The organism is Brasilonema sp. UFV-L1, assembly GCF_012912105.1.
In the GTDB taxonomy this organism is placed as follows: domain Bacteria; phylum Cyanobacteriota; class Cyanobacteriia; order Cyanobacteriales; family Nostocaceae; genus Brasilonema.
Genome location: NZ_QMEA01000022.1, coordinates 1 through 57,671, shown reverse-complemented (window position 1 = coordinate 57,671; position 57,671 = coordinate 1). Strand labels below are relative to the sequence as shown.

General features: G+C 42.0%; 40 protein-coding genes and 2 pseudogenes (1 of these 42 running past the window's edge). 29 read left to right on the top strand and 13 right to left on the bottom strand.

Annotation, left to right across the window (positions count from 1 at the left end; translation table 11 throughout):
• Window positions 1-359: the start of an NYN domain-containing protein gene (locus DP117_RS09880; protein ID WP_169218141.1), read on the bottom strand. Its footprint begins 601 nt before the window's first position; 359 of the gene's 960 nt are visible here — the first part of the coding sequence; it begins with the start codon at window positions 357-359; its stop codon lies beyond the left edge, outside the window.
• A gap of 573 nt (window positions 360-932) precedes the next feature.
• Here DP117_RS09880 and DP117_RS09875 point away from each other — a divergent pair.
• The 12 genes from DP117_RS09875 to gap all read left to right on the top strand — a co-directional run bounded on the left by DP117_RS09875 (window position 933) and on the right by gap (window position 13,556).
• Window positions 933-1,505 carry an NYN domain-containing protein gene (locus DP117_RS09875; protein ID WP_169218140.1) on the top strand — a complete coding sequence of 191 codons (573 nt, stop codon included), beginning with the start codon at window positions 933-935 and terminating at the stop codon, window positions 1,503-1,505.
• A 33-nt stretch (window positions 1,506-1,538) separates the two neighbouring features.
• The gene (locus DP117_RS09870; protein ID WP_169218139.1) at window positions 1,539-1,952 is read left to right on the top strand and encodes a hypothetical protein; all 414 of its coding nucleotides are present in this window, start codon (window positions 1,539-1,541) and stop codon (window positions 1,950-1,952) included.
• 269 nt (window positions 1,953-2,221) lie between these two features.
• Entirely contained in the window at window positions 2,222-2,419 is a 198-nt protein-coding gene (locus DP117_RS09865) for a hypothetical protein (RefSeq protein WP_048866656.1), read from the top strand.
• 232 nt (window positions 2,420-2,651) lie between these two features.
• Complete coding sequence (locus DP117_RS09860; RefSeq protein WP_169218138.1) at window positions 2,652-3,137, top strand: hypothetical protein; 486 nt, start codon at window positions 2,652-2,654, stop codon at window positions 3,135-3,137.
• Between the two features lie 49 nt (window positions 3,138-3,186).
• Window positions 3,187-4,527, top strand: coding sequence for a ThiF family adenylyltransferase (locus DP117_RS09855; RefSeq protein ID WP_169218137.1), 1,341 nt, complete (start codon window positions 3,187-3,189; stop codon window positions 4,525-4,527).
• Window positions 4,528-4,675: 148 nt separating this feature from the next.
• Window positions 4,676-5,674, top strand: coding sequence for a CRISPR-associated protein Csx3 (locus DP117_RS09850; RefSeq protein ID WP_339381137.1), 999 nt, complete (start codon window positions 4,676-4,678; stop codon window positions 5,672-5,674).
• A 147-nt stretch (window positions 5,675-5,821) separates the two neighbouring features.
• On the top strand, window positions 5,822-7,528 hold the full coding sequence (locus DP117_RS09845; protein WP_169218136.1) for a type III-B CRISPR-associated protein Cas10/Cmr2: 1,707 nt from the start codon (window positions 5,822-5,824) through the stop codon (window positions 7,526-7,528).
• The gene (locus DP117_RS09840) at window positions 7,507-8,751 is read left to right on the top strand and encodes a type III-B CRISPR module-associated Cmr3 family protein (RefSeq protein ID WP_169218135.1); all 1,245 of its coding nucleotides are present in this window, start codon (window positions 7,507-7,509) and stop codon (window positions 8,749-8,751) included. The genes DP117_RS09845 and DP117_RS09840 overlap by 22 nt, the downstream gene beginning before the upstream one ends.
• 159 nt (window positions 8,752-8,910) lie before the next feature.
• Window positions 8,911-9,852, top strand: a complete 942-nt coding sequence (locus tag DP117_RS09835; protein WP_169218134.1) for an RAMP superfamily CRISPR-associated protein — start codon at window positions 8,911-8,913, stop codon at window positions 9,850-9,852.
• A 14-nt stretch (window positions 9,853-9,866) separates the two neighbouring features.
• Window positions 9,867-10,400, top strand: a complete 534-nt coding sequence (locus DP117_RS09830) for a hypothetical protein (protein ID WP_211176016.1) — start codon at window positions 9,867-9,869, stop codon at window positions 10,398-10,400.
• A 51-nt stretch (window positions 10,401-10,451) separates the two neighbouring features.
• Entirely contained in the window at window positions 10,452-12,203 is a 1,752-nt protein-coding gene (locus DP117_RS09825) for an RAMP superfamily CRISPR-associated protein (protein WP_169218133.1), read from the top strand.
• A gap of 303 nt (window positions 12,204-12,506) precedes the next feature.
• Complete coding sequence (gap, locus tag DP117_RS09820) at window positions 12,507-13,556, top strand: type I glyceraldehyde-3-phosphate dehydrogenase (protein WP_169218132.1); 1,050 nt, start codon at window positions 12,507-12,509, stop codon at window positions 13,554-13,556.
• Window positions 13,557-13,644: 88 nt separating this feature from the next.
• On the opposite strand, the gene DP117_RS09815 is transcribed toward gap, so the two are convergent.
• From DP117_RS09815 to DP117_RS09795, 5 genes are all read right to left on the bottom strand, one after another.
• Window positions 13,645-15,261, bottom strand: coding sequence for a glycosyltransferase family 39 protein (locus DP117_RS09815; RefSeq protein ID WP_169218131.1), 1,617 nt, complete (start codon window positions 15,259-15,261; stop codon window positions 13,645-13,647).
• A gap of 491 nt (window positions 15,262-15,752) precedes the next feature.
• Window positions 15,753-15,950 (bottom strand): hypothetical protein, encoded by a 198-nt coding sequence (locus DP117_RS09810; protein WP_169218130.1) that lies wholly within the window; start codon window positions 15,948-15,950, stop codon window positions 15,753-15,755.
• A gap of 89 nt (window positions 15,951-16,039) precedes the next feature.
• On the bottom strand, window positions 16,040-17,584 hold the full coding sequence (locus DP117_RS09805) for a glycosyltransferase (protein ID WP_169218129.1): 1,545 nt from the start codon (window positions 17,582-17,584) through the stop codon (window positions 16,040-16,042).
• A gap of 328 nt (window positions 17,585-17,912) precedes the next feature.
• The gene (locus tag DP117_RS09800) at window positions 17,913-19,214 is read right to left on the bottom strand and encodes an ABC transporter ATP-binding protein (protein ID WP_169218128.1); all 1,302 of its coding nucleotides are present in this window, start codon (window positions 19,212-19,214) and stop codon (window positions 17,913-17,915) included.
• Between the two features lie 27 nt (window positions 19,215-19,241).
• Complete coding sequence (locus tag DP117_RS09795) at window positions 19,242-20,066, bottom strand: ABC transporter permease (RefSeq protein ID WP_169218127.1); 825 nt, start codon at window positions 20,064-20,066, stop codon at window positions 19,242-19,244.
• A gap of 1,361 nt (window positions 20,067-21,427) precedes the next feature.
• On the opposite strand from DP117_RS09795, the gene DP117_RS09790 reads away from it, so the two are divergent.
• The 6 genes from DP117_RS09790 to glf all read left to right on the top strand — a co-directional run bounded on the left by DP117_RS09790 (window position 21,428) and on the right by glf (window position 28,441).
• The gene (locus DP117_RS09790) at window positions 21,428-22,450 is read left to right on the top strand and encodes a ParB/Srx family N-terminal domain-containing protein (RefSeq protein ID WP_169218126.1); all 1,023 of its coding nucleotides are present in this window, start codon (window positions 21,428-21,430) and stop codon (window positions 22,448-22,450) included.
• 235 nt (window positions 22,451-22,685) lie between these two features.
• Window positions 22,686-23,660, top strand: a complete 975-nt coding sequence (locus DP117_RS09785; RefSeq protein ID WP_169218125.1) for a class I SAM-dependent methyltransferase — start codon at window positions 22,686-22,688, stop codon at window positions 23,658-23,660.
• 158 nt (window positions 23,661-23,818) lie between these two features.
• A complete protein-coding gene (locus DP117_RS09780) occupies window positions 23,819-24,406 on the top strand; it encodes a DapH/DapD/GlmU-related protein (RefSeq protein ID WP_169218124.1) in 588 nt (195 codons plus the stop codon).
• Window positions 24,407-24,731: 325 nt separating this feature from the next.
• Window positions 24,732-25,688 carry a glycosyltransferase family A protein gene (locus DP117_RS09775; RefSeq protein ID WP_169218123.1) on the top strand — a complete coding sequence of 319 codons (957 nt, stop codon included), beginning with the start codon at window positions 24,732-24,734 and terminating at the stop codon, window positions 25,686-25,688.
• Window positions 25,689-25,809: 121 nt separating this feature from the next.
• Window positions 25,810-27,090 (top strand): hypothetical protein, encoded by a 1,281-nt coding sequence (locus tag DP117_RS09770; protein WP_211176015.1) that lies wholly within the window; start codon window positions 25,810-25,812, stop codon window positions 27,088-27,090.
• A 244-nt stretch (window positions 27,091-27,334) separates the two neighbouring features.
• Entirely contained in the window at window positions 27,335-28,441 is a 1,107-nt protein-coding gene (gene glf / locus DP117_RS09765; protein WP_169218122.1) for a UDP-galactopyranose mutase, read from the top strand.
• Window positions 28,442-28,622: 181 nt separating this feature from the next.
• On the opposite strand, the gene DP117_RS09760 is transcribed toward glf, so the two are convergent.
• The 3 genes from DP117_RS09760 to DP117_RS09750 form a co-directional block, all read right to left on the bottom strand.
• Window positions 28,623-29,066, bottom strand: a complete 444-nt coding sequence (locus tag DP117_RS09760; RefSeq protein ID WP_169218121.1) for a helix-turn-helix domain-containing protein — start codon at window positions 29,064-29,066, stop codon at window positions 28,623-28,625.
• Window positions 29,067-29,143: 77 nt separating this feature from the next.
• The gene (locus DP117_RS09755) at window positions 29,144-32,719 is read right to left on the bottom strand and encodes an AAA-like domain-containing protein (protein WP_169218120.1); all 3,576 of its coding nucleotides are present in this window, start codon (window positions 32,717-32,719) and stop codon (window positions 29,144-29,146) included.
• A gap of 536 nt (window positions 32,720-33,255) precedes the next feature.
• The gene (locus DP117_RS09750; RefSeq protein ID WP_169218119.1) at window positions 33,256-34,869 is read right to left on the bottom strand and encodes a cyclic peptide export ABC transporter; all 1,614 of its coding nucleotides are present in this window, start codon (window positions 34,867-34,869) and stop codon (window positions 33,256-33,258) included.
• 268 nt (window positions 34,870-35,137) lie between these two features.
• Here DP117_RS09750 and DP117_RS09745 point away from each other — a divergent pair, with 268 nt between their 5' ends.
• From DP117_RS09745 to DP117_RS09725, 5 genes are all read left to right on the top strand, one after another.
• Window positions 35,138-36,415 carry an NAD(P)/FAD-dependent oxidoreductase gene (locus tag DP117_RS09745; protein WP_169218118.1) on the top strand — a complete coding sequence of 426 codons (1,278 nt, stop codon included), beginning with the start codon at window positions 35,138-35,140 and terminating at the stop codon, window positions 36,413-36,415.
• Window positions 36,416-37,624: 1,209 nt separating this feature from the next.
• Window positions 37,625-37,894: a DUF4278 domain-containing protein gene (locus DP117_RS09740; RefSeq protein WP_169218117.1), complete on the top strand. Its 270-nt coding sequence runs from the start codon at window positions 37,625-37,627 to the stop codon at window positions 37,892-37,894.
• Window positions 37,895-38,207: 313 nt separating this feature from the next.
• Window positions 38,208-43,685, top strand: coding sequence for a LamG domain-containing protein (locus DP117_RS09735; RefSeq protein WP_169218116.1), 5,478 nt, complete (start codon window positions 38,208-38,210; stop codon window positions 43,683-43,685).
• Between the two features lie 312 nt (window positions 43,686-43,997).
• Window positions 43,998-44,414 carry a XisH family protein gene (locus DP117_RS09730; protein ID WP_169218115.1) on the top strand — a complete coding sequence of 139 codons (417 nt, stop codon included), beginning with the start codon at window positions 43,998-44,000 and terminating at the stop codon, window positions 44,412-44,414.
• Window positions 44,402-44,737, top strand: a complete 336-nt coding sequence (locus tag DP117_RS09725) for a XisI protein (RefSeq protein ID WP_169218114.1) — start codon at window positions 44,402-44,404, stop codon at window positions 44,735-44,737. The genes DP117_RS09730 and DP117_RS09725 overlap by 13 nt, the downstream gene beginning before the upstream one ends.
• Window positions 44,738-44,995: 258 nt before the next feature.
• Here DP117_RS09725 and DP117_RS09720 read toward each other — a convergent pair whose 3' ends face one another.
• Complete coding sequence (locus DP117_RS09720; RefSeq protein ID WP_169218113.1) at window positions 44,996-48,682, bottom strand: NACHT domain-containing protein; 3,687 nt, start codon at window positions 48,680-48,682, stop codon at window positions 44,996-44,998.
• Window positions 48,683-48,945: 263 nt separating this feature from the next.
• On the opposite strand from DP117_RS09720, the gene DP117_RS09715 reads away from it, so the two are divergent.
• Window positions 48,946-49,845 (top strand): pyridoxamine 5'-phosphate oxidase family protein, encoded by a 900-nt coding sequence (locus DP117_RS09715; RefSeq protein WP_169218112.1) that lies wholly within the window; start codon window positions 48,946-48,948, stop codon window positions 49,843-49,845.
• Window positions 49,846-49,904: 59 nt separating this feature from the next.
• On the opposite strand, the gene DP117_RS09710 is transcribed toward DP117_RS09715, so the two are convergent.
• The gene (locus DP117_RS09710; RefSeq protein ID WP_169218111.1) at window positions 49,905-50,261 is read right to left on the bottom strand and encodes a XisI protein; all 357 of its coding nucleotides are present in this window, start codon (window positions 50,259-50,261) and stop codon (window positions 49,905-49,907) included.
• Window positions 50,249-50,666 (bottom strand): annotated as a pseudogene (locus DP117_RS09705) (XisH family protein). The gene DP117_RS09710 and the pseudogene DP117_RS09705 overlap by 13 nt, the downstream one beginning before the upstream one ends.
• A 203-nt stretch (window positions 50,667-50,869) precedes the next feature.
• On the opposite strand from DP117_RS09705, the gene DP117_RS09700 reads away from it, so the two are divergent.
• Genes DP117_RS09700 through DP117_RS09690 form a run of 3 tightly spaced genes read left to right on the top strand, consistent with a single transcriptional unit; the run spans window position 50,870 to window position 53,609 of the window.
• Window positions 50,870-51,328 (top strand): hypothetical protein, encoded by a 459-nt coding sequence (locus tag DP117_RS09700; protein ID WP_169218110.1) that lies wholly within the window; start codon window positions 50,870-50,872, stop codon window positions 51,326-51,328.
• A 32-nt stretch (window positions 51,329-51,360) separates the two neighbouring features.
• Window positions 51,361-52,167, top strand: coding sequence for a MinD/ParA family protein (locus tag DP117_RS09695; protein WP_169218109.1), 807 nt, complete (start codon window positions 51,361-51,363; stop codon window positions 52,165-52,167).
• 5 nt (window positions 52,168-52,172) lie between these two features.
• A complete protein-coding gene (locus DP117_RS09690; protein WP_169218108.1) occupies window positions 52,173-53,609 on the top strand; it encodes an AAA-like domain-containing protein in 1,437 nt (478 codons plus the stop codon).
• Window positions 53,610-54,111: 502 nt separating this feature from the next.
• Here DP117_RS09690 and DP117_RS09685 read toward each other — a convergent pair.
• Window positions 54,112-54,510: a hypothetical protein gene (locus tag DP117_RS09685; protein ID WP_169218107.1), complete on the bottom strand. Its 399-nt coding sequence runs from the start codon at window positions 54,508-54,510 to the stop codon at window positions 54,112-54,114.
• 204 nt (window positions 54,511-54,714) lie between these two features.
• Between DP117_RS09685 and DP117_RS09680 the strand changes: the two genes are divergently transcribed.
• Both DP117_RS09680 and DP117_RS09675 read left to right on the top strand, forming a co-directional pair.
• On the top strand, window positions 54,715-56,349 hold the full coding sequence (locus DP117_RS09680; RefSeq protein ID WP_169218155.1) for an alpha-D-glucose phosphate-specific phosphoglucomutase: 1,635 nt from the start codon (window positions 54,715-54,717) through the stop codon (window positions 56,347-56,349).
• A 314-nt stretch (window positions 56,350-56,663) separates the two neighbouring features.
• Window positions 56,664-57,617: pseudogene (locus DP117_RS09675) on the top strand (serine/threonine-protein kinase); the annotation flags it as partial.
• Window positions 57,618-57,671: the final 54 nt, after the last annotated feature.

Sequence of the window (57,671 nt, the reverse complement as noted above, 5' to 3'; positions counted from 1 at the left end):
TGTAGTTGAGCGATATTTCCTAAAATTACCTTTTGTTGATGCTGCAACTTATCGATTTTAGAAAGATAAAGACGCTGACAGGTGTTTTGAGTTTTGACTTTTTTCTCAAGTTTATTAAATTCACACTGTGCATCAGAGAGTTTAGCTTGCAAGCAGGTATTCTCTTTCGTTAAGAGGGTTAATTGCTTTTGGTGATTGGCATCTAGTTGGTGCTGTTTGACTAGCATTTCTCTAGAAATAGCTCCCAAAGCAGTGATTTCACCCAACACTCGCAGTAGAGGTTGTTTGCTAGTTGTTCCAGTCAAGATGCACCCCATAGATAAAACTAATGTGATTGGGAATAATTGAGTAAGTTTCATTTCTACGACTCACTAATCTTTGACTTTCATGTATTTAATGTAGTGAGTAGGTGGAAAGTGATATTTCCAGTTATGGGACAATACCGTTCAGATAAGATAATTTGCAAGAACGGTAACCTTTGTAGAGATGTTGCATGCATTTGTAGAACTTTCGGATGCAACGTCTCTACATGTGTGAAATTTCCAAAAACAATCCTATTTCTCGTTCCCAGCCAGAGGCTAGGAATGCATAACTTGAGGCTCTGCCTCAATATCAATATAATAATTGGGAGGCGGAGCCTCGTTTTAGGCATTCCTATGCAGAGCATAGGAACGAGAGAAACGAGAGAAATTTCTCGTTCCCAGCCAGAGGCTAGGAATGCATAACTTGAGGCTCTGCCTCAATATCAATATAATAATTGGGAGGCGGAGCCTCGTTTTAGGCATTCCTATGCAGAGCATAGGAACGAGAGAATCTGAAGAACGAGAGAATCTGAAGAACGAGGGAATTTGAGTAGAGGAAAGAGCACTTTCCACCCATGAGTTTTAATCGGAAATAAGAAAACACAAACCCAAAAGAAATGGTGAAAGTGTATGATAAGTCCTCGTCGAGTCATGATTCTTGCAGATGGTGATAACACCTTTATGGCTGCACAAAATTTTAATCGTAAAATAAACTGGCATAAAGTGCGGGACTATTTAGCAGATCCAAAAGAGGGGAGAGAACTCATAGACATGGTGATTTATCTTGGTTTACCCCCTGCAAAAGAAAGATTTGAAGAACAGCGAAAAAGTAAAGAAAAATTTATCTACTGGGCAAGAAGTAATGGTTTTTTAGTTGTGACTAAAGAAGGTAAAGCTAAGGGAGAAGAATACGAGAATAATGTTGATGTTGTGATGGCGATGGATGCGATTGAATTGGCTTTAGAAGTGAAACCAGATATTGTTGTTTTGGTGACAGGAGATTCTGATTTTGCTTATTTAGCAGAAAAACTCAGAAGAAGAGGAATGCGGGTTGAAGTCGCTTCTGTCGAACAATCTCTGGGAAGTGAGTTAAAAAATTCAGCTAATAGTGTGGTGGATTTAACTGAGGTGTTTGATAAATTTGACCAACATGATACTAACCAAAACTTTCACCGCATTGGTAGTTCTAATGTTTTTGATTGATAAATGCAGTCAGAAAAAACAAGGGAGTTGTTCATGAAAACAGTGAATGGCAAGTTAATTAATCAAGAATTCAATCAGCTAGAAGAACTAACACAAAAGACTGAGAAAATAATTGGACGTTGTGAATCTTTAGAATCTCAGGTGACTGTTCTTAGCAAACAAGACTACACACAATATTTGCAAAAAGTAACCCAGGAGGTAATTAGTGCTAAATCCTATGTGCAAAAGCTTGATAAAAGAATTGGCTTTTTGGAGGAGATGACATCAAAGCAAGCTAAACAGTTGCTATTTCTCAAGATTAGCAGTGTGATAGGTTTGGTAGGCTTGTCGTTTCTGTTTAGCATGAAGAATCTACCTGAATATGACAACAATCAGCCTCAACAACATACGGAATCTACAGAGTTAAAGTTTGCCTCAATTCAACAGCATGATATTTTCCCTGCCTGAGAACTTGCACCATTCTCAAAACCCTAGTGGGAAGGGCACGTCGGTGGGCACTGTCCATAACCTAAAAATAGGAATTTGGTGCGATCGCTAAGCAGTGCCCACCCTACAAAAATTGCTACAAAAATTGCTGATATCCATTTTGAGTGGGCACTCAATTCAACAACATCATATTTTCCCTCCCCTTTATAAGGGGAGGGTTAGGGTGGGGTAAAACTTACAACGTCATATTTCTGCCAATCAAACTCTTGAGAAGACAGTGAGGAAATTAAATGAGAGCAGTTATTAATGGCAAACTGGTAGATTTACCAGAAGGTACAACTGTTGAAGAATTAAGAAAAAAGTTGCCAGAAATTGGTCAAGATGATGTGATGGAAGAGGGTTTTGGTGGTACTCGTCCTCTCAAAAATAACGAAGCGCTCAAAGAAGGTTCAAAGGTTTGGACTGTGCCCAAAATTGTGAAAGGGTAATGCAGTACCAGCCGCAGTGAACAGTAAACAGTGACTCACCGGAATGCATCACTATCAATAACGCTATTTTTTTCGGGTGGGCACTGCCCATCAAAATCGCAAACTCTCATTTTAATGTTGGTAGGCAGTGCCCACCCTACGTTTGGTGAGAATGGTGCAACTCAGGTGAACAGTTATCAAGCAGAAGCAGCTTTCTTGAACTGATAACTGATAACTATTTTTCAGGTGAAGTATGACAGTTACAATTAGCCAAGAGAAATCAGGTTTTCAGCCGAGTACGAGAATCATAGAAGAACTCAAGCTGTTAGAAAAAGTCGCCAAGAAAGTCATTGTTGGTAGTAAGACAGTTGGCGATATCAAATATACAGCGATTCTTATCAAAGGAATGCCTTTGTCTTCCAAAAAATTCACCGTTTCTAACACAGATGTTTTGTTTTTGTTACCACCAGATTATCCACGACTTCCTCCTATTGGTTGCTATCTAAATTATCCGTGGAATACGGTGGGAGAAGGAGACCATCACTTTACCAGACAAAGTTATTATGGTGCGCCGTTTTTAAGTACACAAGGATGGTATTGGTATTGTGTGGGATTGGGGGGAGGATTTAATCAGGATGTCTGGTTGAATTCTTGGAGACCTAGTCATAATCCTGAGAAAGGTCATAATCTTGCGACTTTGTTTGTCACAGCCCGTCACGCGATTAATAGTGAAGATTGATTGACTCGCTGCTTAAAAATTCCAAATTCCAAATTCCAAATTTCAAAATATGAATAAATCTGCTCAGGTTTCTCTGCATATACCACCCAAAATGTGGTCTGAGTTTCGGGATTCTATGCTCAAGTCTCGCATGTTGAATGAAGAAGTCATTGGTTTTTTATTTTGTCAGCGTCATCAAGTTTTCAAAAACAAAATCCGCTATATTCCGAAAACTTGGGTTGTTCCTTCTTCTGACTGCTACGAACATCAATCGACGAATGGATTGGTATTAAAACAGCATTTTCATTCATATTTGCTGGAAAATCATCTCTTAGAAGGTTTAGATGTCGTTCACATTCATACTCATGCAGGTCAAGGTATCCCTGATTTTTCCTATATTGATGACCGCTATGAGTCGGAATATGCGCGGTTTATCGCCTCTGGTTTTCCCAAAAAACCTCGCTTGATTTCGGGTGTCTTTGACGAAGATTTACAATCTTGTCAATTCCGGATGTGGGATAGAAAAGGAAAAAAAATTGAGAGTGTGAAATTCTGTCATTCCTTGTTTGATGTCTCGGAAAATAGAGATATGATGAATAACACAGATTTGATGTTTGCCCGCCAGAAAATCTTTGGTGAAGCGAATCAAAAGCAACTGAATCAGCTCAAAGTAGCATTAATTGGTTGTGGCGGTATTGGTTCAATTTTTGCAGAATTATTGGGGCGTTTGGGTGTGAAGAATTGGGTATTAATCGACCCAGATAAATTGGAAACTGTTAATCTCAACCGAATGCCTGGTGCGACACAAGAAATGGTAGAACAACAATGGCATAAAGTGTATTATGTCAAGCATCTTATCAAAAGAATTTACCGTGAAGGTTCTTGTGTTAAAACAATACCAACCTCAATTGAAAGTGAATTAGCCAAACAAGAAATAGCAACTTGCGATTTAATTGTGGTTGCAACTGACAATCACCTTTCTCGAAAAACTGCCCAAGAATTGGCGTTGGAATATATGCGTCCTTTGGTGTGTCTGGGGACTCATATAGATGTGAAACCAGACAACACACCGCGAATGTATTGCAGAATTACTGTTCCTCCTCTGGGAGGTGGTTGGTGTTTGATGTGCGGTAATATTATCAATCTGCAACTCGCGGCTTTAGAGTCTGCACCTTCTGATATTCATCAAATGGCTGCGGGTGCTGGTTATTTGGAAGGTGTGAATGATCCAGCGGTTTTTTGGCTAAACAGTATCTGTGCAAGTACGGGTGTTGGTGTGATTCACGGGATGGTGAGTGGTTTTTTGAATGTAGATTCCGGGATTGACTGGATTTATGAGTTTCCCGGTAGTGATTGGCGCAAGACTAATATTGAGTATTTCCGGACGGATGATTGTTACTTTTGTTGTTAAGTAGAAGGTGGTTATGCGTGTTGTATTCATGACTTATACCTCACCCCCATCCCCTCTCCTTATTAAGGAGAGGGGGGGACAACCAAACTGGAATACGCCTTTTCCACTCCCATGCCATATTAAATCAGTTGCTAAAGGAACACGGTCAATGCAGAATAATATGTACAGCTACCAGATGACGTTAGAAGGTGAGGTGTTGCGAGTAGGGTTTAATCGGACTTTATTTGCACAGGGCGATCGCATCGCTAAAGATGCCCTAGAAGTCTTAAACCAAATGATTGATTCCGGGCAAATTACTGGAGGGAAGCGTATTTTAATTGACGGACCGCAATCTGTTGCTGTCAGTTATATTATCGCCCATAAACTCGGTCATTTATACGAGGTCGTCGCCGTTCTCGACCCAAAATTGGGTAGTAAAATTAGTACACCAACTGGTTCACTAAGATACAAAAACTACATAGTCACCGTTTCTCACGGTTCATCATCCAAAGTGGGAGATGTGATTGCAACAGAAGAAAAGCAACAAGAACGTAATATTATCAAAGTCGTCTTATGCGGACCACCACAATCAGGCAAATCATGTTTGCGAGATGGTTTAAAAAGAGCGATTTTGCTTACTTTAGGCGCACCTTATCCCTATGTAATTACCGCTTGTCCCGATGGTGAAGGGTCTTGGCATCAACAAGCTTATGAAAATAATGAGGCAATAGCCAAAGACTGTAAGCGAAACAATAAAACAGATGTTACCCCAGAATTTGCACAAGAAGCAGCAAAATGGGTCAAAAGTGCGAATCAGTTAATTAACATTGTTGATGTTGGCGGTAAAATCTCTCCAGAAAATGAGACAATCATGCAGCCAGCATCCCACGCAGTTATCCTTGCAGGTGATACAACCAAGTTTGCAGAGTGGGAAGGTTTTTGTCAAAATTTAAATCTCAAAATTGTTGCAAAGATTCACAGTCAGTTACATGCAACTCAAGACGAGGTTATTCTCGCTGACGACTGGAAGGACAACACTAACGAACTGCTAGAAACAGCACCATTACTCACAGGTAGCGTTCATCACTTAGAACGAGGAGAGGATTTATCTACTCGTCCAATGATAAAAGCACTGGCTGATGTGTTGATTCATTTGACGAAATGTTAAGGTTTCTATCGTTAAGGCGGAAAAATCCCTAAAGTAGCGTATCCAGACTTAGGTAATAAAAAGAACTCTTTGAGGTTTGGGTATTTACTGCTATGCTTTTTTACCTTTTTGACACAGCGTGTTCGTGTGGACTATTTTGATTTGAAGATGACTCACAAAATTTACACAGTCATTACTTTTGCCCCTGTGCAAGGATTTATCGAGAAATCGCGGAAGTTACGAGATTTGTATGGGAGTTCTTATCTACTTTCTTATTTATCTTGGGTGATTTGTAATGCTGCAGAAAAGCATGATTGTCAAATCATTTCTCCAGCCTCACCAAATATGACTCAGGGAATGCCTAACCTGATTATTATCCAGGGTAATTTCCGAGAAAAGGATGCAAAATCAGCTTTTGATACTGCTTGGGAATGCGTCACAGAAACTTGTCGTGATTGGATTGAATCACATGTATCAGGAGAGTATTACTGGAAGAGAAATTGGGATTTATGGAGAACGCACGCCTGGGAATTTTTCTGGGTTCAAGGAGAATCTGGTGAAAGCATTAGCGATGTTCGTCAGCGTTCAAATAATAAAAAATATTGGCGTGATTGGACTGGGATAAATTGGCAGGGTGAGAGTTCTACACTTTCTGGTGCGGATGCGATCGCCTACCCTAGACTCGGTAAAATTTCCGACCCTCGTCAATACAATTACCAACAAGAAAAAACAGAAATCAATCATTTTTATGAACAACTCCAAAATCAATTAGGAGAATCATTTATTGACCCCAGTGAAGAACTGAGTATCCCAGAATTGATTAAACGTATGATTACCCACGAGGTAATTGCAGAAAAATTGATTCAACGGCTTGAACCATCTTTAAGAAAGAATGGTGTCAATGCTGAAAAACTAAATAAGCAAATCAGAAAACTATCAAAAGAACTTAGTCCCAAGTCTTTCAAAGACTTAAGCCGACAAAATGATAATAACAAAACCGACAACAGAACATCAGAAAAAAAATACTGGACTGGTTGGTTTCAGGGAGATGGTGATAAAGCAGGTGATTACCTAAAAAAATTTGCAGGCGAACCAGAAGAAGCTCAAAAAATCGAAGAATTCAGCCTACAAATGCGGGAATGGGGTAAATTTTTTCAAAAAAATCCTCCCGAAAATTGTCGGGTTATTTATGCAGGAGGAGATGATTTTCTAGGTGTTTTTCATGATGCAAAAGAAGGGCGCGAGTTACAATCAAGCTACTGCGTTAATCAATTGTCGAAATTCAAAACAGAGATATGGGACAAGCCAAAGAAAAAGCCTATCTCCGTAAGTGTCGGTTTTGTCTGGGCTGGTCCTGGTGTTCCTCAACGGGATGTCCTCCAACATTGTCGGGAAGCTGAAAAATCAGCGAAAAGCAATGGAAGAGATAGGATTGCTTTTCGGGTTTTGTTTAACAACGGTAATTATTTAGAGTGGGTGTGTCCTTGGTGGCTTTTAGAAACTGGTTTGCTGTCGAGTTACTGCGATAGAGAACACAATCAAGAGAAACCAAACTGGACGCACATATATAATGATGTCGCTGTCTTAGAATCCCGTCATGTTTTCGATGACGACGGTTTAGATATTGCCCTAGGTTTACTTGAGATATATTTTCCCACCCAGACAGACAAACTGAAACCAGAGAACTGGTGGAATGAGTACGATGCAGATAAGCAACTCATCAAAACGGGAATTTTAGGCGATCGCCTTCCTTACACCACAGATAATACCGAGACTGGTAAGTTAAATCAGACCAAAGTCAACAAAGCTTTAACCAACTGGATTATTAACCTTGCCAAAGTGGGATTTCACCTATGTCAGGAATCGAAACAGTAGAAAAAGACTCTACACCATCAAACAATTCTTCTCGTCCACCATTCAAATATTTGATAGTCATCGAACCTTTAGGCTTTCTCTACGGTAGCGCTGGGAAATTCTTATCACCAGAAAACTTAGTCGGACGTTCTGGAAGTAGTTTTCCTCCCACTGCTGCAGCTTTATCCGGATTATTTGCAGCATACTATAGAGGCGATGAAAAATACCTGAAGAATTTACAACTCGCCGGTCCATTTTGGGCTTGGAGTGAAAACCCACAGAACTTTTACGTTCCCACACCTTTTAATTGCTTGGTAAAAAATCTTGCCCTTAAACACTTGTTAACATGGTACAAAGATAGCGGACAAACTGAAGGTCAGTGGCTACCATCTGTCGTTGATAAATTTGATAAAGGAACTTGGATTGCGATTCAGCACTGGGAAAAGATTGCATTTACACAACAGGAAGAATCTCAAAACATTCCAGTAGCTACTCCTCCTTGGAAATATACTCCACACCTACACCCCCGACTCAAAGAAGATGAACGTAGAGTGAATGAAGATTTAGAACGTGGTAGTTTGTTTTTAGAAAACGCCGTGCAACTAAATCCTGATGCTTGTTTAGTGTACCTTTCCAATACCAAACTCAAAGATGATTGGTATCGTTTTGGGGGAGAGGGACACATGGTGGATGTTAAATGCGTTGACTTGTCGGAGATTGTCCAAGATTTACTCAAGCAACCTGTAGGAAAGAGTTTTGCATTAATTACACCTGCAGTTTGGGGTTCCAATCGCTTATCTAAACGAGAACCTGTTTTTTTGGAAAAAGGTAATAAGCAAAAATACGAACAAGAAAATCCAGAAAGCAACGAGAAAAAAGTTTGGTCACTAGAAGGTTTAATCACAGAACGTCCTATACCCTTCCGTTACCGTTTGGGAAATCATCACAATTATCAAACAGATGATTCTCAATCTATCTCCAATGAACACAACCAACGTAAAGAAGCGCCTAAATTATTGTCTCGCGGACGTTATGCGGTTCCTGCAGGTACTGTTTACATCATTGAAGAGTCAATAGAAAAATCTTGGCAAGAGTGGGATGATAAATGGTTCCCACAAGAAGGACCTTCACTCAAACGTTGGGGATGTGGTTTAGCGCTACCTTTACCAAGTGTTTTCGGGTGTTCGCTTTTACCTTGTTCCTGTTCTATTTCTTATTCTTCTCAAACGACCTCTGAAAATTGATCGTAAATTAAGCAAGGCTTAGATCCCTACGTCTACACGCAGTCCCAGTTTCAGCTGAGGTTTAAATCTCCAATTGAAACTGTCTTTAATTTTGAATTTTGTTAGCGCAGCGGTGCGCAGCACATTTTGAATTTTGAATTGTTAACTGGAGTTATATAAATGTACCAAAAAGCTTACGGCATTATTGAAACTTTAGCACCTCTGCATGTTGGAGCGAGTGCAGGGGAAGAAACAGGTAACTTAAACTTGATTTTCCGCGACCAATTTACCCAAACAGGGATTATTCCTGGGAGTTCGATTCGCGGTAGATTTAGGGCGGATATGCGAGAGTATAACCCTGAAAAATGTGATTTATGGTATGGACGTGAAGGTGGCGATACTCCAGGAGGGAGACGTCCAAAGAGCGATCGCGATGAAAAAGATCAGCCAATTTCGACGACAGAAGCACTCGTTAAATTCGAGTATGCATCAGTTGTCTGGTTGCCTGTTTATTGCCCTAATCAACCTGTGGTCATGGTTTCTTGTCCACTGCTCTTAAAAAGATATCATCGTATTACTGGGGGAAAAGATAGCTCAAATATTCAGCCATATATGCACAGTGGGATTAACGCCCAAAAACTATTTTTTAATTTGGGTTTTATTAACTTAGGAGAAAAAGCCGATAGCCAATTATTACCTTATAAAAAGTGTGCGGGAGCATTAGCCCAAAAATATGGATTTGTTGTGGTCAATGATGCTGATATGCCTCTAATTCATGATATGTCTCTGTACCGTCAGAGTCGAGTTAAACTAAAGGAAGATGAGAAAATAGTGGATGATAAAGCTTTCTTCAATGTCGAAGCATTACCAGAAAAGACTATTTTAGTATTTCCTCTTGCTCTGCGCCGTCATTCTAATGAGCAAGGACCAAATAATGAAAAAGAAAAAATTAAAAAAGATGTTAAATGGAACGATTATATTCAAGATTCTGGCTGGCAAGTTACCAATGATAATTCTCCTTCAAAGACTCACAATCTTAAACCAAAAGAATTCTATTTTGGTGGATTAGAATCAATAGGATTTGGACGAACAGAAATAACTTTACACAATTTACCTGATTGAAAGGAGGCATAATTATGACTGGAAATACACCTTTAAATCCACCAAGACGACCTAATGCTCGCAGCAATGTTCCAACTCAACAGACACAAACCCCTGCCCCAGAACCTCTAGGAGTTGGATTTCATGCTTACTCACTTGATCGCTACGCCTACGATTTAGTATTAAGATATTGTCAAGATTCGCAAGTCATTAACGAATCCCATAAAATGCGAATTGCCGTAGCTTATGGACTGGAAAGATTTTGGGGAGAACATTTGCGGGATGATAGCAACAACCCCACGGATCGAGGCAAAAGAAATTATTGGCGCGATGTCTGGAAAGAATTAGCGAAGATTATGCTTAATGCGGGAATTGAGTTACCTGATCGAGATTGTACTGTTTCAAGTAACAATTCAAGTGACAATGTCGCAGGAATTAGAGAAGTGACAACTAAATTATGTCAGATGTCCTTAGCCGATACTCGCGCAACTTTAGCGGTATTAACCCAGTTGTGCGATTCACTGGTGTGGTGGACTCAACGACTCAAACAACGCGATCGCCGAAGGTAGCGGCTTCCGCATCGTTCTAAAAATTAAAAAGAATTCAGTGAGTCATAAATTATGAGTTTAAAAGATGCCTTTGCTAAGGCATACCAAAAGAAAGGGATAACCGTGGAAACCTCTGAATCGGAGGATCGATCTGCAGAGTTTCAGCCACGAAGTGACATCACTCCCGAAGAAATTCGGATGATGTATCGGGCGCAAATTACAGAACGTTGTAGTCTACAAAACGCAGGACAAAACCCTCATCTCACAAGATGGGTAGATGAGTGGGTACAGCCTGACTCCAATCTCAACCCTACTTATCAACACTCACAACCATCTCTTGGTTTAGATGATACCATATACCGCTTTTTACTAAAACTACCGGGACGATTGAGTAGTAATAGCGGTCAAGATAATATCATCCGCCCAGTTCTCGATAGTGAAGGCATTCCTATGATTCCAGGTAGTGGAATTAAGGGGTTATTTAAACGCTGGCTACGACGAAATACATTAACACCAATAGAACTCAAAATAGCTGAAAAACTAAGATTCCATCGGGCATATCCGATTGGTGATTGGACAGGCAGAGGACGGATGGTAGATGTTATTCATCCCCAACAAGAACGCCAAATAGGAATTAAAAGAACTTCTCCCCATGCGTTTGCGGCGATCGCCCTTTATAAACCTACCTTAGTGTTTGAGTTAAGTTGCCGTCAAAAACTGACACTCGAACAATGGCAACGGATAGAGGAATGGGTAAGGTTAGCACTGACAGCAGGAATTGGTGGGAAAACAAGTACGGGATACGGTTTAATTGGGCAACCACCACGCCCACAGCAGGAATACAACCTGATTATTCCACTATTGGGTACGGGGGTTAGTTCTTTATTGAGAAGTGATGTCCCAGAATTTAGACCCAATCAGTTTAAAGCATCTATACGCGGTCATGTCACCCGATTGTTAGGTGGTGTGTGTGGTGATCACAATTTAATTAACAAGCAACTTAACTATTTCTTTGGTCACGATCGCGCTACTGGTAAGTTAGATATGTACTGGCAAACCCAAGCATTTCTTGGTCAGGACCGAACACAGGGACATGAAAACACACCTATTTTTAAGGTGCAAGGGAAGTTATTAGTTTCTTTACCTGAACGTGAGGCTGATTGGTTGCGATCAGTATTCCGATTTGCTTATATTATGGGTGGGTTTGGCAAATCTTGGCGGCGAGTTTGGCACAAGTGCGATCTTCGTGATTGGCATCCTGGCTTTATGCCTAGTTATCAAACCAGGGCGATCGGTTGTCATTGGGAATGTCACGAGCCAAATTTTGTTGGAATTAAAAATAAACGAGATTTAGAAAATTTTCTATCAAACTTGTATGTAAAGACTCAGCAATTTCGATCCCAATTAAATTCAAGGCAACCAAACAACCATCAAGAGTCACCAGATTATATGACTGCTTGGCGAGAAGCATGGCATCCTAACAATGTTACTGTTTATGCTTTAGAAACAGATAAATCACAGGTGATCAATCTTTTCCACGACAAAGAAGAGATTTTCAAATATACTCCTGCTGTTGGCGGACGGGGGATAAATATTAAAAATGGTAGAGAAGAAAGAGATAATCGTCCAACATCTGTCAGTTCCATCTGGCACCGCATGCTACCAATAGACAACAATCAATATTTAGAAATTGTTACGGTATTTCATGGCGATCGCTCACAATGGCGACATCAGGAAAGAGGAGACCAACTGCAAAATTTCATCAATAGTCTCAAAAAAGAATCAGAAGGGCTGCAGTTATCTTGGGGACAAGAACCCAAATAGCCATCTGGAAATTTCTATTTCCATCATCATGCAAGACTCAAAACTATCTCCTTCAGGGTTTCATCCAGTCAAAGCATGTTCTTTAGAAGCGATTGGCTGTCTTGACTTTGAACCAAAAACCGATTGTTGTAATGCTTACCAAAAAAGACACAACAAAGCTGTGTAAATAGGAAAAATCTTAAAATATGCCAAGTAAATACGCCGATTCGTACCGGGACTGTCAGGATTGGGAAGTAAAGAGTAAAAGATAATCTCTTTTGACTTTCTCCCTTTGTTTAGTCTCCGATAACAGGAGGTTTCATCTTGACTAGGTTAAAAGTTGGTATTAATGGATTTGGTCGTATCGGACGTCTTGTGTTTCGCGCTGGCATTAACAACCCCAACATCGAATTTGTCGGCATTAACGACTTGGTACCACCAGATAACCTCGCTTACCTACTAAAGTATGACTCAACTCATGGAACCTTTAAAGGCAAGGTTGAGGCAAAGGATGATGGTATTGTTGTCGATGGGCACTTCATTCCTTGTGTGTCAATTAAGAATCCGGCAGAATTGCCTTGGGGTAAATTGGGTGCAGATTATGTCGTTGAATCTACAGGGCTTTTCACCAATCATGAAGGAGCAGCAAATCACCTGAAAGCAGGAGCAAAGCGGGTTATCATTTCCGCTCCCACCAAAGACCCAGACCGAGTTCCTACTCTACTCGTAGGTGTTAATCATCACCTATTTGACCCGGCAAAAGACACCATTGTTTCTAATGCCAGCTGTACCACAAACTGTTTGGCTCCTGTCGCTAAAGTTATCAACGATAACTTTGGGTTAACCGAAGGACTGATGACCACAGTTCACGCTATGACCGCCACACAACCCACTGTAGATGGTCCCAGCAAAAAGGACTGGCGAGGAGGTCGCGGTGCGGCACAGAACATTATTCCTTCTTCTACAGGCGCAGCAAAAGCCGTAGCACTTGTTTTACCAGAGTTAAAAGGCAAGTTGACTGGCATGGCGTTTCGGGTTCCTACCCCCGATGTCTCGGTAGTCGATTTAACTTTTAAAACTGCTAAATCTACTAGCTACAAAGAAATTTGTGCTGCCATGAAGCAAGCTTCTGAAGGAGAACTAAAAGGTATTTTAGGCTACACAGAAGACGAAGTTGTTTCCACTGATTTTCAGGGCGATGTTCGTTCTAGCATCTTTGATGCGGGTGCTGGTATTGAACTCAACTCTAACTTCTTTAAGGTTGTTGCCTGGTATGACAACGAGTGGGGTTACTCGAATCGTGTGATTGACCTCATGTTGTCTATGGCACAGAAGGAAGGTTTGTTGAAGGATGTGCTTGCTGCTGTAGCTTAGCAGTTATCAGTCAATACGGTTGCTGTTAAGGATTTTTAGTGAGATTTGATGATGTGTAGAGACGTTGCATGCAACGTCTCTACATTGTCTATTTTTTTACTAATTTCCAAAGCCCTAGCTTTTTAGGGTAAATATTCTCCTCAATTTTGTAATTCTGTTCCTTCTCAAGCTTATATCGCACTGCTTGGAGGAAATAATTGTGGGAAGGATTGTATAAAAACACATCCTTGAAATTATTAGGAATTTGCGGTACATTTGACTCATTGATTAACTCAAAGCGTACTTTTGGATCAATTTGATCAATTAGAGAGAATTCATCAGCAAGAAGAGACCAACTTCCTTGACAGGAACTGATCACAAGTGGCTGGGTAGCTTTGTTGATGATCTCAACCACTTGCGGAGTATAAATGTTTTGATACTTAAGCCACCAAGTTTTTGCTTGAGAACTGCTTACACACGATAGGACTCCAGATGTAAGCAGCATAACCATAACAACCTGCCAAAGCTTTAGTCTCCAGATGTTAACAGAGATGGGGATAATTTGAGTGGCTAGGAGGTAAGCAACAGCTAGCTGAATACCTAAATAGAAAGGGATTAAATATCGAGGAATTAGGGATCGCATTCCTCCAAAAATGAAATCTGGTATTGCTAGAGATAGCGCTGTCACACTAATCAATGTTAAGACAAACAACCAAACTCGCTTTGGAGCTTTAAGACAAAGAAAATAAATCGAATATCCTACCAAAATTAAGATAAAAGGAATCAACAATTTTGTTATGATTTTCAATCTAGGTTCATGTTCGTAATTACCTAAATCGTAGCCAAAATCTAAGAAGAAATAACTAAGGTTAATAATCCAGTTTTTAATGAAAGTTAACTTAGAAACTGTATCAGATGTCCAGCGTGTTGTATTCTGAGCTTGTCCAAAATTAATCACAAGAACCACAAGCCAAGGTGTCAAAGCTAAAAACCCTAATAGAGACGCAAGCAAATAAGCAATAACCGTCTTAGTTAATCGAAAGCTTTCAGTTGCAACTACATAGATACCATGAGCAATTATCACCAACCCAGAAAACAGAAATGTATACAGCCCTAATACCACAGTGACTGCATACATTACCCAACTGAGCTTTGTTTTTAGTCGCATTGCTCGTAATAGTGTTGCGCTTGATAGCAAAATTGTCGAAGTCCACAAACTATACTCTCGCGCTTCCTGTGCGTATAGCACATGGAATGGCGACACAGCTATCAGTGCAATTGCTACCCATCCCACGAGCGACGAATCAAATAATTCCAGACATAACCAGTAGATGCAGGGGAACGCCAGCAAGCTACTCAGGGCAGAGAAACTTCTTATTACCGCCACTGAACTGCCAAACCATTGCACCCAAAATCGCGTGAGCACGTAATATAGTGGTGGATGCTGAGGGTCTTCTACTGCTAAAGATTTAAGAGTATCTGTTAAGGTTTTCTCAGGAGTGGGATGCTGATACTTCTGTAAATCTTCAATGCCAATTTCTTTACCATTGCAAACTTGCCCGACCACTTCTGACATTGTGTAGCCAAAAATTCGTAATGAGGTAAAAGTCTCATCATACCAGTAGATTTTTCGGTCAAGATTGACGAAGCGAAAAAACACACCCAGTATCAATAGGACGACGAGTAAAAACCGTAACCAAGTAGGAGGAAGGACCTTGTTATGCATCAGTTTGACCTTCAAATCCTTACATAAATGGTGATTCTAAATAAAAAAATTATCTGTATTTTCAGTTAGCAAAGAGAGAGCTTAAGTCTAAAGTGTAACTATTTAGGTTTGTAAGTACTTTGTCAGCAAAATGAGCAGAATTAACTAATAATTTAGAGGAAAAGTTTAGACATTAAACTTATACCTAAGACATATCTCTGGTGATAGAAGAAAGAAACGGCAATAACCAACTATTAATTTTGACTCAAACCATAAAAAGCAAGCTTGAAGATATTTACTACAAGCGCTGTTTCCCCTAATTTTGTCCGGCTTATATCCCCAACTAACCTTGCGGTATAGTTGGGGACTTACGCCGATTTTGTTAAAACTCCATCTCGCGCCTGGTGGAGTCCCCTACACCCCCGCCCTTTCAGGGAAGTCAAAAATCAAAAATCAAAAATCAAAAGTATTAATTTTGACTTTTGACTTAATACTTTTGACTTGTTTTGCCCCTATTCCCCTACACCCCTAGTTATCAAGACTATTGACTCTTGACGCCCTGCTTTGGAGTCTGGGGCTGGGTTGGGCAAACCCAAGGGCAAAAATGGACAACCCTTGTATTTTTGCGGCCAGAAGTCAACTCGTTTTACCCAAGTTCTTGGGTAGGGCCGCAAAAATACACCCAGATCTTGAGTTTTACGAGTAGACATTGTTAGTGGTTGTCCATTTTTGTCTATGAAAAATGAAGCGGCTGTTGACAACCCTCACTCGTCAATGTGCAATTTAAGTGCATAACAGCTTAATCAGTACTGGAACTCGCGCCAACAAGGGAAAGTGATTTTCCGATGTCGGTCTGATAAACTTCGTTTAACTCATGAAAATGCTGTTCTACTGTTTTGACTGGTCGCGCCTCTTGCCAAAACTCGGTGAGTAAATATGGGTTCTCTCGAATAGTACGGAGTTTGTACTCGAAGTCTCCTTGTTTTGAAGGGTCAAAAATGAAAGCAGGATGGCGAACAAACTCTTGTGCGCCTCCTCGATTTGAACAAAGTACTGGCACGCGACATGCTATGAGCTCAAAAGTGACTTGTGGTAGATTATCTTCCCATTGGGATGGGACAACTCCCAAGTGGATTCCATCCAACATATTGGGAATATTCTCGTATTTGTAGCCAGGGTAGAAACGGAAACGGTGAAGAGATTGAGCTAGAGATAACAACCGTCCTTTCTGTTCAATTGACATTCCCAACTCGACCGCATCATAAATTCGGCTTGCGACAACCAGCTCAAGCGAACTCAATTCTTCCTGTGGTAAAGAACGTAGTTCTTCTAACAAAAAGTAAAATCCCTTATCTTTTCTTGCTGGTCCCATGTAAATTAATTTAAAGGGCTGCTCTGGAGTGTAGGCTGCTGGGTTATTGGGTGGTACTTGGAACTGAGTCGCTTGACTGCCTATATATTTTGTTGTCAATAGAGCTGGGTTCACTCCGTATTGCTTATAAATAGCAGTGGTACGCTCAGAAACAGACAGCGCTACATCAACATAGTGGTTTATAAGAGAAACGATTTCCTCTCGCCGATAGCGATACAAATCAGCTTGCCGAGGCAAATCTGTACTCGTCATCTCTAGAGGTTTCTGCAGGGGAGATTTTGTACGAGTTATCACTTGATACCAAATTTGGCTGTAGATCCCCCTGTAAATTTTTTTAGCTACAGCCACAGGAAGTGATTGCTGATCTTGACCTAGCAAGCTTCCTAAATGATTCAGTTTTCTAAGAGTCAGTTCTAAATCTACATGTATTTTTGTGTCTAGGCAGGAAACACAAGCTCTTCCTTCAAGATAATTTGAGCATGGGCTACTTTCTAATTTCCATAAATTGACTTGAGGGCAAACTGACCAATAGTTGTGCAAGCTAAATACGACTCTCGCGCCGCTCTCTTTAGCTATCTTAAGGCAACTAGCAGTTAATCCTTCCAAGTTGTGAAAGTGAATAATTTGAAAAGGTCCATGTTCTGCTAAAAACTGTTGAAAATATTTTTCTAGCTCAGGATTTTTAACATTTCCTATAGGGTTGTGAAAATAAAAGTGAGAAGGGGAGAAAACAGGAGAGTTAACTATTGAAAAGGTCGGTACACTAGGATGACGATTGTTACGAACCTGTTTAATGTAGGGTTGTTTACTGAAAAAGGTGTAGTCAACCCCACTATAAAGAAAATTAACTTGATAGTCAGTTTGTTGACTAAAATAGTCTATTAAACTCCGGCAGTATATAGATACACCTCCCCCCAACGATGATTTTTCAAAGTAAGGATCCCAGTTGTAATAAAGAATTTTGTATGACATCTTAGCCTCCAGTAATGAGAGTAACCCTGATAAAGATCATCTTGAAATTACATAAAAAATAATTTCACTATCACTTGATTCTGTTTCATATAGCAGTCCTAAATCCTGAGCCGCTACGGGCACGCTACGCGTATCTCCTCCACCAGACGCTAAGCGCCAAAGGCGCACGCTGCGCGTTAGCCCTCTGGGCGTGCGCTTGCGCTTACGTAAGATTTTCTCCTCTCTTTCTTGGCGTCCTTGGCGTCTTGGCGGTTCGATAAATTCTCACAACTCATATAGGATTGCTATAGCTATAAACAGAATCTTTAGTTTTTGAAAATCAAATTAATTACATATGGGAGAATAAATGAGCGTCTGATGTAGACCACTCTGCCTTAACTAAAAACTTACAGAAGTTTGGCAAACCAGGATTACCAGTACCAAAAAAATCACCTCCATCTACAACCACAGATACAGCTTCTTGAAGATCATCTAGAGTTTCGCTATCTGCATGTGACAGATATATCGAAACTTGATACAAGCCATTTACTAAAGGCAAATTTTCTATACCACAGAGAATATAGCCTTGCTCAGAATTAAGAGTTAGATAATCGTTAGTAAAATTACTCCTTAATAAGAGGTCAAAAGTACCTCTCTCATCGGCAACAGCAAGACTTACAACGACATTACTCAGACGTTTTCCTATGTAGTTTGAGTATCCTATTTCAAAATAGTAGTTTTTTCCAGATTGTAAAACTTGTTCTTCATGACCTTTTTGATTTAAGATTCTAAAACTAGAAATTCTGACTCTTCCAGAACCAGTACGGTCTTTTCTTTGGCTTAAAGGCAACTCTTGAGCCAGACTGTAAGACTTTTCTAGATAAACCCTAACAGCTTCTTCTGAAGTACCATCTACACATAGTGTGCCTTCTTCAAGGAGAATTCCGCGATCGCATAAAGATTCCACCATACTCATGTTATGAGTCACGAATAAAATAGTTCGCCCTTCCTTAGCCACGTTGCCCATTTTTCCCAGACATTTCTTTTGAAATTGCACATCCCCCACTGCTAATACTTCGTCCACAATCAAGATTTCTGGTTCTAGATGTGCTGCTATGGCAAAAGCAAGACGTACATACATCCCAGATGAATAATGCTTCACAGGAGTATCTAAAAACTTCTCCACTTCTGCAAAAGACACAATTTCATCAAACTTCTTTTTAATCTCAGCCTTGCTCATACCCAAAATAGCACCGTTGAGAAAAATGTTTTCTCGTCCTGTTAATTCTGGGTGAAAACCTGTTCCCACTTCCAACAAACTTGCGACTCTTCCGTTAATTAAAATCTGTCCTTGTGTAGGTTCAGTAATTCGGCTTAAAATCTTTAAAAGAGTTGATTTTCCTGCGCCATTGCGACCGATAATACCAACAACTTCCCCCTGCTTAATATCAAAAGAAACATTTTTCAACGCCCAAAATTCCTCATGAGTTGGGTTGGGCATTTTTTTGCCAAATGGTGTTAGGAAGTTACGACTGATGGCTTTGGCGCTAGTGGCGATCGCATCCCGTAAAGTTGCGTTTGCTCCCCGCTTTTGGTGGCTAATTGTATATTTCTTGCCTAAATTTTCAACCTGGACTACATTATCAGACACACTTTCACTCCCTAGTTAAATAACAAGTTAAATAACATCTGCAAACGTGCGTTCGGTTTTACGGAAGTACCAAATACCACTGGCAAGAAGCAGAGAAGCCAATCCCGTAGATAGAATGAATCCCGGCAAGTAGAGTTTTGACTGCCCACTCAAAATTGCCCAACGAAAGCCATCAATCACCCCTACCATTGGATTCAAAGAGTAGAGTAAGCGCCACTTTGGGGATATCACGCTGCTACTATAAGCAACCGGAGATATATAAAAGCCAAACTGCACAAGAAACGGCACAATATGGCGGAAATCACGGTACTTTACATTCAGCGCCCCTAACCAAAGCCCCCCTCCAATCGCCACTGCAAAGGCAATCAGAATAAAAAACGGTAGCGTTAAGATACGCCAATCGGGCACAAAGTCATACCAAGCCATCAATCCTAACAGGATGATGCCGGAAATGAGAAAATCTACAAAGCTAACAATGACTGAACTGACTGGCACAATCAAGCGAGGAAAATAAACTTTAGAAATGAGGTGACTACTATTAATCAAGCTGAGGCTACACTCTGTTAAAGAACTCGCAAAAAACTGCCACGGTAGCATTGCTGCAAATACTAAAATTGGATATGGCACACCCTCGGAGGGTAACTTTGCGAGATTGCCAAACACTACTGTGGAAACAATCATTGCTAAAAATGGTCGAAGCAAAGCCCAGGCAATTCCAATCACAGTCTGCTTATACCGCACCAAAATATCGCGCCAAGCTAGGAAGTAAAACAGTTCTCGATAACGCCATAAATCTTTCCAATACTGGCTTTCAGTTCGACCGGCTTTGATAAGAATTCTTGTAGTATTCATTTACAAATAAATAACTTTTTCATGCAAGCTTAGTAAACACTCTTTAGACTTAAGTAGAACGACTTAAATAATTCACGTTATCTCCGCAGCGAATGAAACGAAGGTGTAATGAAGCAATCGCTAGGGTTTCACTGATTTTACATTCTGTTACATAGTTAGGTTTATTCTCACCGACTTACTTATGCAAAACGGAAAAATGGCTGACGACATGGTTTATATACGCCATCACGATACTTCCGATTTGACGTTGGATAATCAAATCATGATTCAAACTAACAATTAAATAGGTGTTTGTCGCAGGCACGACATTTACACTTTTCATTTAAAGCCGAATGCAACAGCGTTATGAAAAAGCTAGTTTTAACCTGAGGGATATTGAACCACTAGAAGTTAAATCCCTATTCGACATGACCTATTTTGTTAATATGGCTGATTTCGGCTAATCCTCTTTCCTTGAGTCATTCCTTTAAGGAATAGTATTATGGCTTGTTACACCAGTCAGTTTACAGATATCAAGTCTAGAGAAATAATAAAAGTCTGTATCAGATAAAAATTTTCGAGATTGCCTCAGTTGGCTAGTTGTGTGAATTTAAGTATCTACAAGCGCAGCAGGATTGGGTGGGGTTATTCATAAAACCTTGCGGGAAGAAATGTAGAAACTCGTCGCATGCGCGGCACAGGAGGAAAGACAACACAAGGGAATGCGCGTCCTCCTAAAAAGGACTAGTTTTTTGATTGGATATAATCCCAGGAACTAGTAAACCTGTTTAAGTCTCCTCGCCCAACACAACTAAGATGACTGGTCTTTAACCACAACCCAACAAGAGGTCTTACAGATAATCCGAACTGGAGAGGTATTCGCAAGTGTGTACCAAGTTGTGTCTTATGGGCTAGTCATCACTTACGTCACCCGACTTGTTTCGGACAAGCGAGCGTGGCTTTAGCCCGCTCGTTGATGACATACTTAGCTAGAGTGAAAGCTCTTAGTTCAGAGTATATACCATAATTAAACTTTCAACACACAAGTTTTGTAAAAAAAATCAATTTCACAGGAAAACAAAAGTCAGTGTATTGAAAGTATTCAAAGGATTTTTATTCAAATCAATTTAAAAATTCAAAACTGAAAATTCACAAGTATCTGCTCTAACTATAAAAATTTACTTAAATTTATATAAACTGTATAAATAGGAAGATTTAGAAATCTTCAATATTAAAGTAAGTATTACTTAAAGTCATGTGTGGATTCCAAGGAATTGCTGAAAAAAGATCTCCTCTAGTGCATAGAAATTTCAGTTTTAGCTCTCATCGGCATCTCCAGAACTCACCCATGTCTGTTAAAGTTCCTGAAAGATTATATAGTTATGACGACTACATTTACCTCGAGTGTTGAGTATCTTCCGATTGCAGGCATTCTCATCAATGGCGGCACTCAGTCACGCGTCAAACTCAATTGGGATGTCATTGCAGAGTATGCCGAAGCCATAACGTTGGATGCTGTCTTCCCACCAATCCTGGTGTTTTACGACGGCAAAAACTACTGGCTGGCAGACGGTTTCCATCGGCTGCATGCAACTAAAAAAGCTGGCCGTCAAGAGATTACCGTAGAAATACACCAGGGTAGCCGCCGCGACGCTTTGCTGTACTCGGTGGGAGCAAATGCCAATCATGGTCTACGACGTACCAATGCAGATAAACGCCGTGCGGTGGATATAATGCTACAGGATGAGGAGTGGAGTCATTGGAGTAATCGAGAGATTGCCAAACGTTGTGGTGTTTCTGAATTTATGGTTCGTCAAATGCGTCAATCTATCTGCGATAAAAACGCAGATACCAAAAAACGCACTGTACAACGTCAAGGAAAAACTTATACAGTTGACACGACTCACATTGGTGAGGCAATGATATCGACAAACATTGCAGAATCTTCAAAGCAACATCCAGAAGATGGATGCGAACAGGTGCTGTGTACAGATAACCCTCAACAAAGTCAGTGTGATGACCAAATTGGCGTGTTAGTACAGCAGATTGATACTAACACGTACGTTGCTAATGGTACACAAACTCCCAGCTTTCAAGAGTCCGAGGTACAGCTTTTCAATAGACAACCGTTGAGCAATGTACATCAAGAACTTGAACATCAGTCTTACCCTACGGCCTCAACAGAAACAATTAATCTTCAAGACATAATAATTGATAAGATTGCAATGGAAATCATACATTTGTCTCCGGAGCAGTTGAGCAAAATCATCTTTACATCTGCCAACAATGGACTGAGTAAATTTCATCTTAACACCATCATTGAAGCGGCTAAACAAGCGCTCAATGACGGAAACCAACAGCAATACCTTCACAAGTTTTACGCACTTCCAGGTATGGAGTCATAGGGAACGGTAAGATATGTCCGTGCAGATTGACAGCTATACCCACAGCCGAACAAACTTACTTAATGAGTGTGGAATTTATGAGCACTTTTCACCTATTGATTGAGCAACTCTCTAACCCAAACCTTCACTTGAATAGTTTGAGCGGAGGTTAAGTAAATAACAGGTAAACTATTGTTGTTAGCTGAAATAATTAAAACTGATTGTTTGCACTTTAAGAAATCAAAAGGAATTGATAATGACTATCCTTAATGAAAAAGAAGTTTTTTCTACAAAAGAGCTATCTCAATTGTTTCAATTAGGACAGGAGGACATCATAAAAGTTATAACAGAAAAACATATTGCTCAACAAAACATAAATGGTGAAGTGCATATCAAAAAAGATGAACTTGAGAATTTGATCAATGAACTTTGGTTATCTTTAGGTATTTCACATCAATATTATGAAATTCCAGAACATTTAAAAAACTGCACATCTCCTTGGGCTGTTACATTAATCAAAATGTATCAAGATAAATTTACTTACCCTGACTCCATATCACCAGAGCAAGGAGATTTTCTCAGAGCTTTAGTTTGCAATGTTGCACCAAAGAATATTTTAGAGATTGGTTGTTTTACTGGTGTGTCTACAATTTGGTTGGCTGCTGGTTTAGAGCAAATAAGAAGTCAAGGCACTGTTCACTCGGTTGATTTATTTAATGATATTATTCCAGTCCTACCTTATCATCGTGGGTATTTAACTAATCCCCTTGAATACGCCCAGAAATCTGTAGATGCAGCTCAACTTTCACATCGAGTCAAGTTTTATAAAAAGAATTCTCAAGAAGTGGGAGCAAAAATTCATGAATTCCTCAGTGAGCCTATTGATTTTCTTTTCATCGATGGAGACCACACCGTAGAAGGATGTTTGAATGATTTTATGCTTTTTTATCCGCATGTATCAGTTGGTGGATATATCATTTTGCATGATATTAACCCTAAATATTGTGGTTGGTACGGTCCAAGATATGTGATTGATAAATTAATCAAAAAGTCTCCTCATTTTGATTTACTCGAAATTAAAACCAATCCAATTAACTACGGTATAGCTGTTATTCGCAAATTGGCTGAAGACAGAACACTTTTATTGCGAGGTCAGCTGACAAAGGTAGGTATTTGGCAAAAAATCAAAGATAAGCCATTAGGCAAGTTCTTGAGAAAAATAAGAAAGTGAAAAATTGTCCAAACGCTGGCTATGAAGATATTATAAAAAAGGAGGCTTGAAAACCTTGTGATGTCAGTTCATGGAATTTTCATTTTTGAAAACTATGTATTTTCAGTCTAAACAGACAGTTTAATTCCCTATTATTGGAGTAAGGAGATGTCATAAAAATGATTAATTATCTTAATTATATACTGCAAGATTGGCAAGTAAATAAAGAAACAAGCTCCAAATCACGTTTCATATTATTGATGTTTCGTTCGACAAAAATATTTGGACTTTTACCTGGTCCTTTTTCTTTATTTTCAAGTTTTTATAGAGGATTTTACCAACTATTAATTGAGTGGATATTAGGGGTTGAATTACCTTGGAATACACAGATAGGAGCAAATCTTAAGCTACTTCATTGTCACGCTTTGGTCGTCAATCATGAAACAATAATAGGTATGAATTGTACCTTAAGACATTCAACCACTATTGGCAATAAGATACTACCAGATGGTACAGCCAGTGGGTCTCCAAAAATTGGAAATAATGTAGAAATCGGTTCCAATGTTGTGATTATTGGACCGATTACTGTTGGGGATCATGCTGTGATTGGAGCTGGTTCTGTTGTAGTGAAAGACGTTCCTAGTTGCTCCGTAGTTGTAGGAAATCCAGCAAGAGTTATTCGCACACTCAATACTACTTTGTCTTTTATTAACAACGAATCACAGCAAGCTGAGGAACTAGCATCAGTATCAAGTCAACATCAATGAACAATGAACAGGGAACAGTGAAGGAGTCAGGAGTCAGGAGTCAGGAGTCAGGAGCGGAGCAAGGAAAGCTCCGCCTCCGGTCAGGAGTCGCAATTCTTTATTTATTTCTTCTGAATACTGAATTCAGAATTGCTGTTAGCGTAGCGGGGCGTTTGCGCAGCGCCCCCTAAGGGGGCTAGCCCATTCTTCTTCAAACTGATAACTGATAACTGATAACTGATAATTGATAATTGATAATTGACAAGGGAATTGGTCACTCTAATGCCGATAGTCTGTATGGATAATGTAGTGTTTCTGATTAGCCAAATGCTGAGGAAGACCGACAATGCCCAAGGTTTCTGTTGTTATTCCAGCCTATAATGCTATGGTTTATCTCCCTGAAACTGTGGAGAGTATTCTGAGGCAGACTTTTACTGATTTTGAAGCATTAATTATTAATGATGGTAGCTCAGACAATATTGTCGAATGGGTTTCTCAGCTAGTCGATCCACGAGTGAAACTGATTTCCCAAACAAATCAGGGCGTACCCAAAGCACGCAACACAGGTATTGCTAATGCTCAAGGAGAGTATATAGCATTCTTGGACGCTGATGATCTGTGGGAACCGACAATGCTAGAAAAGCAAGTGCGTTGTCTGGAAAATAATCCTGCAGTAGGCTTGGTGCATACTTGGATGGCTGTTATTGATGCACAAAGTCAGCCCACAGGTAGAGTCATGATCTCAAATGCTGAGGGTGACGTTTGGAAACAACTCGTGGTGCAAAATACAGTACCTTCCTCTTCAGTCATGGTTCGTCGCTGTTGTTTTGACACGGTTGGGGGATTTGACCCAAATTTACGCAACATTGACGATTGGGATATGTGGATTCGGATTGCTGCTCGTTATCCCTTTGCAGTGCTCAAAGAACCTTTAATGCGCTATCGAATGCACCTTAATAATATGACTAAAAACTGGCAAGTGGTGGAAGAAGCTTTTGAGATCATTATTGAGAAAGCATTCTGCACTGCACCGCCCGAACTATTGTATTTAAAAAGCCGAAGCTATGGTCATGCCAACATATTTTTAGCTTGGAAAGCCGTGCAAAGTGGTAATAGAGACTACAACAAGGCAATTCATTTTCGGCAACAAGCCATTGCTCACTTTCCTAAACTACGTTACTCGCGGGAGTACTTGCGCTTGAGTTTGGCGATCGCCATGCTGCAATGGTTCGGCTCTAATGGTTACACTAGAATACTGTCGCTGTTTTACGCTCTGCGCCGACGCATATTAAGTGTGACCTAACAACATCGCAGTTTTTGCACTAAGTGATTACAGAATATCGAACACTGGTCTTTGTGGCTTGAGCTGCCTATTATCTGACAAACTATCCTAGTTGTTGTTAGGCGTAAAGGAGCATACTAACATGACGACCAACAAAGCTCGTAAATATACGGCATTTTTACGGCAACTAGGGCAGAAGAAGCGTCACTCGCTCCGCTCAAATTCAAAATTCAAAATTCAAAATTCAAAATTATTCCTCATTTTGATAGCGCAGCGTGCCCGCAGGGCATACTTTGAATTCAAAAGAGGTCAGTTAAGCAATGTGACGCGGGTTTTATTAACAATATTTTTGGTTAGCTTGCTCTTGTTCTTAAGTTATGCTTCTACCGGCGTTACCATGAGCCAGAACACCAACCACATTGCCAAATCTACCACCACTCAGGGCAAACGCGACAAATGGCTGTGGCCTTTCGCATCCAATTCTATATGGAATATGCCGATTGGCTCTCGCGCAGTTTATCGACCAGCAAAGATTCAACAGGCAAAATATGCTTCTGGAGATGAAGAATACTTCTACAAACTCAACAGCAACGATCCCCAACGTCCGGTTTACAGTCCTGGCAATTTTGGACCTGGACGCTGTACAGGAACCCAATCTATGGGAATTTCGCTACCTGTGCCAGACAACTTGATTGTTCCAGATGCCACAAGTCAGCCATATTATACACCCAACAACGCCTCAGCCTTTCTCATGCCCGATGGTAAAACCCTTGAGCAATTTGAACCACTAGCACGCTGTACAGCAGGAGGATCTGTTCATGGGTGGCGTAATCCTTGGGGCGGCGTTGATATTTATGGTGACGGTATCAAAGGCGGACACCTCGGTTCTGGTCTCTCTTCTATTGGTGGATCTATTCGCAAAGGTGAACTCACAAACAATCAACCGATCCGCCATGCATTAAAAGTTGTTATTTGGGGGGAAAAATACCTTTACTACTCTCGTACTGTTCCAGGATATCGTTGGCCTGCCTACATTGCTGATAGTAACGCCGCCAATCAATATCACGGTACTAATCCTAAGTTAGTACAAGGAACACTTCTGGCAATTCCTCGCAATGTGACTGCAGCAAGATTAAAACTGCAAACACCAGCTGCTAAAAAGTTATTTCAGGCATTACAAAATTATGGTGCTTATGTTGTTGATGATGCAGGTTGGGACGCACATTACTTATGTGTCGAGAAAGGAGTTGTTGAAGAGTTTCGGGCTACTTATGGTTATGATTTCCAAACTGCTAATGGGAAATTTTACGACGACTTTATGAAGTTATTTAAAGCACTTCATATTGTCGATAACAACGGACCGAAGAATATCGGTGGTGGTGGAACTCCACGAGTTTCCCTAGCACCTCCAATCGGTAACTGACTTTTTCAAAAGAAAGAGAAATGGGCATTTTCATGAGTTTACCGTAACTCATGATTTGCAAATAAAAGTTGATACGCGCGTTGCATTCAAACAGAAAATCTTCTCCCTCCCTCTGTTTCTCTGTGTCCTCTCTTGCCTCGTGCGGTTTTTTATTCTCTCTGAACACGACGCGCTTATGACCTGAACCTGCAAATCATTGCTTCTGCTTGTAGATATCCAAATATTTAAAAGGTGGAATACTTAAATGTTCGATTACTTAATTGTTGGCGCAGGATTCGCTGGAAGCGTCCTTGCTGAAAGACTAGCGAGTCAGTCTGGAAAAAAAGTTCTGATTGTTGACAAACGTCCTCATATTGGCGGTAACGCCTACGATCACTACGATGATTCAGGCTTACTCGTACACAAATACGGTCCGCATATCTTTCACACCAACTCCCGCGAAGTCTTTGAGTATCTTTCATTCTTCACCGAGTGGCGACCTTACGAACATCGCGTTAAGGCTAGCGTAGATGGTCAACTTGTACCCATCCCAATCAATCTTGATACCGTTAATCGATTATACGGATTGAATCTCACTTCGTTCCAAGTAGAGGAGTTCTTTGCTTCAGTCGCTGAACAAAAAGAGTACATCCGCACTTCAGAAGACGTGGTGGTGAGCAAAGTTGGTCGAGAATTGTACGAGAAATTTTTCCGTGGTTACACCCGTAAGCAATGGGGACTCGATCCATCGGAACTCGACAGATCAGTCACCGCCCGTGTACCTACCCGCACAAACCGCGACGATCGCTATTTCACAGACACTTATCAAGCAATGCCTCTATATGGTTATACGCGAATGTTTGAGAAGATGTTGTCTCACCCCAACATCAAGATTATGCTTAACACCGATTATCGGGAGATTCAAGAGGCGATCGCCTACCGCGAGATGATCTACACTGGTCCCATCGACGAGTTTTTCGATTACTGCTATGGGAAACTTCCCTACCGTTCTCTAGAGTTCAAGCATGAAACGCTAAACAAACCTGTGCATCAGCCTGCACCAGTCATAAATTACCCGAACGAACATCCATACACCCGCGTCACCGAGTTCAAGTACCTGACGGGACAAGAACATCCTAAAACTAGTATTGTCTACGAGTACCCGCAAGCAGAAGGAGATCCCTACTACCCCATACCGCGTCCAGAAAACGCTGAAATTTACAAAAAATACAAAGCACTAGCTGACGCAACCCCAAGCGTAAGTTTCGTGGGACGGTTGGCAACCTATAAGTATTACAATATGGATCAAGTTGTGGCTCAAGCACTGGCAGTCTACTCCCAGCTTGTTCAACGGGTACTCATAAAGATTTAAATCCGTTACTCCTGCAGGGTTTTTGAACAGTAGAACGCAAAGTAAAGAGAATGCAAGTTTGGTGGCGCTAAAGGAGAATTATAAGGGTAGTTCGCGTGCTTATACCAATTCGCGTTCTAAAGTGTCATTCTGAATGTAGCGAAGCGGAGTGAAGAATCTCAGGGGATACACCACTGTTGCTTTAGCCACGGTTTAATTTCGTTTTTTTTAAAGTCCTACGTATCGTTTCATAACTAACTGAGTTCACAATGCCTAAATGTACTAATCGCCCTGCTAACAATCTTAATGTCCAGCGTGTGTTTCCTTCAGGTGCTTTTGAACATGCTGTCGCAATTAAGAAAGCTTCTTTTTCATCATCAATTTTGCGTGTCTTAGGTGGGTGTGGACGCTCGTTTAGCACTAAATCTATACCTCCGGTTGCTAGTCTTTGTCGAGCACGTTCCACTGTTGAAACATTGACCCCAAGGTTGTGTGCGATCGCTTTATCTGTTTTCCCCTCAAAGCTCATCAGGATAATACGGGCACGGGTTATACTTCGCGCTTTGGTCTTTCCTGACCTGATCACTGTTTGCAGCTTTTCGACTTCTTCCGGTGTCAAACACACAGTATATTTTTTTGCCATCATGCCATCCTCAACCCGCCTTGAGATAGCTTACCAAAAATTGCTAATACCCCGCAAAGTTGGTGTGACAGACTACTAGTCTAAACACCAATTTTGACCACACCCAGATCGCACAGATGACGGTCTTCCTCTTTGACATTTGCACTATTTTTCAAATAGTCCTTTGCCCAATTGCACCCTTGCACCAATAATTTCTCCGGACTGGAATCAAAATCTAAATTCCAGAGAATGACGTGACCAATTGAATCTGATGAAACCAACACTTGACCATTAGGACTAAAACTCAAACTTTTGACCCCAGCAGTATGACCACCAAGAGTTTGCAGCACTTCTCCCCTGTGGTTCCAAAGCTTGACGGTCATATCTTCGCTGGCAGTTGCAATACTCTGTCCATTAGGACTGAAAATGACAGCGTTTACCTCACCTTCATGTCCTTGAAGAGTTAACAGTTCTTTACCATGTCGGTTCCAAAGCTTAACCGTTTTATCTTTGCTGGCAGTTGCAATAGTCTGGCTAAACCCCTGCGGGGACGCTACGCGAATAGGACTGAAACTCACTGAGTCTATTCCTGCTTGATGCCCCCGCAGAGTTAACAGTTCTTTACCCTGCCAACTCCAAAGTTTGGCTGTGCCATCTTCGCTGCCAGTAACAATCATTCCTCCCTTGGGGCTGAAACTCACACTCCTAACACCTGCTTTATGTCCCCGTAGAGTTAACAATTCTTGACCTCTGAGATTCCACAACTTAGTGGTTGTATCCCAACTAGCACTGGCAATGGTCTGACTATCAGGGCTAAAACTAACGCTTCTAACATCTGCCTGATGCCCTCGCAGTGTCACCACTTCTTGACCAGCTAGATTCCACAGTTTAATAGTTTTGTCTCGGCTAGTGGTCGCAATGAATTTGCCATTGGGACTGAATTTTAAACTTCTCAATGTATCGTCATGACCACTTAATGTTGCTATTTGTTGTCCTTGTAGGTTCCACAATTTAGCGATCGTATAGCGACCAGCAGTACCAAGGATCTGACCATCCGGGCTAAAACTGACATTGGCTGCTGCGGCTTCACCAAGATTGAGTATGGAGGAGTTGGATTTATTGCCCAAGTTCCATAGTCTTACCATCCCATCTTCACCACTACTCGCAAGAAGCTGACCATCCTTGCTAAAGTTGACACCCCAAACGGCATCTGTATGACCTTGGAAAACTTGCAGTTGCTTTCCTTGGCGGTTCCAAAGTCGGACAGTTTTATCCCAACCAGCAGTCGCAATAGTCTGACCATCACGATTGAACACTACACTACCAACAGTATCAGTATGTCCATGCAGGGTTACTAGTTCCTTTCCTTCTAAATTCCAGAGTTTTGCAGTTTTGTCCTTACTGGCAGTAGCGATTGTTTTGCCATCTCGACTGAAATTAACATACATCACCCAATCGCGATGTCCTCTGAGTGTCAATAGTTCTTGACCATCCAAACTCCAAACTTTTGCGGTACCATCCCGACTGGCGGTAGCAATCATTCCTCCCTTGGGGCTAAAACTAATAGCAACAGTAGGTGCATTGTGGGTATAGAACGATCGCAACTCTTGACCTTCCAAATTCCATAACCGCATTGTGCCACCCCACTCCATCCCTGCTACCATCTTACTATCGGGGCTAAAGCCTACGCATGCCACCCAATCCTTGTGAGGTAAACTAAGAAGTTCTCGACCATCTTCAACACGCCAAACCTTTACAGTTTTATCCCGACTGGCACTCACTAGCATCTTACCATTTGGGCTAAAATTGACACTCCAAACCCCATCAGTATGTCCTCGGAGGGTGTGAAGTAGCTTACCGTCACGCTGCCAAATTTTTACTGTCTTGTCCCAACTAGCAGAGGCAAGCTTCTGTCCATCCGGGCTAAATTTCACCCGTGTAACGACATCTGTATGCCCTACTAAACGATTACTTTCGCGTACCCAGTAGATAGATTGCCGTAGTGCTTTTTCTACCCGCACTTTTAAGTCTTTAACCGCATTATCCTGAATAATTTTGTTTAATTTAATACTTGCTTTTATGCTTGCAAGCAAGGCATCCAAGTTATGATGAGACTCAAAAGCCGCTTCTGATGAAAGGATGAGCGCTTTAATTTCACCAACAGTTACCTGTCGTTTTTGTTGCGTAGTTTGCCATGTCAGCAATCCTGAGAGTCCCACTAGAGTCACAGCGACTACCGAAAGCACTGATAAACCCATCAGTCCACGCCGAATGGTTTTCTTCGCTTGCTGTTGGGCGTTAAGCAGAATTTGATTTGCTTGTTCGGATGTAGTCAGTGCATTCTGCACTTGTTGTTTATCGAGTTCCTCGCTAGCAGCTAAAAAACGATAATCTTGGTTGCTCAAACTTTTTCCTTTTGCCCAAGCTTGAGCTTCTTTGAGCGCTTCTCCTCGTAGGAGATATGTTTCATCTTGAAAATCAGATGCTACCCAACCGTTCAGTAAATCTGCGTAGGGTCGCAACTTCTTTAATTGCTTTTCCACCCATTCGGAGTTGAAAACTTCTTGATATATGCGGTTGTAAACCTGTAATACACCCTGTTGTTTGACAACTAACCCTGACAGGAGTAACTCAATTTTTTCTGGAGAATCATCAGCAGGGACACCACCATCTTGTAGAATTTGCTGATACAGTCCCAGTAATCTGCTAGCGCGTTGTTCGTTACTCAGTATGCGATCGCGTATCGTTCTTAAATGAGGTGGTTCATCTTGGGCTGCCCAATTTTCAATGATGCGCGATCGCACAATCGCACAGACTTGGTCAGCAATCTCCTCATGCTGCGTTAATATCTCTTCCATCAACTTTTGCAAGAATGGGTATTGGGGAGTTGGAAATTCTTTCTTTCTCTGGTTATCTTCCTTCTGTGCTACCAACTGACATAGTTTTTGAGTCAGAAATGGCTGTCCTCCCGTCCAAGCAAGTATCTCTTTGAGTACAGACTTGGGATTGTCTATCTGAGAAGCCAATCCTCCTTCTAATGGTTTAACTTCATGCAAGCAGAAACCATTCAACTCAATCGCCCGACCAATATTAAAAGGTGTGCGAGTTTTATCTGCAATTAAATCTGAGGGTGTTGCTACTCCCAACAAAGCAAAGGTCAGGCGTTTGTATTCGTGGCAAGAGCGAATCAGAGCGAAAAAGTCATCTGTATTAAATGGTAAGCTGAGAGTACTGTCGATTTCATCGAAAAAAATCACAATTGGTTGGACTATTAATTCTGGCAGTACGTTTTGCAGCAACTCGCCCAAGCGACCTACAGGCGATAAGTCTTGCCGTTCTGCTAGCCAATTGCGGACGTTTATCTGGCCAGATAAACGGAAACTCCGCACTAGACGCATAATAATATCGGCATACCATTGGTCTGGTGTAATGTTCTTGTTCCCAATACCGGACAAGTCAACCGTTGCACAAGCAAAGCCATCTTCTTGCAGTTGCTTAGCCACCTGTACACGCAGGCTAGACTTCCCCATTTGGCGACAGTTGAGGACGTAGCAAAAAGCACCTGATTTCAAAGCCTGGTAGAGTTCCTTATCCGCCTGTCGCATGACATAGCTAGGTGCATCTACTGGGAGGCGACCACCAACTTGATATTCATAAGGTGACAACAGTTCGTGCATTCTAGTTGCCTGCGTTATTGATCAAAGGTTGACTGACTTTATTTTTAGGGTTTGAGGCGTCAGTTGTAGATGTAGAAAAGTTAAGGATTTTATTGACTTAAGTTTTGATTAAAATTCTTCACTTGTCATACATCAAATTTTTCGTAGCTATATATCGTAAAGCTTAATATAGCAATTCTATCTAAGTAAGTCGGCGTAAAAATTTCAAGGTATGTCCGCAGCGAGTGGAACGCAGTGAAACGTAGACCCCGGAGGGGGCTTCCCTCCGGGTAGCAATCACAAGGATTTGGCGTACTTTACATTCTGTTACATGCTTCGGTTTATTTGTGCCGACTTACTTAATTTGTGAAAATTATTTTTTAAATGTAGACGCGGAGCGGCTTGCCGTAGGCTACCGCACGCCTTCGCAGAGTACACACCAGAGAAGAATAAAGAGAGGTTTTCACGTAAGCGCAAAGCGCAGGCGCAGCCAACAAAGCAGCGTGCCCGCAGCGGCTCAGGATTTAGGACTGCTATATTTCAAATTTTACACAATTTTAAACATTGTTTACCTTGCCATAATCTAGCTTCACTATCCGGTCTGATAAATAGAAATATTGGTCGTCATGGCTAACAACTATCACAGTTTTACCTTTATTCTTTAATTCAGGTAATAACTGCATATAAAAAATCTTCTTAAATTCAGGATCTTGATCAGAAGCCCATTCATCAAATACATAAATAGGTCGATCTTCTAAATAAGCAGTCAATAGAGCTAGGCGTTTTCGCTGTCCTTGAGACAATGAGGTAGTAGAAAGTAAACCATTTTTCACTTGAACTTTTTTCTCAAGTTTTAACTTAACCAGATAGTCATAAATTTGCTTGTCAGCAAAATTTTCACCTACACTCAAAAACTTATCGAACAAATAAAAGTCAGAGAAGACCACTGAGAAATATTGGCGAAACCACTCTTGATTTTCTGTAGTTACTAATTTGCCGTTGAGATAGATTTTTCCACTCTCAGGAAGGTACAATCCAGTGATTAGCTTAACAAGAGTAGATTTCCCACTACCATTACCACCAACGATAAAAACAATTTCACCATCAGAAAAAGTCAAATCAATCGGACCAAGAGTAAAAGGTGTATCTTCATAGTCTTGATGATAAGTATGAGTCACACCTAAAAGTTCTAGACGCTTACAGAGATTATCTGCTTCATCCCAACTTATCAAATTACTCTCATGTGAGTGATTTGACAATGATAGCTTAAGAGAGTCAATATTCTCCAAAGCAACAGTTGCTTTGCTGAAGGTAGGAATAGCACTCATAATGTAATCTAAAGGAGAAAGCAGGTAGAGGATAGTCAGTGCATAGCCAGACAAAACATTGGTAGGAATAGCTTTAAAATTAGGAAAGGCAAAAATGACTAGCCCAACAACCACAAAGAATAAAATATTACCCCAACTAGCAGCAGCCGCAAATATAGTCGTCCCAACTACATTTTTACGCCGACATAATTGTGCAGTTTCTTTCAGTTCTTTCTTCAGAAATGTTTGTCGTCGCTGATAGTGAAGCTTAAGTTCTTTCGTTCCTTCAGTTATGCTCCGAAAATGGTTAAATAATCTATCTTCTTGCTGACGAGCTAATGTAAAAAATAACGTTGCCTTGTGTGCTACCTGTTGATAGCTGAATATTCCTAGAAACAAGGAAATCACCACTAGAATAAATACTATTGGAGACAACCAAAACAAATAAAAAAGGCAACTCACAACAATGGCAATATCAATACACAACGTAGGAATAACGTAAACTGTCTTAGAAATTGCTACAACATCATCCGTTAGTGTAGCTAAGATGCGATGCTTTCCTAAGCGCTCTAAATGATATAGTGGTGCAGCTAAAATTTTCTCACTCAAGATGAGCCGTAATTCTAAAATTGCTTTTTCTGCAAGATTTATTAATAAATATTTAGAAATGATATTAGTAAGCAATCTTAGAAAACAAAGACCGATAAAACTCCAAATGAGTGTGGTTGTTAGTGAAGAGTGATTAACTTGAGTGTTTATTGTAACAATCAATCCGGCTGTACTAACCCCACTTAATAAACCGATGAAAGCAGCAAGAGCCAGGGTTTTCCAAGAAGAGCGTAACAATAGACTCATCAAGTTCATATAAACTCTTCGGTAATAGATTCCGTAATAGATAAGTAGTCTTGCTGTTTATATATAGAAGGTAACAATTCCCTTGTCGATACAGAAAAGTTAAGGAACTGGGAAAGGAAGTGACTTAACTTGTAAACTTAACTCATGAATGGAGGAAGCAAGAAGGAGATTTAAGTAAGTTTTCATCCCCTCAAATTCCCTAACTAATCTATATTGACTATTGAAGCGCCAAATTTTATAAAGAGAATAGTTAAGATTTGCAATCAAAGCCAATTTTATGAATGCTAAACTAGACGTTATCATAATTGGGGCTGGTTTTTGCGGTATTACTGTAGCTGCGAGTTTAAAAAAATTTGGCATTAATAATTTTGTCGTCATCGAGAAAGGCGAGACTGTTGCGACTATATGGAAAAACGCATATCAGCGATTAGTTAGTCAAAACCCCTATTTTACCCTACCTTTCTTTGAAGGTAACGGAAAATATTCCACGTTTAAGACCAAAGATGAAATGGTGCAGTATTTAACAGAATATGCACATCATTTCCAAGTTGATTCACATATTCGTTTTGCTGAGGAAGTACAAAGTATTACCAAGGTTGATAATCAAAACCAAACTGATTATAACTGGCAGATACAAACAACTAAAGATATGCTAAAATGCAAAATCCTGGTTATCTGTACCGGATTAACTAATGAACCTGTGATACCAAATTTTGTTGGACAAGAAGATTTTTCAGGTAAGATTATTCATAGTAGTGCCTATAAAAACGGTATCCCTTATCGAAATCAGAAAGTTTTAGTCGTTGGTTCGGGAAATTCAGCAGCAGAAATAGCACTTGATTTATATGAACACGGTGCTGCTCGTGTAGATATGTTAATTCGCGGTAAACGTTGGGTATTTCCTCTTTATCCGAGACTGCGAGCGCTACAATATTGGTTATGGCGAAGCAAGTCATACTTTAAACGGTTGTTCAATCAAAATACAACAGATAACAGAATAGAAGCTATGGAGAGAGCCATAGACTTCTCTCCAGAAGAATTGCAAGCAGAGATCAAGGAAACTGATAAATTTATTCAGCGTTTTGCTTTAGATTTGAGTGCATACTCTATCTATCCAGAAGATAAAGGAGCAATGGATATGGAAGTTAATCAGGGACGTGTGGCGTGGGTAGATAGAGGTACTGTCAAACAAATCAAAAAAGGAAACATTCAAGTCATTTCTAGTCGTATTCAGCAACTCACAAAAACAGGCGTAATCTTTGCCAATGGTGTATCACAAGATGACGATGCAATTATTTTAGGTACTGGCTTTCGTCCTGGCATCAATAAAATATTGAGACAGCCTGAATTGTATCTTCATGTGAACGATAGGTTATTACCAAAAACAGATGGTAAATGCCAATCTATTGTTGACCCTACACTTTACTTTGTAGGTTTCGAGAAAACTGTTGCTAGATCCGCAACTTATGGATATTACGGCTGGTGTACAGGTAAAAGAATTGCCTTTCAATTGCTGGAAAGAGAATTTTTATCGCGTCAAGAATTGAAGATTTAACTCTATAGGAATCCTAAATAATTTATGAAAAATCTTGAGTAGTGTAGGGTGGGCACTGCTAATCAGATCCTGCCCACTATATTCGGGTTTTAGTGGCAGTGCCCACCTACGTGTGTTTCAAAAATCTGCGGAGGATTCCTATAGTTAAGAATGATGCTGTAAAAGTTAAGTCTCAAGTTAAGTTAGCTTATAGATTTAATTCCTTAACTTTTCTGTATCGACTTTTATCTTGGCAAATTATATAAAAATAACAGAACACCTGAAATCAAGGAGTCGAACTGATGAAGAGTTCAATAAATTCTATGAATAATATGCACTGGAACAGAATTTTCACCCTTGCTTTACCAATCAGCATTTTGTTATTTGCACAAGCTTGCGCCCCTAGAAGATTAATTTCTTCTACCCAGTCTAATGTAGACAGTCCTGTTAACTATCCACTCAAACATAGTGGAAATTAAATTTGTCTAAGCTTTTGGAATCAGCAAGGTTAATGTGTGACCGAAAAAGAAAAGGATACAAGCCCCCAACTTATGGTATGGAGAATGTAAAAAATGTTTTCAAAAGACGCATAGCGCGTTAGCGGAGCGGCACGAAGTGCGGAAAACGGCGTCCTTGTTTCAAGCCCCTAAATTTATTTTGGTGGTTCTTAATTTTGAATGAGCGAATGAGCGAATGAGCGAATTTGAGCGTTTGCGTAGCGCCCCTCTTAGGGGCTAGCGAGTGACAGCGGGTTTCAATAAGTGTGAGGTACATTAAAGAGTTAAGAAACTGCAGACGGACGAGGCAGTGCGGTCTTGGGGTTTCACGCCAGGTGCTACAACGGGACGGCAGGTGCTACAAGTCGGCGAAGCCGCCCAACGCACTGCCTCGGGAACCCCCGCAACGCACTGGCTCCCCAAGTGGAGCATCTGCCGTGCAGCCTATAGCAGATAAATCTGTACTTCATCCGGATGAAAACCGCTATATTAAAATGTTTCAAAGCTTTGAATCTCCTGATTTAATTATTTAAATTTCAAAGAACTTACACAAAATTCCTAGGTGTAAGTTCTTTTATTTTTCTTTAATACGGTTCAGTTAAGCTGCAAAGTTAAGTAGACAGAACGAAGGTTAAGGAGATAAAGTCCATAACTTTCCTATATCGACCTCTACAGAATCAAACTCTATAAAGAGATTATCAAATGTTACGCTATTCCAAACAAGGACAGACTTATGCAACTGCTTTATCGCGGTATCCACTACACAATCAATGCTTCTCATATTGCAATCACTCCTGGTGAAGTTGTTGACAACAGAATCCATGATGCAAAGTACCGAGGAGCTACTTACCAACGTCAGCGGGTCGCACAGGAGACATTTCAATCCATACTTGAGTTGAAATATCGAGGTGTTTCTTATCTGACCGGCACTGGCATGAAGTTGTATCAAGCAGACAATAAAAATCTGTTTCAGCCAGCGCTCGCGCCAGAAGCAATTGCCTGATTATATAGCAATCTTAGATGATTTGTGAAAAAGGTTTTGATTGAATTAACCGCAGAGGACGCAGCGGAAAGTCTGAGCGGAGGTTTCCTCCGGAGCGCGTAAGCTCCTCAAAGGAGCGAGGCTCAGAGCTTTCCAAGACAGAGAGCGCAGAGAAGGAAAAGAGAGAGTTGAGCGCTAAGGCGCACGCTCCACGTTGGCGGAGCCTGTCCGTAGGACTTACACGAATGATTTAGGACTGCTATAGATGAAATGACTTCCATTTATGACTAATTGCTCAAAACACTCAACAAATTAACAATTATAAGCAAACATCATGACACTTCAAGACATTGTAACTACGCTTGAGAATCATATTCAAAATGGTCAGATCGTCCTGACAAGCTCAACGCTAGAATTTATTCCTTTTAACAAGTTTCTGACTATTCTAAACATAGAACAGTTTGCCTTAAGAGATGCTGAAATTAACATCTCTGCAAATAGTGCTTCTCTGACTGGCAAAACATCTTTACTCGGTGTCGAGAATGCTAGACTTGCCATCTTGTTTACCGAGACTGACAGTGGGGTAACCTCCAGCCTGAGTGCCATGCTGCCGATCGCTCACATTCCGGGGGCAACTTGGCTCTCACTGGAGAATGTGCAACTTGAATTGAGCTTGAGTGCTGCGACAAATCAGGTTACAGGGACAATCGCTGGTATACTGCGTAGTGAAAATATTGACGCCATTGATGTCACCCTAACAATTGATGCAGCCACCGAGACGACTTGGCAAACGGAAATTTCTCGACTTGGTTTATCTGCGATCGCCCAAGCATTCCTCGCTGGGGTTTCTCGTCCCGCCGAGTTACCAGACTTTGAACTGACAATGATCGGCATCAGCGTTACCCCGGCAACTGAGATGTTTGCTCTCCAAGCAACAACGTCTACTCAATGGGATTTTGGTACCGGAGGTGACGAGCTGGGAGTTCAGGTGGCGTTGACGGTGAATCGAACCGGTCAGGAAATCAATGCCTCTCTCAGCATTATTGGTGAAGGACCTTTGGGAATCGCCAATGAACTAGCACTCTCGAACTTCAGTTTAAATTTCACCTTAGAAGGTGGGGATTGGAACCTATCCGGAGAAGTTGCAGCAGAGTTGTTTGAGCAGATGTTGACTTTATCTGCTGCCTACCACCAGATGAACGATACCAGAACATTGATGCTGACGACAACAACCACTGCCCAACTGGTAAATTTGGCTGGCGTGGGTAGCTTCAGCATGACAGGGCTGGCGATCGCCCTGACTCGGCAATTCACTGAAGGACAAACCACAGCAACTTTCGCATGGGAAGTCTCAGCAGATGGAGTCATGCGTGTGGACTCCGTATTTGACTTCCAAGCAAACCTGACCCTCGCTCGTGAAGACGAGACGACCCGTCTGGTGTTTATGCCTGACCAAGCAACAGTTACCATTCTGTTACCACCGGATCAACGGTCGTCCATGAATCTAGAGTTTGGTGGCATTTCCATTGTCAGACGTAGCCCTGCTCCAAGTACACCAAGTCGCACAGCATGGATGTTTGCAGCTTCAGTGAGTTTGGCATTTAGTGGCTGGCATCCTTCAGTACAACGGGTGTTGCCAGACCAGATTAATGCGACCTTCACAGCAGACAACAATTCCGTTCGCCTGAGTGCTGAACGCGTGGTTGCTCCTTTCGACTTTGCGATCCCCGATATCAAAATCGATAACAACACTCGCATTCCCCTTGGTACTGCCCGGATTGATGTCTCTGACTTGACAATCTTGTTTGGTAATGATATAAAACTGTCTGCCCGTATTGGGGTCGGTTTACCAGAAAATCTTAACAATCTGTTTGGCAGGGAGGCAGATGGCACACCTGCGGTCAGATTTTTTAATACTTTTGATCCAATGCATCCAGAAGACACAGTTGTTGAGCTGGAACTGGCAATTAACGCAGTGAGCGGTATCCGGCTGACACCCCGCACTGCCATTATTACAGGAGTGCGCCTGCAAGAGGAAAATGGTGAAACCTTCTGGTATTTGGATCTGGGTAGTTTTGGTGAAGTTAAGTTCCGCGTCCCTGTCTTCAGCTACGACAGTACAACTTCCAGCTTCCGGGCGAGTGGTGGCTTTGAAGTTGTCCAAGACCTCAGCTTGCCCCTAACTCCCGCTAAACTGCTGCTGAATGCCACGGGATTAAATGCCCTTGCCGATACGTTACCTGATGGAGTGCCTTTGCAACCCATTCAGATTTTAGATGACCAGGGTAACTTCCGGGTGGATGAACTGGTGTCCATTCTCAATCGCGTTAGCGGTGCTGAACTGCCGGATGAAGTTACGCAGGCGCTTAAGGTGATTGGCGATCGCCTGGATCAACTTCCTGAGAGTTTCCGCCAATATCTCAACATCCAGATTCCCGACAGCTTCTTCTTTGATATTGCCGTTACACCCACAGGTGAGGTGCGGTTAGAAGCGCGAGTCAACGAAGGTGATGGCCCAATCCGGTTCTTGTTTTGGGATCCCACCTTCCCGACTCCCAACCCCATCCCCTCTATCAGTGGGATTGAGCTACGCAGTCTATCTTTTGGCACCCTCTCTGGAGGTAGCCTGTTCTTGCTAGAAGTCGATGCCAATGTAGATCAGTTTGACTTACTAACGCTAGCGGGTGCTCTGCTACTGCCTGACAACGACAGCATACCGCTACCTAATAGCCGTGAGCTACACCGTCGCCTGATTTTGCGGAAGCTGTTCATGTTGATCGTTTACCAGACAGGGATTCCCATTCCCATCCCCATGTTCTACGACGAAATTGGGATCGAGTACCTAGGACTGGAAGGGGTGAACTTTGAAACCCATGCCCAGTTCCCCATGCCCAGCTTCAACCTGGCAGAGGTCGGGCAAATCCTCTCGAACTTCCGGCAGTTCTTCAGCGATCGCAACTTCCTGCTCAATCCTGACGATGCCCCCACAGATGTCAATCTAAGATTTACCTTACCCCTGAGTGGTAACTTCTTACAACTCCCCGAATACCTGGGCAGTCAACGGTTGGGTTCCACAGCTAGCGGCATTGAAATTGATGCTTACCGCAACCTTGCCAACTTGCTGAATGGCTTGAAAACCTTATCAGTCAATCGGTTGATTCAGGCGATGCCCCTGGAGTACCGCGTGAACAGTGTTGGTCTTGACTTTGGTCCCGCTGCCATTAATGCAGGCTGGTTAATGACGACCCCGAATGAGTTCCGGCAAATTGCGACGAAATCAGCGTCTCGGCAAATGGTTTACAATCAGTTGGGTTTTGTCAACGATCAACAGGCAAACGCCGCTTTGGCTGTCATCCCCACACCCACAGGTAGCCGCAACGACGAGGGATTAGTGGCGCTCATGCGCGGCAACTGGAATGTGACAAATGTTGCTATGCTGGATGCCGTATTTGGTTTAGCAGCATCTGACTCTCAGGGTTTTGCCACCGGATTCCGGATTGCGGGTGCCATTTCTAACATTCTCGATTGGGAAATGGCTGGCAGCGTTAGCATCAACACTCCCAGAGCATCATCAACTCTGCCGACAGCACCCACATCATCCCAAACTGCATCCACTACTTACGCTCTAGCATTTAATGGACAAAATAATTACATCACGCTCAACAACCCTGCTAGTTTGAATTTCACGGGTCAAATTACGATTGAAGCCTGGGTTAGACCTCAAGCCACGGACGGCTTACGTAACATTATCGCTCACGGGTATACCCGCTCCCCCAATGGTGAGGTATTTTTGAGAATCGGCAACGGCAGTTATCAAATTGGCTCCTGGGATGGACAAGAATACTTGACATCGGTAGCAATTTCTGCTGAGGATATTGGCAACTGGGTACACCTGGCGGGACTGTATGATGGCATGAGTTGGCGGCTTTATCGCAATGGGGTGGAAGTCAGTGCGAATCAAGCAGCCAGGGGAGCGATCGCTCTGGGCGAAAACTGGGCAATTGGTGCTCGCGGTACTGGAACTGAGCGTTTCTTCCAGGGACAAATCCAGGATGTCCGCATTTGGAACCGCGCCCTCTCCAATGGAGAGATTCGGATGAACATGTCTGGTCGCCTCCGGGGAGATGAGCCTGGACTGGTGGGCTACTGGCAGCTGAACGAAGGACAGGGGACTGTTGCTAATGATCTAACCGGGAATGGGAATGCTGGCACTATTCAAGGTGCCCAATGGCAGAGACTCCCAGCATCCATACTGACTCCTTTACCAGACGATGCATCCTCCACGGTATTCCAATTAATGGGGCGCAGCTCCCTGTCAATTCTCAATCGCCAGATATTTAACGGTGATATCCAAATCGTCAATGACCAATTTAGGTATCGAGGTGAGTTGAGCCTCTTCCCACAGGGATTTCCCTTACAGGTAAACGGTCATCTAGAGGGACTCCTCAGCAACTCAAATTTCCACCTAGCAGGCAATGTGAATACTTCCCTAGCGGGGTTTGATTTGGTCAACGCAAGGGCGATCGTTGATAACAATCGGCTCTTTGTCCAGGGTAACTGGTTGGGAGTGATGACCACCCTCAACGTAAACACTAGGAATCAGTTGCTATTGTTGCAAGGAACTGTAGGTGTTAATCTCTGGGGACTACAAGCAAATCTGTCAGTGGAAATTGACAGTAACCGTGGTGCAATGGTTCAGGGCACAATCCAGGGCTTAAGCGTGCTGAATGGTGCATTCCAACTCAGTGGTGCTGGTGGGCAACCAAACCCCGCGATTCTGCTCCGGGTCAGTCCGCAACAACCCTTAAGAGCAATTATTTCCGGTGCCATTCGGCTGTTAGGCATCGCGAGTGAAACTCAGATTGCTGTGGCGCAGAACCAGTTCTCCTTCCGAAGCGAAGGTCGCCTCTTCAATACCTTCCAGTCTGTATTAGAAGTTCAGGGACAACAGCTCAACAATGCCGCCAACTTCCGAGTTGTAGGTAGAATGCAAAATGACTTGTTTGGGTACCTCAATCGGGAAACTTCCCGAGCAATTCAAGCTGCAGTGGATACAGCAACGGCGGGTCTCAGACGAGCAGAAATGGATGTCCAGAATGCTCAAAATCGAGTTAATCAACTCGACACGCAAATTAACGCTCAACGTAATGTGGTGAGACAGGAACGGGAGACAGCAAACACCCGTCTCAGGGATGCAAGCGCCGCTGTCAACAGGGATCAACAAAATCTGGATAATATCACGAGAGATATCCAGCGTTTGCAAAATGATCTTAACCGCGAACGCAATAACCAAGTTTGCACCCGCATTCCACCTGTGATTGGACCCAATGTTTGTGTTCCACGCCGACCAGACGAGATCATCCGTCTGGAAGGGGAACTGCGGATCCGTCAGGCAGGGCTACCTTTGGCAGAAGCAGCTTTGCGGGGTAGCCAGGAAACGTTGAGATTACTCCAACAGGGAGTTGTCACATTTCCCATTGATGCTGACCCCCGCGTAGCAACTCTGCTCACGGCGCGGGAATCCGCCAATGGAAGTCTGATAGCTTTGCAAGGCACTCTGGAAACTATCAGAGCCTCGGTGGGCGCATTTGCATCGGTAAGTGACTTCATCCGACGCAACGGATTGAATAGCCTGCTGGATGTGCGTTCTGCCAGTTTCGACACCAGTCTCAACTCGGCAGCAGGTGGAAGCATTTCTCTTAGCCTTAGCCTGGTGTATCTGAATCAAAGTCGCAACGTCAATTTAGCGTTCGACTTCAATAACCCGCTCAACAGTGCTAGAGCCTTAGCTCGATTGCTGTTGCCTGCTTAATAATATTGGTGAGGACTGAGTCTGTTTCTCAGTTCTCACTCAATATTTGGTTGCGAATTGTACGAATAATTTCTTGTGTTGACCAGAGATTGATATTCAAAAACCGACTTCAAGCACTGGCTGACTTAGTTTTAGAGTGTTCAACTAAAACAGTTATCAAGGAAGCGCAGTATCAGTTAATGCTCACTGTTCCCTGTTAAGAGTTCCCTGTTCCCTGTTAAGAGTTCCCTGTTAAGAGTTCTTTGTGTTTCTTCAGATCTGAGCTTTCCGATAAAATAAAGTTAACCACAATCAGGATGACAAACATCCACAATGGCTAAAGATGTTTTCCATCAACAGGTTAAAAATGCATTAATCAAAGACGGATGGAATATCACCCATGATCCTCTCACTATTCGCATTAGCGAAGCTGTCAAATTACAAATTGATTTGGCAGCAGATACTGCGCTTGCCGCAGAACGGGATTCAGAAAAAATTGCTGTAGAAATAAAAAGCTTTATTGGGGACTCAGATATTAGTGCATTTCATACCGCATTGGGTCAATATCTTAACTATTGCCAAGCACTTGAAGAACAAGAACCAGATAGAAGTGTTTACTTAGCCATTCCCGTTGAAACTTATCAGGATTTTTTTCAGCTTCCTTTCATCCAACGCGCTCTTAAACGCTATCAAGTTAAGCTGATAACTTACGATCCTCAACAGGAGGAGATTAAGCAATGGATAAACTAGAACGCTATCGACAATTTGTCAAGCAAATTTTGACCGAACACGCCCAAATTGCTACCACTACTGAAACAGTGAAGGCAGAGCTAATATTTGACAACGAACATGACCATTATCAACTCGCTTATGTCGGCTGGCAAGGAGATAAGCGGGTATTTGGTCCTGTTATGCACTTTGATATTCAAGACGGTAAAATTTGGATTCAATATAACGGTACAGAAGAATCTATTGCCGAAAGATTGGTTGAAATGGGCGTACCCACTTCAGATATTGTTTTGGGTTTTCATTCCTCTTTTAAACGCCAATTTACCCGTTATGCAGTCGGTTAAGATGCAATCGCTATCATATCCCCCAGTGCAGGTAGGATAAATACCAATACGGTTCAGTTAAGGATTGTTGGTGAACATTGCACACGTGTAGAGACGTTGCATGCAACGTCTCTACATTGACGTTTTGATAAGGGTTTTGGTCTTATCTGAACGGTATTGGGATAAATACTTGTATCCCACATTCCTCACCCTGTACTGTCAAGAGTTCCCTGTTCCGTAAAAACCCGTAGTGTGATACTTGAGAGTGCGGAAAGTGAGTTATATCACCGCACCCAGCGCTTGCAAAGTCAAAATCGTCGCATCCGTTAACCCTTTGACACCAGTAATATTCATCCCCTCGTAAAGTCTTTTTGCCCTCAACATTCTTAGGCACTCCCCTGTCTTCACATCCCAAATCCTCACGGTTTGGTCTTGAGAACCACTGGCAACAACTTGCCCATCTGGACTAAAAGCAACAGCAGACACCAAATGAGTATGTCCAACGCAGATATGATAACATTCGCCCGTTTTCACATCCCAAATTCTTACTGTTTGGTCGTGGGAAGCACTGGCGAGGATCTGCCCATTGGGACTAAAAGCAACAGCAAACACCCAGTTGGTATGTCCTGTAAGAGTTCTGAGACATTTTCCTGTCTGCCAATCCCAAAGCTTTATGGTTTGATCGGTACTGCAAGTAGCTAATATTTGCTCATCGGGACTAAAGATTGCGGCGTAACAGCGAGCCTCATGTGCATGTATTATTCTTATACAATGACCTGTTTGACAATCCCATAGTCTTACAGATTGGTCAGCACCAGCACTAGCTAAAATTTCTCCATCTGGACTAAACGCAATTCCCAGTATTTTCTCAGTATGTCCAGTAAAGGTTTTGAGACATTGACCTGTACTTTTCTCCCACAGCTTGGCTGTACAGTCAGCACTACCACTAGCAACAATCTTACCTTGGGGATGAAAGGCAACTGCATCAATCCAATCTGTATGCCCGTGTAAAATCTGAAAGCATTGACCCGTTAACGCGTTCCATAATCTTATTGAAGAATCTGTACTGCCACTTGCTAAAGTTTTTCCATCCGGACTAAAGGCTATTCCATAAATAAAGTCTGTATGTCCCTGCAATGTTCTCACACAATCTCCAGTTTGCCAATCCCATAGTTTCACTGTTTTGTCGTTACTACCACTCGCCAGGATGTTTCCTTTGCCTTCCTGAGAAAAGGAACTAAACGCAACTGGAAACGCCCAATCTGTATTTCCATACCACGTTTTCAAGCATTGTCCAGTTTGAGTATCCCATAGCTTAACTGTTTGGTCTAAACTCACACAAACTAAAGTTTGCCCATCGCAACTCAGACCAACGCAACAAACCTCATTGTTATGTCCATGCAATGTTTTTACACAACTATGGGTATTGCAGTCCCAAAGTTTCACCGTGTAGTCGCCACTACCACTAACAAGTATCTCACCTTGGGGATTAAATGCTACCGAGTAAACTCCGTTAGTGTGTCCGGTGTAAGTTTGAATGCAATGACCCGTGCGATAATTCCAGAGTTTGATTGTGCGATCGCCACTCCCACTCGCTAAAGTTTGTCCATCCGCACTAAATGCTACCGAACGTACCCAACCTTGATGTTCACTCAAAGTTTTCCTGCATTTCCCCTGATTAATATCCCACAGTTTAATTGTATGGTCAGCACTACCACTTGCCAAAGTTTGTCCATCTGGACTAAATGCTACACAACGCACCCAATCAGTATGTTCGCAAAGCGTTTTCAGGCAAATACCATCACGTATATCCCAAATTTTTATGGTGCGATCGCCACTCGCACTCGCTAAAGTTTGACCATCGGGAGTAAATGCCATAGAAAATGTCTCATGAGTGTGCCCAATCAAGGTTTTGATACACACACCATCCCGAACACTCCATAACCTTACAGTCTTATCGGCACCACAACTTGCTAGAATTTCCCCATTGGGACTAAACGCAACCGAGCGTACCCAGTTGGTGTGACCTTGGCAAATCAATAATAGTTTTCCTGATTTCACCTCCCACAAACGGACATGACAATCAGTGTCACAGGTCGCCAATAACTCACCATCTGGACTAAAAGTAGCTGATAAAATATTACCTAGAGTTTCCGTAAAAACACAGCGAGATAAATCTGAGCCGGCAAAATTGACGTTATGTAAATCGACTCCCTGAAGGTAAGCTTGCCAAACAGTTAAACGGGAAAAGTCATAGCCACTCAAATCAATCTGTGCTTGATGTAGCAAATTCAGAGCATTACCTGCTGCGTATCCTGTATCTTTGGGTGTTTTCCCGCGTAAATTTGAGAGAATTTGATTGAGATGACTAGCGATCGCTTCCTGGCTGCCAAGTTGTGCAATCAGTGTGTTGATCAAAGGTTGCAAAATCAGATTGATTTGAGTCTCCCGCACATAATCTTTGGCTAAGGCTTTAGTTAATGCATGAGTTGCGAACAAAAAAATTTCTTGAGTGACTATTTCCTCACAAACCCTCTCAATTAACTGGCTGATGACATACTCCATCACCACAGGTTGCTGAGTAAAGTGACTGGTACTTTTTGCAATTAGCGTAGGCGTAACCTTCTCAATGAGAGATCGTCTTTGCAAAGAACTGAGTGATTCCAATATTTCACGAGATGGAACATGAGTCACAAAATCTGCTTGCAACTCCTGCAATGAAATTGGTTCGCGGTTGATTGCTAACCAGTACATAATCTCCCGTTCCAAATCCGTGAGACGATGGAACTGTTGGTTGAGCAGGTCACGGATATCATCGAAGATAAATGCACTTTGTTGGGAAACTTCGAGAAATTGTGAAACACTACCATCAAAAAAGTCTCGGATGGAAGATGCCACAATTTTAAGAGCAAGGGGATTTCCGCCATAGCGGGAAATGAGGGTTTGCCATTGGTTTGGTGTTGCCGTAAACTGACCTTTGACGTTGAACAGTTCCCGTCCTTCTGTTTCTGGTAAACCTGAAAGTTGGAGAGAACGCACAGGTAAAAGTTCACCCTCGAATTGAGATAGTCCTTTGGGTTTTTCCCGCGAAGTCAGAATCAAACAACTTTGGTGTGAAGTTTCAGCAATGCATCGGAAAAGTTGACCATAACCTTCGTATTCAGACCGATAACGACCCATGCGATCGCCCGCCTGTAAAATGGACTCAGCATTATCTAAAATCAGCAGACAACGCAACGAACGTAAATATTTTAGTAATAACGAAATTCTGCCTTCTAAGTGAACTGGTAAACTTGTTTCCTGCTGTCGGGATAAAAACTGAATCAACTCAGCCAAAATATCTTCAGCAGGGGGAGCATTGCGAAGACTCCGCCAAATGACATACTCTAGAGACGTGATATCTTGCGTATCTACAACAATTTGTTGCGCCAGCTTGACAACCAAAGTCGTTTTGCCAATTCCACCCATCCCTAGCAGCGTCACCAAGCGGCATTTTTCCTGGACAATCCAGCGCTTAACAGTATCCAGTTCTTCACCACGCCCGTAAAAAATGGAAACATCAGGTGCTTCACCCCAGTCCATATAAGCATAGGAGGAGGACGCAGGAACATACGGACGCACAGACACAGAAAATAACTCTTGACTCTGGACTTTTGACTTTTGACTCTTGACTCTTGACTCTTGACTCTTGACTTCTGACTTCTCTACCACTTCTTCCCAATTCAACCCCAAAACTTGGCAGTATGCTTGAAACGCCTCAGCGTTAATTGAGTACTTTCCTGCTAAGAAGCGTTTCCAAGTTCCTTCTGAAATGCCTACAGCAAGAACGCCATCTTGTTTCCAACAAACACCTAAAACTTCACTAGCTGATTCTATCCATCTAAAATCATCAACAGACCATCCCTTTTCACTTCTAGCTTGTTTAATTCTTCCGAGTCCCTGTTGAGAAGCTTTGAGAGTAGCCATGATTTTTCAGTGCGTCCCTCCTAGTATGAATTTAGTTTTTCATGTATGAATATTGTTGCAGAACTAAAATGTTTTTCGCAATACCATAAAATTATGCGATCGCCAAGATCAGTTCTTCTTGCCCTCATCAGTCTAAAACTGATCTTGGAAAGTTCAGACTACATCACAAATATTTAATTAATATAGAGATTTTATACGAAACTTTTCTACACATGTAGAAAAGTGGGGTGGTGAGAGTGAACTTCCTTAATCACTAATGAGCAATGACTTTTCATTCTGGAGAAATCGCAATCCAAACCCAAGCGGGAGTGCGAGAAGAGGCACAACGTCTGGGTCATGTCATCAGCAGCGTCATCAAGCCAGCTGCCCAAGAGTTCCTCTGCACGCAACAATTAGCAGTTGCTAGTACAGTGGATGCAAACGACAGAGTCTGGACATTTTTATTAACGGGGCAACCTGGTTTTGTGCAAGTTTTGAACAAACAAACAGTAGAGATTGATACTACCCCCGTACCTAGCGATCCCCTACACCAAAACCTGTACAGCAATGATGCAATTGGTCTGTTGGTAATTGATTTGACAACCCGCAGACGTTTACGTCTCAATGGCAAAGCAGAGATACACCAAGGAGAAAATATAAAAATACAGATTCAGCAAGCGTTTTTTAACTGTCCCAAATACATCCAGGTGCGTCACTTAGAAAAAGGCATAACTGAGTCGCTTGTACAGCCTGAAACTTTTACCACAGATACTTTAAGTGATGCAAATCAACTTTGGATTGCCCAAGCCGATACCTTTTTCATCGCCAGTTCCCATCCGGAAAGTGGGGCAGATGCTTCCCACCGAGGAGGATTTCCGGGGTTTGTGCAAGTTTTGAACAGCAAAAAGATAGTGTTTCCTGACTACACGGGTAACAATATGTTTCAGACCTTCGGTAACCTGGTTGTAAATCCTAATGCAGGTTTGTTGTTTATCGATTTTGAAGGAGGTCACACGCTGCAACTTGCTGGAAAAGCAAAAGTCATTTGGGACGCAGAACGTTTAAGTAACTTTGCTGGAGCACAACGACTGGTGGAGTTTAATATTGAGCAAGTATTGGAAACTAAGAATGCTACGTGTTTGCGTTGGCGGTTTGGGGAGTACTCTCCTGCAAATCCTGGATAAAAAGTAGAGATTTAGAGTTTATTCGGTCGCAATGACATTTTACGTTTAATTTGGTTGTTCTACTTAACAGTTATAAATTCGGTCAAATGTCGCCTGCTGGGATGATGGAAGCCTAAAACTATATCACTTTGAGGTATTCCAGCAGAGAGCAAATCATCAACAATACACAAATTTGTTGCATCTTCTTCAACCCAAATTTTGCCGTTTTTTATGCAGAGATATATAATGATGTGCTGTATTTGCTTTTTGTTGTCCCAGCCAAAACGGAACCAAAGATATTGATCGCGTTTTTCGTCAAAAGCGAGTCTATCGCTTGCCTCAATTTCTTCTGTTGGGGTAGGTTGAGCAATAGCCATTTCGTAGTATTCAGTTAAGATTTTTTTTATTGCACTACGGTATTGTTCTAGTTTATCCATTGCCGAATTTCCTCTTTTTCTGTATCCACAACCATTAACAGAAGGTTGTTTTGAGTAATGACTGCTTGTACGGATTTCCTTTGAAAGAAATCTTCATAGACAATATCGTTAATAGCTAAATACAGTGTATATTCTGGCTCAGTAAGTTGAATCAGGTTTCGATAGACGATATATTGACCAATGACCGCCGTGGAAGTCATACATCAGAGAACGTCCAACAAAGCTTTTGATTTCTACAACTATTCTCTGTCCCTGGCGTTCGGCGGCGATAGGTTTTTCTGCTGCTAAATCGGCGTAGAGTTCGGCATCTTCATATTTGATAAAGTAAGGATCAGCTGTGATCACCCAGCCATCTTTGATTAAGGCGTTTTTTACTGCATCATGATAAATGTCTTTTGCGGGCATTTTTAGAATATCGAGTCATGCTTTTACGCTTACCTTAAAAATAAATATTTGTCAAGACCAGTTTTTCACCCCTCGTCTCCACTCCAAACTGATCTTTCACAGGTCGGTTAATAGAGCGATTCTAGAAAAGATTGAAGGATTACAAAATCAAGTCCCTTACTCACCATCCTCCCAGACTGGCGTTAATGATTATGGAGTGAATCATGCCCAAATATCCTGTTGATATAGGTACCGAAGCTGTCCCCTCGACGATACAAGCAAGCGCAACTGCAAATGCCAGTATTATCGGGTTTACTGCTTTTATTCATGCGACGAATAATCTGCTTATGCCTTTTCCCTCCAGGCAAATTCAGTTGCGGAGGAATCGGGTGAAACAAAAGGCTCAGTCTTGTATGACTGAGACTGAAAAGAGATTACGGGCAGAAATTGCGACACTAAAGCAGGAATTGGCAACTTTAAAGCAGGAAAAGGCTGAACTCCAAAACAAAGCGGTAGAAGCACTGTGGCAAAGCGAAGAAGTGTTAAGACATCAAATGCAGGAGATGCAAATTGAGATCGATCTAAATAAAGTAGCACGCCAGGTAGCTCAGATTACCAAGACTGACTATTTTCAGCAGTTGCAAACAGAGGTTGAAGGCCTCCGGAATTCACCAAGCAGCTGACGATAGTTGTTAGAGGCGTATTGAAATTGATTATGTGTAAAATTATTGCTATTCATTCGTTTCGGGGTGGAACTGGTAAATCTAACTTGACAGCAAATTTAGCGGTGGCGATCGCCTCACTACAGCAGCCCTCCGGGCAGAACGCACAAAAGGGAAACCGAGTTGCAGTAGTGGATACTGACCTTCAATCTCCCGGTATTCATGCTCTGTTTAGCACAGATGAAAGTATCACAAATAATACCTTAAATGACTATTTGTGGAATCGCAATTCAATAAGTGACATTGCCTGCGATGTCAGTTCTCACTTGGGAATAGAGAGCAAAGGCAGAGTTTTCCTCATACCCTCCAGTATAAACGCTGATGAAATTGCCAGGATCGAGTACGAAGGCTACAACGTTAATCTACTTAATAGTGGATTTCGACGCTTGATCGAAGAACTGGATTTAGACTATCTATTCATTGATACTCACCCTGGTCTGAGTCGAGAAACTTTATTATCTATCGCTATTTGCGACTTGCTGATTGTGATTCTGCGCCCAGACCGCCAAGACTTTCAGGGAACAGCAGTTACAGTTGATGTTGCCCGCCAGCTTAAAGTCCGTAACATGATGCTGGTCATTAATAAGACACCAATAAAAATGGACTTTTCAGCATTACAACAGAAAGTAGAGAAAACTTATAAAATTCCAGTCGCTGGTATCTTACCACTGTCAGAAGATATGGTGCAATTGGGCAGCTGTGGTCTGTTTTGCTTGCAATACCCCGATCATCCCTTGACTGTGATGCTTAAACATATTGCAGAAAAAGCAATTCTGGAAACTTGTCAAGTCATTAAGTAAGAAAAATGACCAATAGCAGTGGACAGCAAATTATACCTTTTGAACTAGCACTGAAGCTGGCAGATGCTGCAGTTTTTGCCAAGACCTCTAGACACTTGAGAAACATTGAAGTTACTGTTTTGCGAGGAGCTTTGCTAGGTCAGACATATGACCAGATTGCGGTAGAAAGTGATTATGCTCCTGAATATATAAAGCATGATGTCGGTCCGAAACTGTGGCAGGTTCTTTCATCTAGTCTTGGAGAAAAAGTCAGCAAAACTAATTTGATGGCAGTTTTGGCACAACGAGCTCGTCAGGAGGAGGACGCGGAGATAAGGAGAGGGGAAGACACGGAGAAGTTGTCTGCGTTCCCCCGTCCCCAAGTCATCCCCATATCTTCTTCTGAACCCCCTGAATTAGAGCCACCAGTTGGACTGGTACCATTGGACTCTGCTTTTTATGTAGAGCGTCCTCCTGCGGAGTCACGCTGTTATGAAGAGATTACTAGATCAGGGGCGCTCATTCGCATTAAAGCGCCCAGTCAAATGGGTAAAACCTCTCTGATGGTTAGAGTTCTAGCTCATGCCAAAAAACAGAATTTTGATACTGCGGATGGGCTGAAAGTACGCACTGTGGCACTCAGTTTACAGCAAGCAGATCGAGCAGTTTTCACTGACTTGGATAGGTTCTTGCGCTGGTTTTGTGCTTCTATGACTCGGAAGCTTCACCTGCCACACCGAGTAGAGGATTATTGGAGTGAAACCTTTGGCAGCAAGAGCAACTGTACTGCTTACTTTGAAGACTGTTTGTTACCAGATATTAATGGTTTTTTAGTCTTAGCTTTGGATCAAGTTGACGAGGTATTTTTACATCCAGAGATTGCCGATGATTTCTTTACCTTGTTACGCTCATGGTACGAAGAAGCAGCTTATGGAGATAGTGGCAATCCTCTATGGCAAAATCTGGGCCTGATTATCGTCCATTCCACAGAAGTCTACATTCCTTTGGATATTAATAAGTCCCCTTTTAATGTAGGATTAGCAATAGAGTTGCAGGCGTTTACAGCAGAGCAGGTGCTTGATTTACAAGAGCGTTATGGATTGCACCTATCGGAGAGTGAAATATCTGAGTTAATGCAACTTATTGCAGGACATCCTTATTTAGTCCAACAAGCTCTGTATCACCTAGCACGGCATGACCTAACTCTGAATCAGCTTATGCAAATGGCTGCTACAGATGCGGGTATTTATCGCAATCATCTGCATCGGCATTTACGAAATCTACAAGAACACCCTCAATTAGCAGCAGCTTATGACGAGGTGCTGAAGTCATCAAAACCTGTGGAGTTAGAACAGTTCTTAGCATTTAAGCTACATAGTATGGGACTGGTCACCTTACGAGGGAATCAGGTTATGCTCAGTTGTGACTTATATCGACGGTACTTTGGTGACGCTTTGCGGTAAGACGCGTAGCGTCTACGCGTAAATGGGGCAAATATAGCCTAGACACTGTTGGCGAATTCGTAAAATCCTTATGTAGCAAGCAAATAGCAAGCAACCCAAAACTGGGACAAGGAAATTGAAAAGTTATAACCCATATTCCGCAGGTTAGTTTGAAAATCTTGGTATTTTCTATAAACCAACTCTGACATGGGTTTCAGGCATTGAACCCGTATTTGACACTCTGCAATACGCATGCCGGCGTCTGCGCTGTTTTAGTGTCAATCATCAACACCGGAGTTCAGTTGACTACTTTAAGGTTTTAGCTGAGGAAACAGGGATTTCTTACCAAAGCTTGATTAATTTATATTTACACGACTGTGTAAAATCGCAGCGAAAGCCTTCATTGGAATGGGTGGGTGAAGCTTAGTAGCGCTGCGTCCCGCTGCGCTAACACGCATTCAAAATTGATTAAGATAGACGGGGATTTAAACCCCGACCATAGAAACACGAAGCGGTGGAAGCATCAACGTATGTACACCCGTTGACCTCTATATCTATTGTATCGCCTGACTGGTCGAACGCGAACTCGCCGAACTGGTCGATAGACTGGTCGAACACGAGATCGCCGAATTCGTCGAACACGAGATCGCCGAGGTCCTATTATGATTGTTCTGCGAACTCGGGGTCGTCTGTTGTATCTTTGAGCAATGACTAAAGGTTGTTCTTTAACTGGGTTTATCTCTGGTTCTAAACCTTGCTGTTCAGAAGCATTGTTGAAATAGTTCTTGTTTAACTCAGACGCTTCGGTGGATAAAGATGGATAGGCGATTGCAACTAGCAATATCCCTGTGGTCAATAATTTATGTATACCTTTTGACAGGGAGATAGAAAGATTTAGTTGAAAAAGTTTATTATTAGTCATTGTAAATCTCTTTATTAGGCGAGATATCTAAACATATCGCTAGTTGACACTCTCTTGGAAGACAGCCTAGGTAAGATTCAAGCTATAAGAAATTCAACCATAAGAAGGAAATTAAAATTCAACTAGAGGTTGTTGCCGCAACATCGTGCTTAAGTAGTGTTAGGACAAGCAATTTTTGTTGTGAACTCTGCCTCAAATATCGCGATGGTTAGCAAAACTATACAAACCCAGCCGTTTACCGACCAAAAACCAGGTACTTCTGGACTGAGAAAGAAAGTCTCAGTCTTCCAAAAACCTCATTACTTGGAAAATTTTGTCCAATCCATCTTTGACAGCCTCGAAGGATATCAAGGTCAAACTTTGGTTCTAGGAGGTGATGGTCGCTACTACAATCGTCAGGCGATTCAAACTATCCTGAAGATGGCAGCAGCTAATGGTTTTGGTCGAGTGTTAGTCGGTCAAGGTGGAATTCTTTCCACCCCGGCTACCTCTGTCATTATTCGCAAGTATGACACATTTGGTGGTATAATCCTCTCTGCTAGTCATAATCCTGGTGGACCAGATGGAGACTTTGGTATAAAGTACAATATCGGTAATGGTGGACCAGCTCCAGAAAAAGTCACAGAAGCTATTTATCAACGTAGTAAAGAGATTGATAGCTACAAAATTATCGAAGCTCCTGATGTTAATCTTGATACTTTAGGAGAGTCGAAGATAAGTGATATGGCGGTAGAGGTGATTGATTCTGTCGCAGATTACGCAGAGTTAATGCAGTCACTGTTTGATTTTGACCGCATCCGCGAATTGGTGACTAATGGACAGTTCCGTATGTGTATTGACTCGTTGCATGCTGTGACTGGCCCTTATGCTCATAATATTTTTGAGGAACGTTTGGGCGCACCGCCGGGAACTGTTACGAATGGTAAACCTTTAGAAGACTTTGGCGGTGGACATCCTGATCCCAACCTTGTTTATGCTCATGACTTGGTAGAAACTTTGTTTGGGGAAAATGCTCCTGATTTTGGTGCTGCTTCTGATGGAGATGGCGATCGCAACATGATTCTCGGACGCCGATTCTTCGTTACTCCTAGTGATAGCTTAGCTATTTTAGCAGCAAACGCGAAATTAGTTCCTGGGTATAGCTCTGGTTTAGCAGGTATCGCCCGCTCTATGCCTACGAGTCAAGCGCCAGATCGTGTAGCAAAACAACTCGGTATTGAGTGTTATGAAACTCCCACAGGCTGGAAGTTCTTTGGTAATCTGCTAGATGCAGGTAAAGCAACTCTCTGCGGCGAAGAGAGTTTCGGTACAGGTTCCAACCATATTCGCGAAAAAGATGGACTTTGGGCAGTCTTGTTCTGGCTGAATATTCTAGCAGTACGGAAACAATCAGTAGAAGAGATTGTCACAGAACATTGGCAAACTTATGGGCGTAATTATTACTCGCGTCATGATTATGAAGAAGTGGATAGCGATCGCGCTAATACTCTCATAACAAGTCTGCGTGCTTTATTGCCAACACTCAAAGGAAAGCTGTATGGTTCCTATCAGATTGAATACGCTGACGACTTCAGCTACACTGACCCAATAGATGGTAGCGTTAGTCAAAAGCAAGGTGTTCGCATTGGCTTTACTGATGGTTCGCGGATTGTCTTCCGGTTATCTGGTACAGGAACACAAGGTGCAACACTAAGGTTATATCTAGAAAGCTACGAAAGCGATCCAGCAAAGCAGAATCATGATCCGCAAGAAGCATTGGCCCAACTTATTACAATTGCAGATGAGATTGCGCAGATTCGTACGTTGACTGGCATGGATAAGCCAACTGTGATTACCTGATATCAAATCAGTGAACAGTTATCAGTGAACAGTTATCAGTTCTCTCGTTCCCATGCTCAGCATGGGAATGCACTATCGGAGGCAGAGCCTCCCAATTATTATATTGAGGCAGAGCCTCAAGTTATGCATTCCCTGCCAGAGGCAAGGAACGAGAACGGAACTATTGCACTTTCCCTCTCCTTTATAAGCAGAGGGATGCCCGACAGGGCAGGGTGAGGTTCCCAAGCCAGGCCAGAAAATGTACACTTTTATTACTCGCTAAACTTGTTCAGTAAGCAATTTGGCAAAATAAGACCATCGCATATTGAAAAAACCTGATGTTTGTGGGCACTGTTCTCCGTAATTGCTACAAAATTGTCAGATTGTTGGGAAGTGGTGGTTTTGGTGATACTTATCTCGCAGAAAACTTGGATTTACCAGGACACCCATTATGTGTTGTCAAACATCTCAAACCAAAAGATCCGAATCCAGTTGTTTTACAAGTTGCTAGACGACTGTTTGAGAGTGAAGCACAGGTTTTATATAGATTAGGTCATGAAAACAACCAGATTCCGAGACTGTTTGCTCACTTTGAGGAAAAAGGTGAATTCTATCTGGTGCAGGAATATGTGGAAGGAAATGATTTAAGTAGTGAAGTCACAGTTGGTAAGAGGTGGAGTGAACAGGAAGTCACTCAACTTTTGCGAGAGATTTTGGAAGTTCTAACAGTTGTTCACAAGCACAATATTATCCACCGAGATATCAAGCCGCAAAATCTCATGCGTCGTCGCGAAGATAGCAAGATCATATTGATTGACTTTGGTGCAGTCAAAGAAATTAGCACTTTAGTCAATATTCAAGGACAAACTAGCGCTTCAGTTGTTATTGGTAGTGCAGGTTATATGCCTAGCGAACAAGCTAGCGGATATCCAAAGCCATCAAGTGATGTTTATGCTGTAGGAATGCTGGCTATTTTTGCCCTTACTGGTATACAGCCTCACGAATTGCCAAGAGATCCCACAAATGGTGAAGTCATTTGGCGGAATTGGGCAAATGTTAGCGAGAAACTCGCGGATATTTTAACGAAGATGGTGCGCTACCGCTTCAGTGAACGCTATCCATCAGCCGCAGAAGCGTTGGAAGCGCTTCCAGCACCACCAAAACCAAAACCACAACCGACACCGCAGCTAAAATCACAACCAGCATCCCAGTCAACACTACAGCCAACGCCAATACTGCGACGGCAAGTCATTCAAACGTTAGGGTTGATAGGAACCGGAGTTGGTTTGGGGTAAACTAAATCTGTGTAAAGCTATGCAATACCCAGAAATGTCTCTAATTAC

Bases quoted from the DNA above. Each gene is read 5' to 3' on its own strand.
- DP117_RS09690 (WP_169218108.1), top strand. From the start codon at position 52,173: ATGACCAATAGCAGTGGACAGCAAATTATACCTTTTGAACTAGCACTG.
- DP117_RS09855 (WP_169218137.1), top strand. From the start codon at position 3,187: ATGAATAAATCTGCTCAGGTTTCTCTGCATATACCACCCAAAATGTGG.
- DP117_RS09745 (WP_169218118.1), top strand. From the start codon at position 35,138: ATGAATGCTAAACTAGACGTTATCATAATTGGGGCTGGTTTTTGCGGT.
- DP117_RS09815 (WP_169218131.1), bottom strand. From the start codon at position 15,261: ATGCATAACAAGGTCCTTCCTCCTACTTGGTTACGGTTTTTACTCGTC.
- DP117_RS09685 (WP_169218107.1), bottom strand. From the start codon at position 54,510: ATGACTAATAATAAACTTTTTCAACTAAATCTTTCTATCTCCCTGTCA.
- DP117_RS09760 (WP_169218121.1), bottom strand. From the start codon at position 29,066: ATGATGGCAAAAAAATATACTGTGTGTTTGACACCGGAAGAAGTCGAA.
- DP117_RS09700 (WP_169218110.1), top strand. From the start codon at position 50,870: ATGCCCAAATATCCTGTTGATATAGGTACCGAAGCTGTCCCCTCGACG.
- DP117_RS09875 (WP_169218140.1), top strand. From the start codon at position 933: ATGATAAGTCCTCGTCGAGTCATGATTCTTGCAGATGGTGATAACACC.
- DP117_RS09750 (WP_169218119.1), bottom strand. From the start codon at position 34,869: ATGAACTTGATGAGTCTATTGTTACGCTCTTCTTGGAAAACCCTGGCT.
- DP117_RS09770 (WP_211176015.1), top strand. From the start codon at position 25,810: ATGACGACCAACAAAGCTCGTAAATATACGGCATTTTTACGGCAACTA.
- DP117_RS09755 (WP_169218120.1), bottom strand. From the start codon at position 32,719: ATGCACGAACTGTTGTCACCTTATGAATATCAAGTTGGTGGTCGCCTC.
- DP117_RS09835 (WP_169218134.1), top strand. From the start codon at position 8,911: ATGTACCAAAAAGCTTACGGCATTATTGAAACTTTAGCACCTCTGCAT.
- DP117_RS09775 (WP_169218123.1), top strand. From the start codon at position 24,732: ATGCCCAAGGTTTCTGTTGTTATTCCAGCCTATAATGCTATGGTTTAT.
- DP117_RS09680 (WP_169218155.1), top strand. From the start codon at position 54,715: ATGGTTAGCAAAACTATACAAACCCAGCCGTTTACCGACCAAAAACCA.
- DP117_RS09695 (WP_169218109.1), top strand. From the start codon at position 51,361: ATGTGTAAAATTATTGCTATTCATTCGTTTCGGGGTGGAACTGGTAAA.
- DP117_RS09795 (WP_169218127.1), bottom strand. From the start codon at position 20,066: ATGAATACTACAAGAATTCTTATCAAAGCCGGTCGAACTGAAAGCCAG.
- DP117_RS09715 (WP_169218112.1), top strand. From the start codon at position 48,946: ATGACTTTTCATTCTGGAGAAATCGCAATCCAAACCCAAGCGGGAGTG.
- DP117_RS09735 (WP_169218116.1), top strand. From the start codon at position 38,208: ATGACACTTCAAGACATTGTAACTACGCTTGAGAATCATATTCAAAAT.
- DP117_RS09785 (WP_169218125.1), top strand. From the start codon at position 22,686: ATGACTATCCTTAATGAAAAAGAAGTTTTTTCTACAAAAGAGCTATCT.
- DP117_RS09805 (WP_169218129.1), bottom strand. From the start codon at position 17,584: ATGTCATACAAAATTCTTTATTACAACTGGGATCCTTACTTTGAAAAA.
- DP117_RS09720 (WP_169218113.1), bottom strand. From the start codon at position 48,682: ATGGCTACTCTCAAAGCTTCTCAACAGGGACTCGGAAGAATTAAACAA.
- DP117_RS09740 (WP_169218117.1), top strand. From the start codon at position 37,625: ATGCAACTGCTTTATCGCGGTATCCACTACACAATCAATGCTTCTCAT.
- DP117_RS09790 (WP_169218126.1), top strand. From the start codon at position 21,428: ATGACGACTACATTTACCTCGAGTGTTGAGTATCTTCCGATTGCAGGC.
- glf (WP_169218122.1), top strand. From the start codon at position 27,335: ATGTTCGATTACTTAATTGTTGGCGCAGGATTCGCTGGAAGCGTCCTT.
- DP117_RS09840 (WP_169218135.1), top strand. From the start codon at position 7,507: ATGTCAGGAATCGAAACAGTAGAAAAAGACTCTACACCATCAAACAAT.
- DP117_RS09780 (WP_169218124.1), top strand. From the start codon at position 23,819: ATGATTAATTATCTTAATTATATACTGCAAGATTGGCAAGTAAATAAA.
- DP117_RS09725 (WP_169218114.1), top strand. From the start codon at position 44,402: ATGGATAAACTAGAACGCTATCGACAATTTGTCAAGCAAATTTTGACC.
- DP117_RS09850 (WP_339381137.1), top strand. From the start codon at position 4,676: ATGCAGAATAATATGTACAGCTACCAGATGACGTTAGAAGGTGAGGTG.
- DP117_RS09865 (WP_048866656.1), top strand. From the start codon at position 2,222: ATGAGAGCAGTTATTAATGGCAAACTGGTAGATTTACCAGAAGGTACA.
- DP117_RS09860 (WP_169218138.1), top strand. From the start codon at position 2,652: ATGACAGTTACAATTAGCCAAGAGAAATCAGGTTTTCAGCCGAGTACG.
- DP117_RS09830 (WP_211176016.1), top strand. From the start codon at position 9,867: ATGACTGGAAATACACCTTTAAATCCACCAAGACGACCTAATGCTCGC.
- DP117_RS09730 (WP_169218115.1), top strand. From the start codon at position 43,998: ATGGCTAAAGATGTTTTCCATCAACAGGTTAAAAATGCATTAATCAAA.
- DP117_RS09870 (WP_169218139.1), top strand. From the start codon at position 1,539: ATGAAAACAGTGAATGGCAAGTTAATTAATCAAGAATTCAATCAGCTA.
- DP117_RS09810 (WP_169218130.1), bottom strand. From the start codon at position 15,950: ATGTCTACTCGTAAAACTCAAGATCTGGGTGTATTTTTGCGGCCCTAC.
- DP117_RS09845 (WP_169218136.1), top strand. From the start codon at position 5,822: ATGACTCACAAAATTTACACAGTCATTACTTTTGCCCCTGTGCAAGGA.
- DP117_RS09710 (WP_169218111.1), bottom strand. From the start codon at position 50,261: ATGGATAAACTAGAACAATACCGTAGTGCAATAAAAAAAATCTTAACT.
- DP117_RS09825 (WP_169218133.1), top strand. From the start codon at position 10,452: ATGAGTTTAAAAGATGCCTTTGCTAAGGCATACCAAAAGAAAGGGATA.